We start from the raw sequence: 57671 nt of genomic DNA on the forward strand, positions 1-57671 counted from the left end.
TTATATTATAATCTGTAATTATCTCTTTGATTACTTTCCAGGACTTTTCAATATCCAATGGGTTGGTGCCTGGTAATTTTGCACATACAATCAGTGCCTTCCATAACGCCCACCCGCGAGCGCGTGCCCATGTTGCCGTATCAAGTTCGAGCACTTTACGAAACACATTGCGACTTGCCTCTTTAAAAAATGTCCAAGCAATTGCCAAATCACACGCAGGATCACCAATCGCCAGTTGACCAAAATCAATAACGGCGCAGAGACGGCCTTCTTTGATTAATAAATTGCCTACAGCAATATCTCCATGAATCCAAACGGGAGCACCTTGCCAAAGCTCACCTAGTGCCTCAGACCATATTAAAGAAAGAATCCCGGTGTCAGTATATTTACCCAAAATTTTAATTGCTGCGTTTACCTCAGTATCATAAGTTGACAGTGGTCCTCCACGATAGAAACTGTGCTCGCCCGCCGCTGGACCACCCTCGGCATCAATTTTTTGTAATTCTAACAAAAATTGGGCTAAATCAGAGGCAAATAACTCCATATCCTTAATTCGCTCAATTGATGCTGTGTGTCCTTCAATCCATCGATAAATTGACCAATGCCAAGGATAGTCCGCAACAGGCTCTCCTTTAGCTAAAGGCGTAGGAATCGATAAAGACAAATGAGGCGCAAGATACGGTAACCAGAGCTGCTCTTTTTCTACTTGCAAGGCATAAGATGGTGCACTTGGAAGCCGAACGGTCATTTCAGGGCCTAAATGAAACGTTCTATTATCCCAACCGCTGAACGCTACAGGTTTAATGGGTAAATCTGACCATTGTGGAAATTGTGAATCAATCAATTTGCGTACAAGTGACACATCGATAGGTACTGTCATAACGCCCCCGAAATTTTGACTGAGCCGGGCCAATTTTTACCGAACACACTTTATGCGTTTTTGGAGAAAAATTTTATACCTCAACATCATGTGCTAACAAACGCCTGTTCGCACGGAAATAAGTTACAGGAGAGTGTTCCAATAAATCAGAAAGTTTTTCCATATAAATACAAGCAAAGCGATCGACTTGATAGGCAAAATAACTTTCCTCCGCTCCAGCGCGAAAAATACGCTCCCATTTTGGATTAAAATAGGTTTGTTGTTCTTTTAACAATTTAGTAAGTTGCGCATCAATCCTACTGATTTGTGCCTGCAAATCTTGTATTTCATGGCTGTGTTGTTTTGAACCTTCATCAATCATTTTTGTGTATAAATTGACGTATTGCTTTTCTAAATCCTTTTTTATTTCCATCACTTCACTGATTTTTTTTTCTATAGGCATTGCCCGCGCTTGTGCAGCTATTTCCTCTCCAAGCTCTTCCACAACTAAAGCGGTTCGCCAATTGCAATCTTTTTTTAACCTTAAGATATCGCCATAGATGTGATCGCCAATATAAAGAATCTCATCGCCGCGAACATGCAAATCTTCGGTAAATTTTTTGGCATTACCTCCTTGGTACACGCCTGAAACTATTGGACCCATTGTATTAGTCATTGTTCCAGTAGCTGGATGAATTGATAAAAAGCGTAGATTATCGTAAAAAAAGCGAGGCTTATTGGCTAGTGTAATGACAAATTCAAATAAATCGATCCAGCTTTCACCTCTCTGCAAAAAAGGGTTAATCGCATATTCCAATAATAGCTTTGTATAGGAATAGTCGGAATTTGTTAGAATAAATATTTTTTTGCCATGGTGCATGAAATGCTTCAAGCCCTCTACCAGTGCACGCTCTTTAATAACATAGGTAGGCAAATTTTTACTAATAATTGTTTTTAAACTGCCGTCAGAATGAACTTTATCCACGCAAAATTGTACGTCTTGTGCGATGGTTTGATAACTGGGTATTTCCTCAGGATACAATGAATCCTTTAAATCAACTAATTGGCCATATAGAACACAGAAAGCAATCGAAAAAGCTGTATCTATAGCCATGTAATTAGAATCACCCAAATCAACATAAATACTTCGATAAATTTTTTGCTGTTCCGCAAAATCAATCATTTTCGTACCATGATAACTTTGGCGAATTGCACCGTAACGACTTAACTTTAAAATATTGCCGTTTTTACTATCAATAACCAAACCACGAATCGCATCGTGATAATTAAAATTCAATTTTTTAATGTGTTCAGGATAATGTTTTACCTCTACCAACTGTTCTTTAACGAGTTGGTAAACCAAAGACTCAAAATTCTCAGAATTATAACGAATCAAGGTATGATCCATGTCCAGACCAATCAACTTGATTTTTTTCATATTCAGAATTCGGTTTACATAAACTTTATGTTCATTCATTAGCCTAAAACCTGTTTTGTTAAAGTAACGTGGGTAAAGCGAAACATCGCTGCCTCATCCTACGTCCCGTCCCCACGACTTGTTCGCGGGGGTTGTCCGCAGAAATCAAGGAATCACAAGACGTCCTATATCTTGCGGACAAGTCCTGAGAGCCCCATTTTTTTCACCTTACGTACACGCTTTATGCGCGGTATCCAGGAGATCTTGTCTATTGAAACAGTCTCAAATTATAGATTCGTTAAAATATTTTCTGGATACCGCACCTAAAACGCGGTACGTAGAGGATTTTCTATTTCACTTGTTTCACACCATCCTGGGAAGCCAATAAAATTACATCTGCTGCACGATGCGCAAATATCCCATTTTCCACAACTCCGGTAATTCGATTAATGCGATCTTCCATATCCATAGGTTCATTGATTGTTAAATTGAACACATCAAGAATAATATTACCATTATCAGTTATGAACCCCTCTCTATATTCAGGATCACCACCTAATTGAACTAACTTCCGAGCAACCATACTGCGTGCCAGTGGAATTACCTCTACAGCAACTGGAAAATTTCCCAAATGCTTTACCAGTTTTGAATCATCCACGATACAAATAAATTTTTCTGCTACCTGGGCTACAATTTTTTCACGAGTGTGAGCGCCACCGCCTCCCTTAATCATTTCGCCATGCTCAGTCACCTCATCAGCACCATCAATATAAATCGGTAAATCCTGTACTGAGTTTAAATCAATAACAGGAATACCCTCTTGCCGTAATAAAGCTTCCGTCGCTTTGGAGCTGGATACACAAGCATCAATCCTATGCTTTATAGTAGCCAGTTGTTTGATAAAAAAATTTACTGTAGATCCGGTACCTACACCAACCACCATATCGTCTTCGATGTATTGCAATGCGGCTTTTGCCGCTTTCATTTTTAATTCGCTCATTAAGAACCACTCCCCTTTCTTTGCCTTACAATTTCATATAAAGAAACGCCGGTAGCTACAGAAACGTTTAAACTGGCTACACTGCCTAACATAGGCAAAGAAAATAAACCGTCACAATGTTCGCGTGTCAATCGGCGCAGTCCTTCCCCTTCTGCTCCCATCACAATCGCGACATTTCCAGCGCAATTTGTTTGATATAAGGAGTTGGTTGCCTCGCCAGCCGCCCCATAGATCCAGACTCCGTGTGCTTTTAAAAGTTCCATGCTACGTACTAAATTAGTTACTCTCGCCAAAGGCACCGACTCCGCTGCGCCGCATGCAACCTTGCTTACTACAGGAGTAATGCTGGCACTTTTGTCTTTAGGGAGCACCACAAAATCAACTCCGGTTGCATCAGCAGTACGCAAGCATGCTCCTAAATTATGCGGGTCGGTAACTCCATCCAGGATCAGAATCAAAGCAGGCTGTTTACTGGACTCCAATAATGCCAGTAAATGCGACTCATTGTAATCGGGCAATGAAGATGCACTTGCTACAACGCCCTGATGGGCAAAATCCGCAAAGCGCTGGTTCATTTTTTGCATACTTAATTTTTCAATATTGATGTGTGCTTGCATCGCTTTATCAATAATATTTTGCAGCCGTTTATCCACCCGCTCTTCACTAATATAGAGTTTTTTAGTTACTCGATGCGGGTTGGTTAATAAAGCAGAAACTGCATGTACCCCATAGACATACTGCTCACTCATGACCAACAGCTTCCTCGACTGGCTCAAAATCAATTTTACGCTCATCTAAATCAACCCGGGCTACCAAAACCGTCATTTTGTCTCCCAAATGATATACATGACCACCCCGCGTGCCTGTCAGACGATGTTTTACAGAGTCAAAAGTATAGTAATCATTTTTTAAAGAAGTAACATGGACCAAACCTTCAACATAAATTTCATCCAGTTCAACAAAAATTCCAAAACTGGTCACTGCAGAAATTCGCCCATTGAAGACCTGTCCCAATTTGTCCTGCATGTATTCACATTTTAACCAGGCTATCACTTCTCTTGTTGCTTCATCAGCACGACGCTCAGTCATTGATGAATGTTTTCCCAATCGATTCATATCTTCGTGGGTATAACTAAATTCATAAACAGGCTGATTATCTAATAAATGACCTATTGCACGATGAATTAACAAATCTGGGTAACGCCGGATAGGCGAAGTAAAATGAGTATAAGCAGAATAGGCAAGGCCGAAATGTCCTTCGTTGGCTTCAACATAGTGCGCTTGCTTCAGAGAGCGGAGCATGACCGTTTCAATAAGATGTCTATCCGGCCGATCTTCTATTGCATTCATAGTGCGCTGAAAATCTTTGGGTCCAGGCTTTTTGTTCCCCCCTAATTGCAATCCTAATTCACCTAAGAACTGTCTTAATGCAGTAATCTTGTCTTCTTCAGGAACGGCATGCACACGATAAAGTGTAGGAATCTCAGCTTTTTCCAAAAATCGTGCTGTAGCGACATTCGCGGCTAACATACACTCTTCGATCAATTTATGCGCATCATTGCGAATCACTGGCACAATACATTGAATTTTTTTATTTTCATCAAATTCGATCCGTGTTTCTGTAGTCTCGAACTCGATCGCACCGCGAAGCTTACGAGTAACCAATAAAACGTGATACAAATCATATAGAGCTTGTAAGGTCGGCCACAAAGAAGCATGTTGTTCATCGGTAGCACCCTGATCAAGCCAAGAGCCAACCTGAGTATAGGTCAATCGCGCATGTGAATGAATGACGGCACGATAAAACCGAGAGCGCGATATCTTACCTTCATCACTGATTGCCATTTCAGCAACCATACACAGGCGATCCACATGAGGATTTAGAGAGCATAAACCATTGGATAAAGCCTCTGGTAACATGGGAATTACTTTTCCCGGGAAATACACCGAGTTACCACGGCGAGCAGCTTCCTTATCCAGGGCAGAATCTTGCTTCACATAATTACTGACATCCGCAATGGCAACATACAATTGAAAACCGCCCTTTGGCTTCTTATAACAATAAACTGCGTCATCAAAATCTTTGGCATCATCCCCATCAATCGTAACAAAAGGGAGGCTACGCAGATCCGTGCGTCCCTTGATTTGCTCTTCAGTAACATGCTGTGGAATTTTTGCAACTTCAATATTTACATCCTCTGGCCATTCGAAGGGAATTCCATGTGCATAAAGTGCAACTTGAATTTCCATGCCAGGAGCCATATGTTCGCCTAAAACATGAATCACCTTACCAATAGCTTGTGTTCGTTTACTGGGAAAAGCAATTAATTCGACCAAAACAATTTGACCGTTCTTGGCGCCATTGATCATTTCTTGGGGAATAGAGATATCTTGGGTTAAATGTTTGCTATCAGGCAATACAAAACTGACCCCATGATCAGTAAAAAATCGTCCTACAACAGTGGCATTGGCATGCTCGATCACCTCATGGATTTTTGCCTCAGGCCTTCCTCGTCGATCCACACCAACCTGATAGGCAAGAACAAGGTCTCCATGCATCACCGCCCGCATTTCTTTAGCGGACAAAAACATATCTTCTGAACCATCATCAGGAATAAAAAAACCAAAACCATCGGGATGTGCTTGAACGCTACCACGTGATAGATTAATTCTTTGCATAAGACAAAATCGGCCGCGGCGATCTTGCATAATCTGTCCATCACGCAACATGGCCTTCAGCCTAAACCCCATAGATTCTTGCTTGCGCTCATCACTTATATGGAGTTTATCGAATAATTGATTACGCGACATAGGCTTGCCGTATTCATTAAGAATTTCAATAATGAATTCGCGACTTGGGACAGGATCGGTATATTTTTCACTTTCCCGTTCATAAAAGGGATCTTTTGTTTTTTTGCTCAACGCTTATCCTGTTTGTATTTTGTTGTCATCATATTTAAGGTATACATCATTTGCTCAGTTCTACCACTTATCCATGAAAGTAGCAAGATAAGTGGTCAACCACCAGCAATTCCCGTCAAGTAACGTGTCAGCAAAAGCCGTCTTCCTAGAGGGCTTTTTACAAACCTTTAGCAGTTATTGCTGGGGGCATATCTATTTACTATATCTTCTTGAATCTCTTTTGCAGAGAGATTTGCATAAAACAATGAACCAATCAATATCTTCTGTTTCATCTCGTTACTTATTGATGGGTCACGAGATAATACAGAATAAATGTTAGACACAAACTGGATTCCTTTTTCCTTATCCTCTTTTTTGTCTGATTTTTGCTCAAAAAACTTCGTATACATCCTACATCCTCCAAAATGGATAGCTGGTATTACTGTCAACTGCTTCCTTATGACTTCTTGGGTACAGGAATCACAAACCCTCGTGCGCCTACCGCAGCAGTTAATGCGGATAAAGACATATCTTCTGCTGCCCAGAACGTACTGTCCTTACCTTGAGCAGGAATTTTCACCTTCTTCCATTTACACACGGCAATGAGGCCCTCACAAGGTGCTTGTTGTTCGTGGCCAGGCCTGGATTCAATGCAATTTAAAACAAATGGGCCTTTATGCAAGGCCAATGCAGACCAATTTCCACCTTGTATCCGTGTTGTCCAACCGGCACTGGCACTGGGATTAGCAACTGGATGTGTAATCCAGACATCTGTAGAAGCAAGATTATGAATAAATACCAAACTGCTTTTTTTAACTTGTAATGTCACTGATTCACCCTGAACAGCAACAGCATGACATCCAACAGGCAGAGTCGATTCTGCAGCTGCAACATAAAAAGATAACACTGAACAACAAAAAAAAGCGACAATCCTCATTACGTTCTCCCAAAATAAGAAATAGAAACCTATAGCGCCACTTAGTTCTATACATCGTTACAAGCTCGTTCGACTCATTCATGTACTTGAGTACGCTTGCGCCTTGTCTGGAACTTATTGGATGTCGCTATAATTCTTTCAACCTCAACAAAGTTAAAATTATATGATTAGCCTATGTTGCTTGTCAGCCTTACTTGCTAAAATCATTCTAATTTATACTGGCCAATTCAATGAATATGCATATCTGGGTAGATGCCGATGCGTGCCCCAAAATAATTAAGGAAGTCTTATTTCGCGCTGCAGTGCGTACACAAACGTCGCTAACCTTAGTGGCGAATTCCTTCCTTACTCATCCAAAATCACCATTCATCCGCTTTGTACAAGTCGTTAAAGGCTTTGACAGCGCAGACCATTATATTACTACCCATTTAAAACCCTTTGATTTGGTCATTACCGCCGATATCCCCTTGGCAGCAGAAGTTATTGCCCAAAAAGGATTGGTGATTAATCCTCGTGGAGAGGAATATACCGAGAACAACATCAAACAACGTTTAAATTTAAGAGATATGCATGAGCAGTTACGGGCAACTGGACAACATTCAGGCGGCCCTGCTGCATTAAGCATCAAGGAAAAAACCGCTTTTGCTAATGCTTTAGACAGATGCTTGGCAAAGAAAGGGCAGAAATAACGACCTCCGTTCTTGCCTACCCACAGAATTCAGCTGTAGCATGCAGCTCCCCATGACTAGCTCTGAAGGATATAACAGAGTTCTGGATAAGTCACTCAATTTGACAAATAATTACCCTCAACCTAAATTTTAACTATACCCAAGAAGGATGGTAAAACTGCATGAAGCTGCTCCGACATATCCTGTTCCTTGTTGTTCTTTTAGTGGGAAATTCTCTCGCTTACGGTGACAGCATTACAGTAGGAGTCTCGCGATCTGCGCCTCCATTTTCTGCAGTAGATGGCCACAATCATTATTTTGGTTTTTGTATCGAACTAATGAATGAAATATGTAAACGTCTCAATGTAGCATGCGAATACAAAGCCATCACCATGCAAAATCAGATGGATGAACTGAATTCGGGAAACATTGATCTCACTTTTCCACCAGGCCCAATACCTGCAGCCACGTCACAAAACTACGTTTACAGTTTACCCTTTATGATAAGTGATGGCCAATTTCTGACCAACTCTTCAGATATAAAAACAATTGCAGACATTAAAAACAAAAGAATAGGAGTCGTAAGAGCAACCCACCTTAAAGATATTCTTTTGCGCTATACGAGCAAAGATAATATAAAAGAATACCCAAAAATTTCTTTAATGATCATGGCATTACTCCATGACGATGTCGATGCAATCTTAATGAACTTCGATATGTTTAAGTACCTTACAATCAATAAAGTAATGAACTTTCAAACTGTAGGAAAGCCTATTATTCTGGGAAATGGATATGGAATCATAGCACTTCCCAAAAATGCCGATCTCATTAACAAAATCAATAGAATCTTGTTGCAAATAGAAAATGATGGAACTTATACAACTATTTACAATAAGTACTTCGGATCCTAATTTGTAGCCCTATGCAGTATGGGTTAAACTGATCATTTTCAAATGATACAGGATAAAATATGCAAGATAGCATTAATATCGAAAAAATCACCTCGCTACATAAAAACTCCATCATCCAATGGAAAGCTAGGGGTATAGTACATCAATACGAAGAATTCTATCGCTTGGTTGAAGAAAATCACGCGTTTAACTACCAACTCTGGCATGCAGAAGATAGAGCTCGTCGTGATGACCAGGGATATGAGTTTGTATATCAAGCGAAACGAGAAATTGACCGCTTCAATCAATTGCGTAATAACCGCATGGAGGCAATGGACGAATGGCTTTTCAACCAACTGCAACCCGCAGATTATCGTAAGTGTCCCGTTCACTCTGAATCACCAGGAATGATCATTGACAGGCTTTCTATTTTATCCTTGAAATCTTATCACATGGAACTCCAAACCAAGCGTGAAGACGTTGTGGAGGAACATCGGAAAAATTGTGCTCATAAATTAGCAATCATTAATCAGCAATTAGAACAATTGGCTCAGTGCTTCAAGGAACTACTCGAAGAAGTAAAGGCACAAAAACGTACTTTTAGAATCTATCATCAATTTAAAATGTATAATGATCCTAATCTAAACCCTGAATTGTACTGCCGGTAGTAGTTGGGTAATGATTTAGAGAGGTATCGCTCAATGAATGAGTCAGTGTGGAGTCTTGTGGCGGTTTTTTAGGCTTTGAATTTCTAGGAGAAAAGAAGTTCCAAAAAAATGAATCGTGTCGTGACAGGGAATCAGAGGCTTTACTTTTACGCTCACGTGATTCCCCTTGAGGCTGGGTTTTTATTTTATCCTTCGACACATCGCCAGGAGCAGTTCCTTCTATTTCAGTAGTAATAACCTGTCCTTTAGGCGGACGCCCCAATCCTCGAGCCAAAGCCCGAAGTCCAAGAGTTAATGAAAATAAGACGCCACTCGCTATCGCCAATGCCCCCATTACCGGAGTATCATGATAGTCTCCCTGGGAATCAACTTCCTGACAAGAAGTCATTACAAAATTGGAGAAATTATTTCCCTTGGATAAACCAGAGAAAAGAGAACGGATAACTTCCAACCACTCTTGAAAAAAAGTCTGCGGCGAAGGATCCAGCTTAAGTCCATCTTTTAATGATGCATCGAAATTCTCTGCGGTTAAAATCTTTACATCCTTTTCCTTTTCTATATTTTTCTTCATCTCCAGGATTTGGTCATAAGGATGCTCTTTTTCAAGCTCTGCTTCGCGTTTCTGCATATGCTGGTAATGCGCATGCAACGTATAGGCCATCATCCCAATCATAAATACCAGACCAGAAACGATAAATACAGCCAATAAAGCAGGGGGAAAGCTGACGGCAGCGATTGAACATACTGCGGTAACCGTAAATAAGATTTGGGTCAATACGCCGTACGCATATAAACCATACTTCACTCCTAACAAACCCGCAGTTAAATAACTTTGAGTTGTTTGCTCCCTTAATAATTGACGCTCTTCTTCAAAGTTCTTAATTAACTTACATACCTCTGATTTCAATCTTTGAATTTCGAGCAAGTCTTCCGTTTTTTTATCTTTTTTGTCTTGCAACTCAAGTAATTTGGCATAAGTTAATTCCAACTCTTTAGTTGTGAGTGCGAATTTACATCGAGTTTGAGTTGCTTCGAGACGTAATTGAAAATCATATTCTTCATAAATTCGTGAAACAACACAGGTGAGTGTGTAAATCGCACCAATGATTGACATGGCGATAAGAAGATGGGGGGAAAGAACAGCAAGACTTACCACTCCAACATAAAAATATAATCCATCCAGTAAGCCGCCTGTCCCTAATGCTAAATAAGCATAAACACGATCTTCATCAGACTGGTATTCGATTCGTGATAAATAGTACTCTCGGTCTAATGGAGCTAAGGAACTCAACTGTTGGATTTCAATTAAAAGCTCTTTATTTTTATCCATTTGCTTTTTACGCTGCTCAACCATGCTACGTATCCAAAAACGGTTAGCAGCAGCAAATACACCTAATACCAGTCCAACAGGAACAACCATATATTTAAGGTCCATCCCACTAATCAGACTTAAAATTTGTACTGTACTTCGCCATCCTTTATACGCATTTTTTAAGCCCTTCATTACATCGCGAAAATAGGGCCAAGCAGTCGCTATGAATTTTTTTACGGAATCTTTTTCTTCTTTCTCAAAAACACTTGCCAGGAAAGAAAAAGAAACTAAAAAAATTGCTTCGGCAGCAATTGCAGCAATTCCTTCAGGGGAAGTGAGTATTTTGTGTATCGATTCAGCATCCGTCTTACGCATAAATACTTCCATAAAGTATTTAAACATGCTGTAAGAGGAGCTGAGAGAATCTACAATGGCATAAGCATGATAAATGTAACGATTTTTATCGAGTTTTTGAGCGAGGAGTCTACTTTGCGCGTCGATACGACCGGCGATTGCCAAGAGAAAAACAAGTTCTTCTGAATTTAAAGGTAAATCTTCTTCGCCACTAAGAGACATTCTTACCCACAGAAATGACTATCGGTTAGTTGGGGCGGATTATATGGATCAATGATCTTGATGTCAATAATCGTTTCATCATGAATCAAAAAGATACAAATTTTTTGTAAACCGATTAATAGAGATCACACTCACTTCGTACAAAAAATATTTCATTAAACCTACTTACGGGTTGTGACTTATGAGGCAAACCTGCTACGATATTGCACTAAATAAAAAACAACTCAGGAAAGAGGATTCAATGAGATCAATACTTGCTCTCTTTATTTTGGCAGCACTAATGACTGGACCTGTTATGGCATCAAATGAAACACAAATTTATGGTTATGTTGAGAAAGTTTCGTTTCCCGAGAAAAATTTGACCTTATCAGCAAAATTAGATACTGGGGCTAAATCCGCATCATTAAATGCGACCAACATAACTGAAATTACTAAAAATGGCGTACCTTATTTGCGTTTTATTGTTCCCACTAAAAGTGGAGAATACGTATTTGAAGCAGAATATAAAGGTCGAGTAAAAATTAAAGTTCGTGCTGGGGAACATGGATCAGAGATAGTGGAACATGCACCAATCAAACGCCCCGTGGTCCTGCTTAATTTACAGCTTGGAGATAAAGTTAGAACAATTAAAGTGAATTTAACCAATCGCAAACGGTTCCTCTATCCTTTGCTTTTAGGAAGAGATGCAATCATTGCTTTTAATGGTGCAGTAAACCCAGCACTGACATTTACGTTAAGAAATCAGAGTCTTAAGAAACAATGAAAAATAATACGCGTCATGTTTATGGACTTATTTTTACTTTATTGATCCTTGGATCAGGAATTTTTTTGTATCGACACTTTGTACTCGATGTGCCTTTAACTGACACAGAAACGATAAACAGTTGGATGGTTGAATCCAACTTACGTTTTGTTGCGGATCCCAATACACCAATTAAAGCAAGTTTTAACATTCCTTATTTACCTCCACATTTTGCAATTCTTGATGAATACTTCGTATCAAGGAATTATGGAGTAACAACGAACTTAAATGGTGATAACAGGGAAACAGTTTGGTCAATTAGGCGCGCTCATGGTGCCCAATCGCTGTATTACAGAGCAATTTTCCGTCAAGCCGAAGGAAATGAATCACCATTAGGAGCGCCCCCAGCTGCAAAAACCCAACCGCTTGCAGAAAGTCAAAAATCAGCTGTTGAAACCATTACCAGCCAGGTACGACAATCCTCTGCAGATATTAAAACCTTTGCTCAGAGCACGATTAAAGAACTGAATAAAAAAGATGGAAATGCCAAGTTACTGACAAGCAATGATTTTAGTGATGAACACCTTATCAATGCAGCAATTTTAATTTTGAATCAGTCTAAAATCTCTGCCCTTCCAGTAAAAGGAATTTATTTGTCCCAAAAAAGCAAAGCCGAGTTAAGTTCCTTTTTGGCCGTATTCAATGGTAAAAGCTGGATTTATATTAATCCTAGAACCGGTGGAGCAGGTTTACCTAAAGATTTCCTTATTTGGCAATATGGTAATGAACCTGTATTTAATGTCATTGGCGGTAAAAAAGTCCAATTTAGTTTAACCGTGTCTCCCACCCCCATAAACGCTTTAAGTATTGCCAAATCACGCGGTTTACAATCCGATTCACAGCTGTTACGTTTCTCATTATTGCAACTACCAGTCAATGTGCAGGAAACGTATAAGATTTTATTAACGGTCCCTATAGGTGCTTTTATTATCTTAATTCTGCGAAACTTTATCGGGATTAAAACCTTTGGTACTTTTATGCCTGTTTTAATCGCTTTAGCCTTTAGAGAAACCCATGTGATCTGGGGAATTTGCCTCTTTGTCATTATTGTATCTTTTGGTCTATTGGCGCGTTTTTATCTGGATCAACTAAGGTTACTTTTAGTCCCACGCCTCGCGGCAATTCTTACCGTTGTCATTTTGCTCATGATCTTTATTAGTGTATTCAGTCTCAATCTTGGCTTGGATGCGGGACTATCGGTTGCCTTATTCCCGATGGTCATTTTAACTATGACTATAGAACGCATGTGCATTACCTGGGATGAGCGAGGTGCTTCAGAAGCCATAAAATCAGGTATAGGCAGCCTGGTCGCTGCCGTTATTTCTTATTGGGCAATGAGCTATGAACCCTTACAATACCTAATCTTCGCTTTCCCTGAATTGGTTTTAGTTTTATTGGCTTTAATATTGTGGTTCGGCCAATATCGAGGATATCGATTGTTCGAGTTGAAACGCTTTAAGTCACTTGCGGGACATGTAGAATGATCACTCTGTTTCGCCGTTTAAAAAGTCACGGAATATTAAGTATTAACCAGCGCAATACGGATTTTGTATTACGCTACAACCCGCGAAAACTGTTTCCTCTGGTTGATGATAAGTTAAAAACAAAAAAGCTGGCTCTAAAATCTGGTATCGCAGTTCCGCCTTTATACGATATCATTGAAACAGAGCAACAAATTAAAACCATAGAGGAACGCTTAGAGCCTTATACTGACTTCGTGGTTAAACCTGCACGTGGTTCTGGTGGGGATGGTATTTTAGTTTTTAAAGATAAAGTCTATGGCCGTTATCGGCAAATTAATGGAAAACTTACTACAGCCCAGGAACTTAGTTATCATTTATCGTGCTTGCTTTCAGGAGCATATAGTCTTGGCGGCTCCTCGGATTATGCAATTATAGAGAAACGAGTAGTAGTAGACCCCATATTTGCCGAAGTAAGCTACGAAGGTATTCCTGATATTCGAATTATTAGTTTATTGGGTTATCCTGCCATGGCCATGGTGAGACTTCCAACTCGTTTGTCCGGTGGAAAAGCAAATTTACATCAAGGAGCAATTGGTGTTGGAGTAGACCTCGCCAGTGGGAAAACTCTTGGCGGAGTATTTCATAATGACATCATCGATTATCATCCGGACACGCTGAATCCCATTGTAAATATAGAAGTACCCTATTGGAATAAAATACTTGAGATTGCCTCCAGTTGCTATGAACTGACTGGTCTGGGTTATCTTGGCGTAGATATCGTCCTTGATAAAGAGCAAGGGCCTTTAATGCTTGAGCTGAATGCGCGTCCCGGATTAAATATTCAAATTGCAAATAGGGAAGGAGGGTTAAAACGATATCGAGCAATTGAAGCGCACCATCAAGAACACCCGAATGAGACCGTTGCTGAAAAAGTAGCCTTTAGCCGAGAACATTTTGCCCGTTTAAAGTAAACCTAAACATTGCTATTCTAAGTTAATTTAGGGTCATCCTGACCCCGAGGGATCGACACGTTTCATTATCTTTAATTTCTACGTCCCGCGGCTTTGTCCTCGAGACCCAGGAAATTTGCAATAGAGCTGGATCCCGCGGACAAGCCCTGAACGATCGTCAGTTTTTTAAATTTATCATGTACCACTTAAGCTTCTCTACGTACCGCTTAAATTTCTCTACGTACTGCTTTCCTATACCGCGCTTTATGCGCGGTATCCAGAACGATATTTTAAGATGCCGCTGAGCATTTCTATAGCAAGATCCCCTGGATACCGCGCATAAAGCGCGGTACGTAGACGAAGAAATTAAGCGCGGTAGGTAGGCGAAAAATTTAGTGGAGGTTTCTCAAAACTGACGATACCTCAGATCATCTTGACCCATGAATCAGGGGGAATTACTGAAATTCCGGTCGCTGGGAGTCGTTGTGGCAAGATTCTCCTCCTTTTCATCCTCTGTGATTTCTGAGCTTTTTTGTTTTTTGTTCGTTGCATTTCCACCGAATTGGAACGATGGACTCCAAGTCGACTTCCTTTTTTCAAGGATGCTTGCCTTCTCAATGGAACGCTCTTCTCCCATATGCGAAGGAGATTCGTCGTCAAATAAATCTAAATTATAACCAGGTGTAAGGATTCTCTCATTCTCATCTAAATCAGAACCTGTTGGAAGCACCCACTCATTTTTTTGTTCTTCCTCAGAATATTTCGTCGAACGGGGTGGCTCACTCACTTCGAAACTATCTAAATTATAACCAGGAGTTTTAGGAATCACATACTCCATATTAATTCCTGTTTCATTCCAGGTAGCTTGGTAATAATATTGGGATTCATTAAAATCAGCGACCACTTGCGATAACGTAGTAGGGGAAGAGCTGTAATCATAATTCTCATAAAAAGCAAGAATTTCTTCACCTGGTCGAATTTCACGTGTCGTTATATAAGAATTAGTTTTAAAATCAAATCGGACATTCGCTTCACTTTTCTGCTTCGCTCCTTCTATGCAATAGGCTTCTGAGGCTTTTTCTTTAGTATAAAGATATCCACCTTTACTTGTTTGCACTAAATAATTCGTATCTATACCCTGCTGCATCGCCCATAAGTGCATTTCACTGTTCCTTTTGGGAACATCATCTCTTTGCTGACCAACGAGCTGACATAGAACTTTTCGCGCTGGAATTTTCTGTCCACTAAATAAAGAGTAACGATATTCTCTTTTTCCTCGCTCTGTAGGTGCAATAACTAAGTGGTAAGGCGAGTTTCTCTGCAGTTCCATTTTTTGATTTTTTTCAAAGCGCGCCACATCTTCTGATACATGCAAATCATAAAGCTTAGGATCTAAATTTTTATCCAAATACATTTGTCTTTTAGCTTCTATTTTTCGCATATCTGCTCTCAATGTTAATAAACTGAAAAATTTCTTTATTTCTTCACGGGTACTTATCGTACTTGTTGCCAGGTCTTGATCTTGGGCTTTGCTCAGCTCATGCAGGATTTCAATTAAAGTTTGTGGTTGACGTATGATTTGCGGACGCGCTTTTGTAAAATAATCATCCCCATATGAAATAGTCAACTCCTCACCAAAAGCGATTCTTTGGGTTGCAACATAATAGGCATGGTAATCAAATAGAGTATTTCCGTACTGGTCTTTTCGTTGATGACAAATGACTTTTACTTCCAAATTAGGAGTTCTCGCATGGTTTACCCAACGTGTATTGGTCCCTGCTTTCAACAAATCAATTACTACAGCATATTGATCGTGATCATCTAAATTTAATTTCCAAACATAAGTGGAATTTTCTTGATATTTTTTGACTCTTTGATTTATTTCGGAGTCAGGTAGTACACCGAATAAATCAATGCCTTTTATTTCTCCAACAATTTCTCCTTGCGCAAATGATTTGCCAGCATATACTGCCAATTGCCTGGAACCAAGATTAGGAGCCGCAGCTATAACTATGTCCTTATCGTAAACGGTGGATAGATAATTAAAGCCTGGTTGGCTGCCGTTATTTTTCAAATAATTACATAGCCTGAGTTGCGACTCGGCCTCCTCGGGAAAAAAAACCAATTGTTCTGTAAGCATTTCCTCAGCAGCTTGTTCTCGATCGATGCTGTTTAAAAATTTAACGGGTCTTGTCATATTGATTCTTCATAATTGGATTCGCGGCGAATTCTAATAAAAAAAATAGTCTGTCAAAAGAGAAATTTACATTATTGGTTTTTAATCAAATTCGGACAGGCATTTAAAAAACTGAAATTTATAGCTAATGCTTACATGAGAATAAATATCCTAGCCGAGGAATAGTGTGCAAGCTCTTATTCTTTGCCCTATTAAAGGAATGCATTTCTCAACTTAATGAAAAATTTTTGTCAGAACTCGGGTTTCCATTGGGACCCTGTTTGAGCGCGGCGTACAAATCTTGTCGTGCCTTTAGCCAGTCAATCGTTTCTTCTCTAATTTGCAACACCTCTTTTGTTGCAATTTGATGCATTTCCTTTTGTTTCAGATTCCAGAATAATCCGATAATACTGTATCCTTGAGCAAGTCGCTTTTGTGTTGGGTTAACGCAGGTTTCTTTAATTCGATTTAAATTATCTTTTTGCTTTGCTTGCAGATCCAGTAAAATTTTTTGCTCTTCTTCTAAAGTCTTAACTAATTTCACCAATCCCTTTTCTTTCAACTCTGTTTGAAATTCTTGCGCAATGGTATCAATGGTGGTTTCAGGGGGCATACGTCTAAGACAAACCGTAGAAATACTTTTTCAGTGCGAAACAAAAAATCTTCCAAACGAACTGGAGCCAGTTTGAGCAAAAATACGACTGTACATAAAGGCTATCCTTAATCACGCCACTAATTGACCATTATGTCATATAAAAGAAGCATTAAATAAATATTAATCAGTGTGATTAAATAAAAGGGTTTCAGGATAAATGCATCCAATTTTTTAATGTGAATCAATTTAAAAAGATATAATGGAAATAGAATTTGATATCGTTATAGAAAATTACTGCTGCACACCCTGCGCATGTTGAATAAATAACCGCTTTATAGAGGTAAATCCATTACATAAATTTAAACCCAAACCACGCAGGGCAACAAGGGGCATAAAGGAATTACTGAATAAACGTTTGAATCCTTCCATCAACATGATGATTTGCCATACCTCATGTTTACGCTCGCGCTGATATGCACCTAATGCTTTCTTGGATAAAAGAGTATCTTGAGCTGCATCCAGATAGCGAATCCAGGAGCTTACATCAGCCAAACCAACATTTAAACCCAAACCTGCTAAAGGATGGATCGTATGTGCTGCATCGCCAAGAAGTAACCAACGATCACCCACATATTGTTTCACATGCCTCATCTGTAAAGGAAACTGATGACGCTTACTAATGACTTCTACCCGACCTAACTTTTTAGCAAAGGCCTGTGTTAAAGACGCATTAAATTCCTCATCCGAAAAACTCATTAATTTTTTTGCATGGGAGGGATTCGTGGACCAAACTATGGAGCATTGATGTGCATCCGCCAGCGGTAAAAATGCTAAAGGGCCATCCGCGCGAAATACTTGATATGCTGTTTGTTGATGTGGCTTCTCCACAGAGACTGTAGCAACCAATGCATGCTGCTCATAAGACCAGCTGCTTAACGGTACTTTGAACTTTTGTCGTGTTGGTGAATTGGCTCCATCCGCAATCATTAACAGTTGCCCCTCCCAAACTTGCTGTTTGCTGCATACTTTAACTCCGGTTTCTTCACTCAATGCTTCTTCAACCTGACTTTCAGGAAATAAATGAATGGAGGACTGGAGAGCTACCTGGTGCAATAAAGCATGTTTCAACACAGATTCCTCAATAATACTTCCTAAGTTTTGCGCACCGACATAGCGAGAGTCAAAATCAATATGTGCTTTGCTTTCAGCATCCCAAACATACATGCATCTGTATGGGGAAACTCGTGACATATCCAGATGCTCCCAGGCATTTAACTGCTGCAACAGAGTCCGTGATGCATGATTAATTGCATAAACTCGAGTATCGGACCGTTTGCTATCGACTTTTAATGAGCCCGCGTCAATAACGGCTACAGAGTAACCGCGCTGTGCCATAGCCAAGGCAGCGGTTAAACCGACAATACCGCCGCCAATGATTAATACATTAAATTGCAGACTCATTTCTTTTCCTTCATAACTGTTCTTGTAGCTTTGGCAAAGCAATCTCACAAACCAAATCAGGAATCACTCCTCCAAATCCTCGCGCATATCGTGCTAAAAGGTTTTTTAAAGCAGGAATATTATCAAGAGCAATCAATCCCAACCCACGCGCCACACCTAATCCAGGGAAACGACTGGTAAATACTTGAATTAAACCATCTGTTAAACGGGTAATAATTTTTTGGTCATGCGATCTTAATCGTACATAATGGTGCAACATCTCTGCATTGAGCCCTTGCTCAGCAATGCATTGTGCCAAAGTAGCCACATCTCTAAGCCCCAGATTAAATCCCTGCCCAGCTACCGGATGCAACGTATGTGCGGCATTGCCTACAAAAACTACTGGCCATTTGATTTGCATTGGCATTAACACTTGGAGTAAAGGATAAGAAAAACGTTTGCCTACTTTAGCAAAACGACCTAAACGATACCCAAAAGTCTGTTGGAGTTCCTTTAAGAATTCAGCCTCAGATAAAGACAACAAATGCTCTGCCTCCTTGGGAGAAACAGCCCAAACCAAAGACATTCTGTTTTCTTGCATCGGTAAAAGTGCCAAAGGCCCACGCGCGGTAAAACGCTCATAAGCACGGTATTCATGCGGCCTAAGCAAACCCACATTAGCTACAATCGCTTGTTGACCATAGAGCTTAGTCTTTGCCGATAACGAACACAAACGACGCACCGCAGATTGTGCGCCATCTGCAGCAACAATGAGACGTGCACTAATATTTAGTTCTTCGGAATCCGTGCGAATTGTTGCTGAACGCTTCTCATAATCCAAAGAGTGCAAGCTCGCCGGAGCAATAAGTCGGTCATGAGGTAATAATTGATGCAAAGCCTGATTTATATGTTGCATTTCCGCCACGTAGCCCAACGGGGCATTCAATTCACCTTGCAGACGCGATATCCCAAAATGATGTTGATCGGAAACATGGATTGTGTTTATGGGCGTTGCATGATCTTTGAGGAGATCCCAAACTCCAAGCATATTTAAAATACGCCGGCTTGCAGGTGAGAGTGCTAAGGATCGTGCATCAAAATCAGATTTTATTTTATCACTAAACGGCTTGGCCTCTACCAACAAAGTGTCATAGCCTAATTCCTGTAAAGCAAGCATTAGGGTTGCACCTGTTAAACCTCCACCAATAACCAATATATCAATTTCTTTATTAATCACGCATTAATGCCTCAATCTCATGTACATCCACAGGTAATGCTGCAGTTAACACTTCATGACCTGTTTTTGTTACAACTACATCATCCTCAATACGCACACCAATACCCCACCAGCGTTTATCTACTCCTGGAGTATTCGAGCTAATGTATAACCCTGGTTCGACAGTTAAAACCATTCCAGGTTCTAAAGGGCGCCACTCGCCATCAATTTTATACAGACCACAATCATGAACATCAAGTCCCAACCAATGTCCAGAGTTATGCATGTAGAACGGTTTATAAGCCTCTTTAGAAATTAGTTCGTCCACATCTCCTTGCAAAATGCCCAACTCATTTAGTCCTTCGATTAGAATACGTACCATAATTTGTTGCACTGCATTCCAAGGCAGGCCGGGCTTAATTGCCGCGATTCCTGCTTTTTGTGCTTTGAGTACCAATTCATAGATATCTTTTTGTTCTGGACTGAATTTACCATTGATTGGAAATGTTCTCGTAATGTCAGCAGCATAATTTTCATACTCCCCTCCTGCATCAATAAGCACCAAACTGCCTCGATGTAAGGGTTTACTATTCTCTGTGTAATGGAGTATGCACGCATTTTCGCCCCCGCCTACAATAGGATCATAGGCCACACTGCGGCAACCATGGCGACTGAATTCATAAACAAGCTCTGCTTCCAGCTCATACTCATGTTCCAAATGTTTGCAACGACGCATTGCATGTTTATGTGCTTTAACGGAAATACTTGCTGCCCGGCGCATTAATTCCAGTTCGGCATCACTTTTAAATAAGCGCATTTCACCTAAGATAGGCTCCAAATCACACAACTCGTCAGGAACTTTAACTCCTCGTCGTACCTGGTCCTTAAGCGCCGCCACTGAGTGCATGATGGTTTTTTCTATTTCTGCATTTCGGGCAAGAGCATAATAAATCGCTGATTTTCCATTTAATAATTTGGGTAATTCTTCGGCAATACTGTCTATGGGAAAAGCGGCATGCATACCTAGTTCGGACAATGCCCCATCCTGTCCTAGACGTTTTCCGGTCCATTGCTCTTCTGCAGGATTACGTGAACGATTAAATAAGATACTCTGTGGATTCGTTCCTGTTATAAGAACCAACAATGCATCAGGCTCGTTATATCCAGTTAAATAATAAAAATGGCTATCTTGTCGAAAACGGTAATGTGCATCACCATTACGTAATACTTCGCGAGCAGCAGGAATAAGGGCGATACTGTCTTTAGGCAGTTTCTGCGCCAATTTGTTCCTTCTTGCTTGATATTCGTGTTGGGAAATCATAGTAACATCCTTTTTAATGAGTTATTCCAGTATGACCGCCACGTTCTTTCTCATTCATTACTAAATCGCTGTGTAAACGAAGCACGGCCATTCGTGCGTATTCGCTGACTTCCATTAACGCACGTTCATCTTCTTCGTCTACATCCAATGTATCACAATCAAGTTCAGCAAACTCAATAAGATGCTGAAATGCATCTTGCGTTTCTTCTTCATGAAATTGATTGGCGCTAATGCCAGCCAAAGTCAAGGCTTGAGTAAAACCTTCACACCATTCACTAAAAGCTTGCGCTCGTACCAGCAAGGATTCCTCATCATCAGGCAGCATCATTTCAAATTCAAAATCCATGGTATTAATTTGTTGTTGGCTTATAGAAAAAACCGAAAACATGGCTAAAACAGCATTACGGCTGGCTTCGTCCTTTTTATTATTCAATAAAGCACGTAAATATGTCTCGCCTTGATTGTCAGCCCCGGCACACAAGTAGCCACACATCATTCCATGCAATAAACTCGCAGATATGTGCAACATCAAAACAGCAATCGTTGCAGAAAATTCATCATATTCGGGCAAATGCAAATGTTCTCTTTCTTCAGACATATTCAACTCATTTATAGAAAATACCCATGATAACCGATTTAATGCCAGCGTTCACCCTACTAATTGCTGCTTGCGAGCAAAATTGTTACTATTCATAAAAGCTCTCTATGGAATTGCAAAGGTCTTATTATCATGACGCAGATGAAATCGTGTACTGTTAAACTACTCAATAAAACTTATGAAATTAAGTGCCCAGAAGGCGAAGAACCTAATTTACTGCTTGCAGTGCAGAAATTAAATAACCAAATAATGATTAATAAAAAGAAATCAAAGCAGCTGGACAATTTCCAAACCTTGTTACTTGCTGCACTTGACATCAGCCATGAATTAATATTATGCAAAAACAAACAGGCACATCAGCAACATCAGGTGACACAATTTATTAACTCCCTGGAAAATAAAATCAACAAGATGGTAGGTGGTGACATGGCGGAACGTATTCCAGAATTAGATTAATTTTACTGTTGATTGCAAAAAATTCTTCTGCTTTCTGTAAGCGGGTCTGAATAAGAGGAAACCAATTTTGACTAAAAGGACTTAACATGAGACGCCAATGGTATATAGGGTTTGGGGTAGCTTTATTAATTATGCTCGCCCTCTTCGCTATGTTTCATAGCATCAAATGGTTTATCGCTTTTCTTATTCCCCTTATTATAATCTGGATTTATGATCTGATTCAGCAAAAACATACCATTCTCCGTAATTTCCCAGTCTTAGGTCATGTACGCTATCTTCTAGAATTTCTTCGCCCAGAAATTCAACAATATTTTATTGCTACTGATGAAAGCGAACTCCCATTTAATCGCGAAACACGTTCACTCATTTATGAGCGTGCAAAAAATACACGTGATACAGTTCCCTTTGGTACGGAACGCGATATTTCAAGTGTTGGTTATACTTGGGCACTCCACTCTTTAGCTCCGAAGCATCATTCAGAAGTTGAATCAAGAATCATGGTAGGAGGTCCAGATTGTCTGCAACCGTACAATGCCTCACGATTGAATATTTCCAGCATGAGCTTTGGCGCACTGTCTGGCAAAGCAATTATGGCCATGAATAAAGGGGCACTCATAGGTGGGTTTTTCCAAGCTACTGGTGAAGGAGGATTAAGTTCCTATCATTTGCAAGGCGGCGATTTGGTATTTCAATTCGGAACGGCCTATTTTGGTTGCCGCGATGCACAAGGAAATTTTGACGAAGAAGGATTTGCCGTTGAAGCCAATCGTAAAGAAGTAAAAATGATAGAAATCAAGCTATCTCAAGGAGCCAAACCTTCTCATGGAGGCATATTACCTGCCGCCAAATTAACCGAAGAAATCGCTAAAGTAAGAAAAGTATCTATGGGTCACGATGTAATTTCCCCGATGGCTCATTCTGCTTTTACTTCCCCCATAGGGTTACTGCATTTCGTAAAAAAATTACGTGACTTATCCCATGGCAAACCCATAGGGTTTAAATTATGTCTAGGGCGTAGAGACGAATTTCTTGCCATTTGTAAGGCGATGTTGAAAACCAACATCTTACCTGATTTTATCACCGTTGATGGCGCAGAAGGAGGAACAGGCGCTGCCCCAGAAGAATACGTTAATTTTATCGGAACTCCTTTGGAAGCAGGTTTAGTCTTTGTACATAATGCCTTAGTGGGGATTAACGTACGGGATAAAATACGCATCATTTGCAGTGGTAAAGTTGCAAATGGATTTGATTTACTTACCAATATCGCCTTAGGCGCCGACATGTGCAATGCAGCAAGAGCGATGATGATGGCTGCTGGTTGCCTGCAGACCAAACAATGCAATGCAAATACCTGCCCTACAGGGGTGGCGACGCAAAATAAACGATTACAATATGGCTTGGTTGTCGATCAGAAAAAACATCAAGTAGCCAATTTTCATAAAAACACCATAAAAAGCTTTTTAGAAATGGTGGGGTCACTTGGTTTAGATAACCCCAGCGATTTGAAACCCATTCACATCATGAGACGAGTAAACGTGCAAGAGGTTAAATCCTTTAATGAAATTTATGAGTATCTTACACCGGGTCAACTATTAGGCCCTGATATTCCTAAGAGTTATAAAGCACATTGGGAAATGGCTGATCCTGAAAAATTTTAATTTTTCATAAAAAGTCCCGTTCAGTGCAGAGAAGCAAAGTACCCGTTTGTTTTTTATCTTTCGGTTATAGTTTTAGTAATAATGATAGACTTGGGTTACTAAAATTTTAAGTATTAAAAAATTTTAGTAGAGGATTTTAAATTACATAGATTAAGGAAAGAATAATGCCTAGATTTTTTGATAATTTCAGACAATATATTAATCTGAGGAATGTTTGCATCATTTACAATGGCCTTACAAGTCTTGCAGTATTGTATGATTTGTGGAATAACCCAAATGCCAATCCTTCTGAATATACCATTGATATTTCTATTCATGCGCTTACCGCTATCATTTTAATGTGTAAGCAGACTCCCGAAATGGTTAAGGATGTTGCGATCGCATTAAATACTTATAGAGGATTGGATGCTTTATTTAAAGCCGTCACACCACTTCCCTCCACAATTTTTGGAGCTGCAAACGGGGTTGATGTTTTTAATCATTGGTTTAATCGAAAAGAGCTTATGAAAGAAGAACCCGAAGAAAACAGACAAGAAGTCCACTGCAAAATGTAATTATGATTCAACTGGAGAAAATAGCTGTAACCCAGCTATTTTCTTGTGAATGAAACATATCACCACTGCAACGGACGATTTAACAAAAGAACCCCATTGTTCGTTTCGTGTACCAATTAAAGTAAAATCAGATTCCTTGCTTCCTAATGGGTAATTAAATTAAATCGAAATGACTCTCTCCCTTATTTTTTACAATAAGATCACTATTAGAACAGTCAAGAACCTATTTTAGCCTATACTTTTTATACAGGTAGTATATCGAATAAGGTGATAATATGCGGTTTAAAGAAGCAAATCGATTTAAAAGAAGACAGGTCGCTAAGGATTTTATGCAGTTTAGTGAATTATTCACAGAATTGGAACTATCGACTGAATCTTCTTCAATTGAAGATGAAACAAGGGTTTTCGAAGCTTTAGATACGCTAGAAGAAGACCTGGATGATTTAAGTTATCTCGTAGAAGACACGACACATGATGATCCACTTAGGGACGGTGACTTCTTGACAGCAGAGCTTCCAGAAGCCCTACGTATTTTGATTGCCGGATTTCGTCCTTTCAAAATCGATGATTTCAAAGCACATTGCCAAAACTTGATTAATATCCATGGATTTTCAAAATTTCGGGACGCATTTGATGCCTTGTTCCTTCATGATGAACATTTAAACAAGCGTGAAATGAGAGCCATAAAACATATAAACCGATATCTAATGAATAGAATGATGGATACTTTTGCAGCAATCACCACTGAAGGCTCAAAAGCTTATGCTCAAGGTATTTTGGAAGTACTTGATATGCCCGATGAGTTTTTTCGCGAAAAAGCTCTTGCTGCAGCGACAAAAGACAAGTTCCAAAAAGCGAAAAAACTGGCTATTAAAGCAGTTGAGACTGAAACCGCAAAAAAAATAGCGGAGATAAGCGAACAGGTCGAGAAGCAAAAAATTACCCAAGAGGAAGCAGACAAGGCCATTGAACTCATCAGAAAAGAATCATCAGAGCAAATAACAGCTATTGAACAGATGGAATCTATGCCCCTCGACTATTATATTGAAGCAGAACGTCGCAAGATGCTCGTCGATGGAGATCGTTCGCGAGCACTCTTTCAGAGCTATGATAAAGTGGCTGATTTTGTGCTCAATGACATTCTTGCAAAAAGTACAATGGATGAACGGACAGTTGCCATAGAACGTTATCTTCTAATGGCTGAAAAATTGGTTGCTCGAAATAATTTTGATACTGCTTGTCAAATTTATGCAGCAGTCCAAAAAGCCCCGGTCTATCGTTTGGCAAAAACAAAAGAAGGGCTATCAACCCATACACAAAAAGTTCTAAAAGAACTCGATAAATTATATAACAACCTAGTTGGCCTAAGGGCGCGTTGTGAACAAGAAGGTGCATACCTGCCGCTAAATTTCACTGTGACTGATATTACCTTCAGTACAGATGAAAAAAATTCTTTTGTTCTGGATAGCCAAGGAAGAAAAGTCAAAGGCTGTAGTGGATTAGCTGGTATGGAGAAAACCATTGGGAATTGTCAGAAAGCGACTACCTCACAGTCGCATCTACCTGACTATATGTTGTTAGAAGAAATAAACAGGAATCAAGCAGAGCTTGCCCCAAAAACACAAAAACAAATTAATGATGAGCATGATGCTATTTCGAAAAAATATGAACCTAGCGATAATTCCCTCGAACCCAGCCCACTTCTTTCAAAGACAAAGTATAAAAAAATAATTCGCTTGGGGATCGTTGATCCACCCAAAAGAAGTGAACAAAACCATAAATTAGAAGAGCTAATTGACACTTTAAAACATGGAATTCAAACTCAATTGACTCGTCTAAAAAACTTATTTGGGAGAGACGAAACCCCAAAATCTAGAAGAACGTTGTCGATTTTGGAAGAAATGCAAGATGGGGTGCCTTCACTTTTTGATAAAATTTCCTCTTTCTTTCATGATAAGCTTAAATCATTGAGCATGCATTCTTCGAAACATAATAGAGATGCATTCTTTCAGCTTAAAGATGCATGGAGTTTTGCAAACGAGGATGATGAAGATAGAGAAGATGAACACCTATCATTATAGATATAAGACCAGCGCCATTCTCGACTTTAATCGAGATGGCCATAGTATAATCAGCTTAAGATTTTAGAACCCATGCTAACAGCACGAAAAGTATTCTGAAAGCGGCGTTATGCAAGCCCATCTTGAGTAGGGCTTGTATTATCCATACATACGATCCTTCCACTTAATATTGCATCCCATACTGGGTTTTTGTTCGGGGCTTACTGGTTCTCCAGCAAGAATATTATCCAGGGCATTTTGTAAATGGGAGCCAGTCACTGGTTTGTTGTTCCCAGGTGTTGATTCATCCAAACAACCACGATAAACACAACGCAAATCTTTATCAAAAATATAAAAATCAGGAGTGCACGCTGCTTGATACGCTAAGGCAACCTCTTGGGACTCGTCGTATAAATAAGGAAATGGATAATGAAATACTTCTGCTTCAATCCGCATTTTTTCTGGACCATCTGCGGGATATTTTTCTGCATCATTGGAACTGATCGCCACAAATTGAATTCCTTTTTTCTGATATGTTTCAGCCAGGTCTACTATTTTTGTCTGAATGTGTTTCACATAAGGGCAATGATTGCATAAAAACATAATCACCGTAGCAATGGGTGATTTAATCTGGGCCAGGGAAACCCATTGATCATTGCGAGTATCCACTAAAGTAAAATCAGGTGCCTTACTCCCCAATGGAAGCATATTTGATGCAGTTGCTACCATCATAACCTCTTATGTTGGTTGTCCTAATACGAAGAACGAATTTTGGTTGACATTGCCATGACATGGTAAACGATAAATTCTTGGGAATCAAATGGGCATCACTCCTTTCAACAAAAGGTCAATCGAGTATGTGCTCGCCATTCTTGACTTCAAGCAAGATGGCCATGGTATAATAGCTTAACCCGATAGCAAGAGATTTTAGAACCAATGCTAACAGCATGGGAAGCATCCTGAAGCCGGCGTTGTGCAAGCCCACCTTGAGTGGGAAGCCTGAACCGACTCATCCGCTACCCACTTGAACTCCAGGGTTCATAATCCATGCCTGTCGGGCTATCTTCTCATTCAACTTATCCAAACAATAAGTAGGATTCCCAGCACGCATTACTTAAGCTTGCCCCACAAATTGTTCCACAATGTACTCGGCATTAGAAAATTAAAATTCCCTTTAACCAGGCTCTGTTTCCATTAACCTGTCACGGCTATAAAGCAAAAAATACGTAGGTTAATTCAGTTTTCTATAAGCTTAAGATTGGATAATAAATGGATAAATAAGTAATGTTTCCATTATGTTAAAAAAGGACGATTATGTTTTCAAGAACGATGAATAGATCCCGCATGCCCTATGTACGCCGCCATTCCATGTTTTCTCATAATGTACCCTCTTCTCACGTCCCTAATTTCAAAGGCAAAGAGCTACACCATGAAACTTTGGAAATAAGAAAGAGATTATTAGATGCTCTAACTCAAGAGCAATCACTAGGCTCAATGTTTAACGCATGGTTCAACAAACGACCCATAAAAAGCAGTTTATTTGATTTTCGAAAATATTTAACGCAAGACCAGGTTAAATTCGTAAACCTATTGGATGAGAGTTGTTATCAGCTGATCTTAGAGGAACATTTACCGATACTCGAGAAATTTTATAAAGCAAAACAACAAGAGCACACTTTTCTTGGAAATCTGTATCGTAAAATCACTTTTGAAGAGATGATATGTCGATTAATCAAAGCACGATATGAGGCTGCATATCAAGACGGTCGGCTGCTTTGTTATCGAGACGGTCATCACGAGTTAATTGAGCCTCTGCGCCATCTTTCTGATCGCGATAAACTATTAGCTGTTGGCACTCCAGAGGATAAAAGTAAATTATACGAACATTATTTAACCATGGAAGAAAGCGCATTATCCCACTTGGTTTCTGCCAATGGTTATTTTTTGCCCATTGAAAATGGAGTACGATATAGAAACAATGGAGTAGTTCCACATTACCGTTCGGGAAATGCTCTTCACGAATTAGAACAAGCGCATTTGGGACCAGTATTGATTAATTACGCAGTCGGCCCAGAGCTAAGAAATGGACAAAGTTTACACTATGATGCATTAATGTGCTTGGAATATGCTGATGAGAAACCAGGACACCCACATTATGATAGGCGAACGAAAGCGTTAAATCACCATGGTTTTGCGTCTGTGGCCCAAGATCTCTATGGGGATGAATACCCGCAAGGACCTAAGCCAAAGGAAGCATGCCAGTTAATTAAATTTAAATTGCCGCAGGGAGAGTATGGCTTTAAAGAGGCTAATTTCTATGTCAATGCATATAAAACCAGACTGAGACATACTCTGAAACAAACGCTTATGGCAAGCGATCTCTTGATGCCGGAGCCCGGTGTAATCAGACTAAAAGGTCTTGGTTTAGGTGCCTTTGGCATTAGTTCATTAGAGAGTATATTAGAATCCTTATATCTGGAAGTCTTGAATGAATTGTTAAGCACGTTGCCGCTTAAAAAAATTAATAAAGTTGAATTAATTAATTTTCCTTCCTTAATGAAACGCTTCGATATGCATCCAGACGATTTAGATTACTATATGAATTATGGCAAGGATATGAGTTACCCTGCACAGATAGAGCATCCTCGAATTAAGGTGGTTCAGAAATTGACCCCTTGTTTAAGCAATGCAGAGGAAGCTTATCTGGCGACGCAAATATGCGGTGATAGTATTAGCCGTCCTGGAAATGAAGGCGCGATAGGGTTGCCGCCCCATAGCAGCGATGAAGCATCTATGTATTATTCTTTAGCAGGAATGAATTCCATGCGGGAACAAACCAATGTACCGAATGAAGAATTAGTAGGTAAAATTATTGTTACAGATGGTGTACATTGCACAAAATTAGTGGATAAGCTAGAAGGTGAGCTAAGCCCATCCTCAAACTCCTCTATAAATCCTTCCCCTATTTAACTGCTGTCTCTTGAGCACATCTCTGCCCCCGGCTTGTCCCTGAGAGATGGTCACAAAAAGTGACCATCTCTCAGGCATAAAGCGCGGTACGTAGAGAAATTTAAAGCAGTACGTAGAGAAACTTAAGTGGTACATGAAAAATTTAAAAAACTGACGATCGTTCAGGGCTTGTCCGCGGGATCCAGTAGCTAAGAGCCTCTGGATCCCGCGGACAAGCCGGGGGTGGACTGGTTTTTCAGCGATGTAGAGAAGATTCGATTTAACTTAGGGAAATATCTGAACTTATTTGGTCCCTGTCACCTGTGTAAGCAGGGATCCATTTACAATGGTACATATCAAAAATGACTCAAGCTGCTGGCAAAGAATTACAAGTCAATCCCCGTATTAATGCAAAATTAACCCTTTCATTCGATCGTTAAATCGTCGTTCTTTACCCCTATAAAGTAAAAAATGCGTAGATCAATTCAAGTCCCTATAAGCTTTGTACTGGATAATAAATATACAGATTTAAACAATATAAATCTTAATATTTAAGCAATTATAGGAGAAGTAGTATGTTAGCTCGCTTTTTTTTACCCGTTAGACAAATGGGTCGACGTATAAGTCCGCGTAGTCACTTTTTTAGACCTAATACACGAATTGAAGGTTTTGATGAACGTTGGTGTAATGAGACAGAAGCCCTTTTACGATGTTATAATATGGAGCACGGGCTTCATCAGAGAAGTATTTCATATTCTCCCACTTCTGAATCCGAATCCGTACCTATTGCATCTGAACCTGGTCAGGCTGCATTTCGTGGATATCCTCTCCTCAACCTTTTTTTGAGTAGACAAGCAACAGACGGAGGTATATTTACTATCCCCACGTCACTCTCGGAGAAAGTGAAACCTCATCAAGATACTTTTAATATGTCTGAATATGCGAACGAGAGGGAACATGAAGCTCTTGTGCATTTAACTGGCCTCACTGAATATAGATCATTCACTCAATCCATCCCGGTTGCGTTAGCTTTCGGATTGTCTAAAGGTCCTGAAAATGGAGCTGTCGTTTTAGAACATTGGGCTAGCCAAGGAACTGCTTTATTAGCACCTTTATACGGGCCTGCATCGAAACTGGATTTTAATCAAGTGTATGGTCTATTGTATCAGCAAGAAGTTGCAGGTCCAATGCTTCCTTTCGGGCGACAAAAATGCACAACCATATTTTACAAAAAAGATGGTTGTCTCAATCCAGAAGCTGGCTTTAACATAATGTCACCTTTTAATTTGGATATGAATCAATTTTTGCAAGCCAATGGTGATCCAACTGCAGTAAGAATGATCCATGAATATGACCGAAAGGCACTTCAAGCATCAATCGAGTTCAGCGAACGCTATAGAGAGTTACTCGAGGGGCAAAGGAACAATGTGGGTAGGGATGAATTGTGTGTCCTCCATGAACGAGCGCATTGCGCCTTTCAAAAACTGCTGAACGTGGAAGAACAGTTTAGAAAATATATCGCTTCCAGCATAAAAATGCAGCAAGCACAAGGCAACTGTTTAATGACTCAAGTAGTTCCTCCTTCTGATGTATGCTTAAATGGTGGGCTCCGTTGGTACATGAGTGCACTATGCTATGCTAAAGGGAAATATTTTACCCCTGGAGACAACGAGTGTTCATTAGACGCAAAACAAGGTGATTTTATTTTAAGGTTACCTCAACAATCAGGAACTTGTGTTACAAAAACGTTCAGTATAGAAGAAGCGCTTGCTATTTTACCTCATATAATGTTCCCTGCTTTTGATTTGCTCTCTCCAGATGGTCGCTTTGATATCAATGAAGAGTTGCCTGCTCCTATAAAGCAATTACTCATTACTTCATTTATTTCACAGCTTATCCACAAAAAAGATCCGCACGTAGGTAATCTCAGATTTGAAATACCAAATGCATGTGAGGTTCGTAGTTTATGTGAACATGAAATTAATGATGCCCAATTAACCAGTCAAGGATACTACAGTTATGGATAAGTCGATTTTAACACAGATACTTAATGAGAAAGCGAACCCAGGTACAGTTTGTAGATTAAAAAGCTCCTTTGAGTGTCTGGAGAAAGCACAACATTATATGGATAGTGCGAATGCCGTACCAGGATTAATTGGGTATTTACTGCCCAGGTTAATAAAAGGGCAGGTACACTATAATGTACAATTAATGTTATACAATCAATTCGATAAAAAGCAATTTAAGGATTTTATAGAGACGTTTGAAAATGTTGAAATAATACCAACATCTTCTTGTGAACAGGAACAATAAGTTGAATGACCAAAGCATAAATCACAATAAATGGGATTTATGCTTTTCTCTTCTTCCAGGATCGATTGTCATTAAAACTCTACAACCTGTTTCCTCTTTCTTTAGAGAGGAAACAACTTCTCTACCAGTTTATATGATCCATTACTGGCCTATTAGGTTATCTGTTTATTAATTGCTCTTTTAATAAAAGATACTCATCTCGAACCTTGGCTGCCGCTTCAAACTCCATATTTTTTGCATGCAAATACATTTGTTTTTCCAATGTATTAATGTGTTTCACTAATTCCTGTGTTGACCAATGTACGTATTCCGGGCTTGGTTCGGCAACTGCAGCATTACGTTTTCCGTGATAAGCACCTTCCATGATATCGCTTATGGACTTATTAATCCCTTTGGGTGTGATTCCATGTGCTTCGTTAAATGCTTTTTGCTTCTCACGTCTTCGGTCAGTCTCCTCCAAGGCTCTTTGCATGGAGCCAGTCATCTTATCAGCATAAAGAATGGCACGTCCTTTCATGTTACGTGCTGCACGCCCTATAGTTTGGATCAAAGAACGGTCGGAACGTAAAAAACCCTCTTTATCTGCATCAAGAATAGCAACTAAGGAGACTTCTGGCATATCCAAACCTTCACGTAACAAATTGATCCCCACCAAAACATCAAAGACTCCCAGACGCAGATCACGAATAATTTCAACCCGCTCAACAGTATCGATATCCGAATGCAAATAGCGTACTTTAATGCCATGTTCATTCAAATAGTCGGTTAAATCCTCTGCCATTCGTTTCGTTAAAGTGGTCACTAAAACTCGTCCATTTTGTTGGCTCACGTAACGAATTTCTGACATTAAATCATCGACCTGGGTGCGTACAGGTCGAATTTCTACTTCCGGGTCGACAAGACCTGTGGGACGCACTACCTGTTCGGCTATATTATCAGAATGTTCTTGCTCATAAGGACCTGGGGTTGCTGAAATGTAGATCGTTTGTGGCGAACGCCCTTCAAACTCTTCAAAGCGTAACGGCCGGTTATCCAAAGCCGAAGGAAGCCTAAAACCGTACTGAACCAATGTTTCCTTGCGGGAGCGGTCCCCTCGGTACATCCCACCAATTTGGGGGACAGTGACATGGGATTCATCAATAATCAGCAATGCTTCATCTGGCAAATAGTCAAATAAAGTTGGAGGGGGTTCACCCGCCTCACGCGCCGATAAATAACGGGAATAGTTTTCAATGCCCGAGCAATAACCCAACTCCAGCATCATTTCCATATCAAAAACAGTCCGTTGCTCTAAACGCTGTGCTTCGACTAATTTATTCTGCTCCTTAAACTCAGCCAGGCGCTCTTGCAATTCTTCTTTGACCCAATCTACAGTTTGCAAAATACGATCACGTGGTGTCACGTAATGGGTTTTAGGAAAAATAGTGATCCGGGGTACACGTCGCAGAATTTCCCCAGTAAGTGGGTCAAACTGAGCAATGTTTTCCACCTCGTCATCAAATAATTCGATGCGTATTGCATCTCGCTCCGAGTCGGCAGGAAAAATATCAATAATATCTCCATGCACGCGAAACTGGCCACGCTCCAGGGATAAGTTACTGCGAGTGTACTGCATTTCAGCAAGTCGTCTTAAAATTTTACGCTGATCGGATTGTTCTCCACGGGAAAGATGTAATACCATACGTAAATAGGAATCAGGATCACCCAAACCATAAATGGCAGAAACTGTTGCGACAATAATCGCATCTTTACGTTCAATTAAGGCTTTGGTTGCAGACAAACGCATCTGTTCTATGTGCTCATTGATGGATGAATCTTTTTCAATAAAAGTATCCGAAGCAGGCACATAAGCTTCTGGCTGATAATAATCATAGTAGGAAACGAAATATTCCACCGCATTGTCAGGGAAATATGCTTTAAATTCGCCATAAAGTTGAGCAGCAAGCGTTTTGTTGGGAGCCATGATCAAAGCGGGACGGCGCATGGCTTGAATAACATGTGCTATAGTAAAAGTCTTGCCCGAACCAGTAACCCCTAAAAGGGTTTGTTTGGATAAACCTGATTTCAGGCCGTCAATTAATGAGGCTATGGCGGTCGGCTGGTCGCCAGCGGGCTTATAATCGGCATATATTTTAAATAAATCTTTCATATCTTATTAGTATATCTCACAGGAGCAACAAATGGATATCGCATTAGCAAAACGCGTGCAAAAAGTTAAGCCTTCACCTACTTTGGCTGTAGCAGCAAAGGCTACCCAAATGCGTGCTCAAGGGCATGATGTCATTAATCTGGGTACTGGTGAACCTGATTTTGACACACCCAATTACATTAAAGAAGCGGCTATCGCTGCCATTAATCAAGGCTACACCAAGTATACAGCTGTTGATGGCATACCCGAGCTTAAAGAAGCCGTTAAAAATAAATTCAAAAAAGATAATGGTCTTGATTATCAAGCCAATCAAATTTTAGTTTCAGTGGGCGGCAAACAAAGCTGTTACAATCTCTGCCAAGCCCTGCTTAATCCAGGTGATGAAGTGATTATTCCTGCGCCATACTGGGTTTCTTACCCCGATATGGTCTTATTGGCTGATGCAATACCGGTGATTATTTCTACAACCCCAGCACAACGTTATAAAATCAATGCGCAACAACTCGAAGAAGCAATCACCCCCAAAACGCGCATGATCTTTTTAAATAGTCCTTCCAATCCATCAGGGGTAGCGTACACCCTAGATGAATTAAAGGCTTTAGGTGAAGTCTTAAAAAAACATCCACAGATTGTTATTGCTACCGATGATATGTACGAACATATTCTCTGGAGCCAACCCTTTGCTAACATTCTTAATGCATGTCCCGAACTATATGACCGAACCATTGTCTTAAATGGTGTCTCCAAAGCGTATGCCATGACCGGTTGGCGCATCGGTTATGCAGCAGGCCCCGCTCCATTAATGAATGCGATGAAAACCATCCAGTCTCAATCGACCTCAAATCCTTGTTCCATCGCCCAAAGAGCAGCTGTAGCCGCACTAACAGGCGGCAATGAGAGTGTCATAGAAATGGTAAAAGCCTTTCGTCAAAGACATGACTTTGTGGCCTCCCGATTGCAAGAAATCTCTGGAGTAGAGGTAATTCCTGCCGATGGTACTTTTTATATTTTCCCAAGTGTTCAAGCAATCATAGAAAAGCGTGGCTATGCCAATGACCTTGAGTTTTCCGAAAAGCTGTTAGTCGAAGCCGGCGTTGCTTTAGTACCCGGATCTGCATTTGGCAATGAAGGCTGCATTCGTTTATCCTTCGCAACCAGTATGGAAACATTACAAGATGCCCTGAACCGCCTACAACGTTTTTGCAGTTAAAAGAAGCAAGGATACCTTCTCTTTTTAGAAGAAAAGGTGTCCATTAGAAGCGATAGCGAATAAGATACCCCTAAATAAACCAGATTTTAAAAAATTATTAGTAAATCTACTTGACCCTCAATCAGAATCGTTTTAAGATTCCGACCCTATTCCCCGGTAGCTCAGTCGGTAGAGCGGATGACTGTTAATCATTAGGTCACAAGTTCGAGTCTTGTCCGGGGAGCCAATTAAATCAAGGCTTCTTGCGTCTCCCCTCTAAAAATTAAATTCTGCGTGTCGAATATGTGTCGAAGTTTGGGATGGTCTTTTAGTACTATAATCCATTAAACTGTAATGTCTTCTTGATTAAATCCAAATTGCTGATAAACATTTTTTATACGACTGTCTATTTTTTGTTTTAGAGCTTTATCTTTTAAAGCATCTCGAAAAAAAGTCCTTAGCCCGTCAAGGTGCATCAATGGGGTCAGGCCTTGAATTGTGAATTGTACCGGTTTTTTATTGGCACGTGGTTGTAATTCAAAATTCAAGGCCTGACCCCACAGGTGAAGGATGATATCAAATAATCTGCCTGCAAACGTATTTGAGTCTTCAACAATATTTTTTAAACTTGCCATAGATTTCAATAGATTATGATCAGTAATTTTAAATTATCAGCTTTACTCATGAATATCATTATCTTGTTGATGCTTTACTATAATTAAAAAATATCTCACATCGAAAAGGAGTTTGATTTGGGTAGCCGGTTTTCAAAAAGGATTACGTTATTTCCGGGGTTTCGCATAAATTTGGGTAAGCGTGGAATTAGTGCTACTGTTGGTCCACGTGGTTTTTCTTTGGGCTTGGGAAGACAGGGGGTGCATGGGAATGTTGGGTTGAGAGGAACGGGGTTGTCTTATCGTACAAAATTAATGGATAACCAGGGGCGTATGGTATCTCAAAGTCAATATGATACTGGAAGCAATTTTTTCAAATTGGCTATAGATGAAAACTATGATTTGCTTATCCTCGATGAAGATGGATATACATTATCCAGTTCTGCAGAAAGAAAAGTTAAAAAAAGCAATCGACATGAAATCTTCTCTTTTTTAGAAGACTACGCTGATCGCTTCAATCAAGAGTTACAGTTGAGCATTAACCAGCATCTTTTAACACCAAAACCGGATGATAGTTTATTTAAAGTTTCAGATTTCACAATTCCCAAACCTGATTTGCCTAGGTTAAAAAAGAAAGGCTTTTTTTCCAAGCTGGTGCGATTAGATAGCTACATTGATAAGAAGAATGCAAGGTTGCAAAAATCTTATGATAAAGAACTGGCAGATTGGAATAAGCAATGGCAATCCTATCTTTCACAAAAAAAAGAATTTCTTGAGCAATTGTATCATGCACAAACAGGCCATATTGATGCAATGGAAAAAACGTTGCAGTATATAATGAATGAAATCCAGTGGGAAAAAGAAACTTTCCTATCATTTGAAATTAATAAAATGGGTGATGAATTATCCATAGATATTGATTTACCAGAAATAGAAGACATTCCTAATAAAGAAGCAGATGCATCTGAAAGGGGGCTTAAGGTAAACATCAAGCAAAAAAGCGCAAAAGAAACCAAAGCCGATTATCAAAAATGTGTTTTTTCAATATTATTCAGGGTTACTGGTCTTTCTTTTACTGCTTTACCAACACTCAAAAAAATTACTTTATCCGGCTACACCCAGCGTTCAAATAGTAGCAATGGACATGTCGAGGACATTTATATTGTTTCCGCTGTGATAGAGAGAAGTCAGTGGCAACAATTAAATTTCGATGCTTTAGAGGATATTGAGCCATTCTCAGCCTTTCAAAATTTTAATTTAAAATGTCAGTTACAAAGGAATGGCGATTTTTGCAGCATAGCCCCTTTTTAGAACGAGCACGACTAAGTCAAATTGGGTATATGCTAAATTATTTTTTTGAGATCGATGCAAACAATTTTTACAACATCAATGGGGTCAGGCCTTGAATTGTGAATTGTATGAATTGTACCGGTTTTTTATTGGCACGTGGTTGTAATTCAAAATTCAAGGCCTGACCCCACAGGTGCTGGCTGGGCTTAACAGCCCAGCCTACACTAGTTTGATTTTTTATATCTACTCGACTTCATTGTCCACAGATCCCTCTTATAAATTTAAGGCTTTGCAGAATAGTGGAGTTCTTCTTTTTGTTTTACGAGCATTGACTTATGGCTTTCCATATAAGTCTCGATAATCTGAAATTTTAATTTATCTAGCCCAATCTCTTCTTTCGCGGATGTTTCGATATAAACTGTACAGAAACTTTCTGCTAGCTCTTTTGCCTCTTGCTTGCTTACTTGTCGCTCCGAGTCAGCATCGCCTTTTAATCCTACGAATAAAAACCTGAATCGAGGATTATATTCGTTATATCGAAAAAGATCCTCGTACCAGAATCTTAAATGATTAAAACTCTCGCGAGAACTAATATCAAAGCACAGAAGATGAATTTTATCTCCCATATATTGCTTTCTATAATAAGGAGCCGCGTTATGAGTCATTGGATAATCGCGTCCTTGAACTAAAGGGCTTTGATAACGCAATAACAGTGATCCATATTTTTTATCATTCCGAACATGACTTTTCTCAATCTGTGTCATATTCGAATCAATAAATTTGTTTTCGGCAAGCCGACAGATTAGGCTTTTAATGCCAATATCTGTATCACCAATCAGATTAACAATGATTGGGGTTATGCTTTTTTCAAAAGAAGTCTTCCAATTTGCTCTGGGAATCTCTGTTATTTTTCTAAAAAACTGGCCTGTTTCTGAGAGTCTGCATAGATCGTTTGGTTTGAAAAAAGAAGTAACATATGCTGTAATTTCTCTAGGTAATTTACTAAAACTACCAGCCCTAATTGTAATTAATTCGTTTTGTATTTCTTGAGGCAACTCTCGCTCAATGACTTTTTGTTTTTGTTGAATTGCCAGAGTCAATTCGGCAATGTATTTTTTTAATCCCACTTTAAATTGTTTGATCGTGGGGGAGCCAGTAAGAGTTGAAGTAAATTGGGTCACCAAAGATTTTTCTTCAGACTGCAGTGAGCTAAAGGTTTTCGCGAGAAGCATACTATATTGCTTCTTGAAAACCGTTTGAGATGAAACAGGGCAGCTTAGATCAATGATGTCAACCAGTAGTTTTTCTACTCGCATCCCTATCTCGGCACTCAGGGACTTAAAAGCTGATTTGTTATCTTTTTGTTGCTTTAGCTCCTTTAGCATTTCTTGTAAATTGTTCACAAGTCCCGTATGTTCTTCCAATACTTGTTTAATTTTTAATAATTGACTAATTCCATTAGGCTCATGAGGGCTTTGCGAATCAAATCTGCGTAAATAGTCATAGGATTGTTCTAATAGTAAATAGATCGCATGAATAAGATTAATTTGTTCTTGAAAGTAGGTAATGCGTGAGTTCATATTTTTTTCTAAATAATTAATAAGTTAATTGTTAGTTAAAATATAATTCATTTTGGAAGCATGTCACATGCGTAATATTACCCACGCGCTTGTGTTTTTGGTAAACATAACTTAAGTTGGGTAATTTCTATGTTGGAGCTGGAAGGGGACAATTCAAGCCATTAATTTTAAAGCAATTTGGCTTTTAGAAAAACAACCAAACTTTTCGCGTAAATTTTCAAAATGCCGTTCAATAGTTCGTCTGGATACATTCAGTAGTTTTGCCGTTTCATCAGAGGTTTTTCCTTTGAAATACCAAAATAATACTTCTTTTTCGCGAGGAGTAATTTGAATTTTAGATTCTAATGAATAAAAAGTTGCTGGCAAAGTGTGCTCTATAAAATTATTGTGTCTCAATGTTAAATCCCATAAATTAGTAAATTCAGAATATTGATCTTCTTGAAGATGGCTTTGGTTTATTTTATTACGAATGGGCGCAATTTGGTTTTCAAAATAGAGGTTAAATTTTTTAAATACGTTGAGATTATTTAAATAAACATGGTTCATATCCTGCTTTCCAAGCGGTGCATCAAAAGAATACAATCTAATGGTGTAATTATCAGCAATTTCTAATATCCGAAACGAATGTCCATAATCGAAATGATTAAGTAATTGAAATACAGGTAAACTATATTGTTTGTATTCATCTTGATAAACGTCAATTAGATAAAACCCGGTTTTAGGATAAGTTTTTAAAATACTAGTAGGTGCATTATTAACCAATTGTTGGTTAATACACTTCTCCAAATAATTACGGTCGCTTCCTAACCAAATCAAATTACCTTGATTATTTATTTCGACATAGCTGAAATGATTAATACCTATTACCTTAAACAGATCGTTACAAATCTGATTAACCAAATCGGTATAATTTATTAATTCGATAGTACTCATTCAGGGTTATTCAAAAGCATGGGTCATCACATCAAAAAGGACAATAATCTAACATTCAGACCAAAATAAAACAATCATGCGCCACATTTCTAGCTTTGATATATAGCTGTCAAATAGGTTAGATCGTATTAGCCTTACAAGTCCAATTTAAAGATAGGCCCAGCTATGTCCATGTATTTTGAGATATCACAAACATTGGTAGAAAATAAGCACGATAGCGATTAAATTAATACATTAAATATTTTTTTAAACTATTTATGTAAATTATTTACATAACCCGAGGAATCAATTAACCTAAATAACGTACAAATTGTATTGTAAATGCAACAAAAGGAGTTATTTATGTTTTTAAAAGGAGCTTTCTCTACTGGGTTTACCTGGAATCACGATTTATCAATCCGAGATAATGTGTGTCACGTGATTAATGATTACCTTCCTTATCGATTTAATGCACTCACGCAAAAAACCCACTTAATTGAAGCAAGGGATCTAATTACTTACTTAGAAACCCATCCAAAGACTACAGATTGTGAAATTTATTTGTATATTCAAGCGAGGAGGCAAGAATTGAGTGATGAAAATGGCGAGTATAAAAAAAGATTAAATTTTTGTGTACAAAAAATGGAAGAGCAGAATATTCTGCTCAAAACTTTAGGCTCGGCTGGACAAGCTTATAAATCTGTTTTTGGTGCGCCATGAATCAGTTTAAAAGGCGTTAACTGAAGCAGATGAATGGAACTTGCACTTCTAAGCTTCATACCATTGAGCTGCTGCTCAAATAGGGCATAGTTATTATGATGTGAACCTGTGTTCAGTATGGGGGACACAATATGGTCGAAGAAATGAGTCCGCTTTTCAATTTCTTCACCATATATTTTTGCTACTAGTGCTGGATCATTTTTAAATTCACCACAACCCCAAGCACCTAAAATCAGTGTTTTCCTTCAAGAATTAAAGTATTAAGTTGAGCTGCAATGCCATCAGTTGCTACGTACCGCGCATAAAGCGCGGTACGTAGAGAAATTTAAGCGGTACATAGGAAATTTAAGCAGGTATGTAGAGAAATTTAAAATGAAAAACTGACGATCCCTCAGGTCATTTTGACCCAACTTATCGGGACAAACTGCTCAATCAATTTTAAATGGGCCATAAATGCATTTACATGAGGTTAAGAGTCCTATCTAGAACATGTGTATTTCCAAGTTTCATACCGTCGAGGTGTTGAGCAAAAATCCCATGGTTGTCATGTAAACCTGTGTTCAATATGGGGAATACAATATGGTCGAAAAAATGAGTTCGTTTTTCAATTTCTTCACTATATATCTGTGCCACTATTTTTGGATCATTTTTAAACTCCCCACAGCCCCAAGCACCTAAAATGATATTGCGCTGTCCTTCAAGGATTAAGGTGTCGAGTTGGGCTGCAATACGTCGGCGCAAATCTGCCGTGTAGTTTCTTAGAGTTTCAGGATCTAATGCTTGAGGCGCAGAAGAAAGCTCTGGAGCAGCTGATCTTAATTCATAGAATGGAAAAATATCGGATTGGGAAAGAAAAGTATAACTCAGCCCGCTGTCAGCTAGAGGTTTATTTGAGGTAAAGTCATCGAAACCACTGGTGATAAGTTTTACTTCTGGTCCCCGGAAACATACCCTGGGTTCTCGGTTAAATAATACTTTATATACTATGGAATCTGTTTCCCCTCGGTGTTTTCTTAAAGCCTCACATTCCTCATCGGTCATTTTTAACTTGGCTTCTAACAGCTTTCTTGTCGTTTCATTGTAGCGAAATGTCTTAGAGTCTTCATCTAAATAAACGATTTTGTCCAGTAACGATTGAGCACAGTTACTTCGATGCCACATATTTTCTTCTTGGGCACTTCCTCCTTCCAAAGCGGCGCCCCCAGGGAAAACTGAATTTGCCATATTCAGCACGGTATAAGGCACGCCATGTTTTTGGGTTGCTTCGAGTGTTGCAAGCCCCCAATCTTTATGAAGTACTTCAACCGACTTCGGTAAAGATAACTTTTTCTTGTTCCATTGGTTTAAATTTAATTGTGCCTGTTTTTGTAATTCCATGGCTTTATTCGCATCAGTAATCCAATCTAAGGTTTGTGCCATGCTTTTATGCCGCCACCTGCTTCCAGAGATGGAGCCTGAAAAAAGATTGGGCTTATGTGCGGCATGGACTTCTTTAATTAATGAAGGGGAGTGGGGCCTAAATAATTTTAAAAACATCGTTCTATCCTTAAGTGGCACTTATACTCTATCTTCAACAGCGATACTTCTTAAAAACTTGATAAATAAGTTATTTAAGATCTCACCTAATTTATAGAGTACAGTAGGGTAAATTCCGTAGGCACAACAGCTTCGAGTGGTATCAGATTAAAATATTCCTTGTATGCAAAATATCACTCTGATTTTTGTTTTTTGATATAAGTTTGAACATGCAACAAGTCAGGTTTTACGTTCCAATAGCAATATTCTAAGCAATTGTATCCCTTCTTTTACTTCTTGACTTAACATTGAATCAGTTGAGTCAAAATCAGTAAACCAGAGTGCTCAAAAAAAGTCAACTTTGTTCGTAGAAAAAAAATGAAGTCAAATCTTGATTCCATTTCTCTTATATCTGTTATTGAAGACGACTATTTATATGCCATCTTCATCGCTCAACAACAGTGTAAGTTTTATAGCCCAGCTTGGGTCGCCGTTATCTTCAATTAACCAAGCGGCCATCAAAACCAATCGCACAAAAACCCAATCTTTGATTCGTTGAGCATCCAGATTTGATTTTTTTGCCAGTAAGTCAATTCGCTCCGCAAATATTTTTTTTACATTAACTGCAGTTGCAAGCTCAGGAATGTACATAAAATCAAAGGCTGCAATTTCAAATTCTGCCTCGCCAACCACACCTTTAGGATCAATAGCCAACCATTCATTACCATGTTTTAAAATGTTGTCATGATGCAAATCACCATGTAGGAAAATAGGTGACTTCAGTGAGGAGAGTAATTGATTCCTCAACCCAATCGCTCTATTTAATACAGGTGCAGGAATTTGTTTTGATGTAGGTGTATCAAGTGCCTTTAGCCAATCAGCAATATGAGGATAATTCTGCTTTTTGGGTAGATGCTTATTATGAAGCTTTTGTATGGTCGATACGTAACAATCCATCACATAATCGATTTGAGTAGGATATAAGGACTTAAGCGTAATGCCAGGAATCGCTTGTTGCAATAATAATGCATTATAGGTGCTGTTATAATCAATAAGCTTGATTGAGCCTCGGGCGTCAAGATTCTTCAAAGCCTGTTTTTCATTTACACTACTTTTTTTATCACAGCTAATTTTTAAAACGACAGGCTGATTGAGATTTAAAATTGCTTTGGCAACATAATTGAACGTCATGTTGGGAACAGGGATTACCTGGCTTAAGTTCCAGTAATCTGTGAGTGACGCCACAGTAGCAGGCAAATTAGCAATCCATTTTTCCCCTTTTTCCCCATATATATTTGTTATGTTTTGCTTTAGTTTTTTCATTTTAATCCCCTGCACAAAACATAAACTAAATTTGGCTATTAAATCTAAAAATATTTTTTTTACTGTGGTTTAAATGCGCGATTTCACGAGTATATTCGATAAAGTTATTCCCACAATAATGTTTAATTGTGGCTCTCCAGAATCGATAAGCGCCTTCATTACCAGGTATAACCATTATCTCCCATGTACCAGGAAATTTCTTAAAACATTGCTCTGCAACATATCGGCCAATACCTTTATTTTTGAATTTTCGTACAATAAAAAATTGCGCCATATTAAAGTCAATTCCAGACTCACTTCCCTTTTTATCCACGATAACAAAACCAACCAGTTCGTTTTCATAACGTACTACATACGGGAATGAGTTTTTGTCTTCCCAATATTTTTTAAAATCAATGCACTCATACAAACCATCTTCTGGAATTTCCCAGCCTGCTAGGTTGCCAAGATATTCACTCATGTCATATACGTAAAACCTACCTAGATTTTGCATAGCAGGATAATCTTCTAAAGTCGCAGGAATAAGTTTAATATTGTTGTAATCAATACATGACTTATGAATTTCGTACATTGCTACTTCGTTGTTCCAGTAATTCGCACGCCCCACATAATTCATTCGTGCTTTTTCCAATACTTTGCGAGAACGCTCGTTGTCCGGATGAATAATGCCAACAAGTTTTTTAACCGGTAAGTGCTCAAATCCCCAATGAATAAGTGCTTTTGCAAGCTCCATACCATAACCTTTATTCCAGGATGTTTTAGTCAACGCATAGCCCACTTCAATATCAGGCTGACTGTCATCATAAGCAAGATAAATTAACCCTGCTCGACCAACAAATATCCCGCTTTCTTTTTCAAATGCACAGCCAAGACTAAAATTATATTTTTCATAGTGCTTAATTGCTTTCTCTAAGCCAGCCATTACCTCAGCGTGTGTGCGTACTCCCTGGCCAATATATTTCATTACCTCAGCATCGGATTGTAAAGCGTATAAATTATTAAAATCTGTCAATGCAGGCGTATTAATAATTAAGTTTTTTGTTTCTAAAAAAAGACTCATAGTATTCACTCAGCAGATATAGGCAACTTTTAATCCAGCATTTTACCGAATACTTTTATCAATTAAAGGGAATAGAGTTCACAGTACCACAATAAATTGAGAACAGAGTTACTTTTTCACCAAAAAATCTTTTCTTCTTTTGGATTAGGGTGTTGCCATTTTATCAAAGAAATCTAAGAAATTATTAATTCCACGATCTTCTGCTCTTTTTTAAGAGAATACGCATGGAAAGGAATGAGTTATCCCTAGCATCACTGTTTAGGGGCATATGAAGGTATATATTCGATTATAGTCCAATGGAGATTTAAGTTCCCAGACACTTTGTTGCTTAAAATTTTCATGTCCAGAAATATAGGCGCGCTTTATTATATCTGTCTCAATTCCAGCTACACTTGTTATATAATCTTATTTAAGGAAGCAGTAAGAATGAGTAGCAAGGCACCTATGGTAATTGGTGATGTGAAAATCAAACCAGGAGAACGTAAAACTGTTTTATTGCCTATGCCCAAATTATATGATTGGACGCCCATTTGTTTACCTATTCATGTAATTAACGGCTTGGAAGAAGGCCCCACCTTATGTATTACCGCAGCCATTCATGGTGATGAAATTAATGGTGTAGAGGTCATCAGGCGCTTTTTGAAAAAGAAGGGACTAAAAAATATCATTGGAAATGTCATTGCAATTCCCATTGTTAATGTATACGGTTTTTTATATCAAGAACGATATTTAATGGATCGAAGGGACTTAAACCGATCATTTCCTGGCAGCTCGAATGGATCGCTTGCCTCCATTCTTGCAGAAATTATTAGCAAACAAATTTTATCCCAATCAACCCACGCCATTGATCTGCACACCGGCTCAAACCATCGCTATAATTTACCTCAGATCAGAGTAAACCTAGATATGCCAGGTATCGAAGATTTAGCCCGTGCTTTTAATGTTCCAGTAATCCTGCATTCGACCTTTAGAGACGGCTCAATGCGAGAATATGCCAATGAGCAAGGGATACCTATTTTGGTTTACGAAGGGGGGGAGTCTTTGCGCTTTGATGAATTCTCGATCAGAACAGGGATTAATGGTATTTTGAGTGTGATGGGGGCATTAGGAATGATTAAACTAAGCAGATATGGAGTAAAAAAATTCACCCCCACTATTTCCAGAAACAGTTATTGGATAAGAGCTCCCATAAGCGGCATCTTAAGACACATTAAGAAATCCGGAAACCGGGTCTCTAAGGGACAAGTCATTGCAGTTATAGCCAATCCCACCAGTACGGAAGAATACAAATTAAAATCACCACTTTCCGGAATTATTATTGGTGAAAATATGTTGCCGCTTGTGCATTCAGGACAGGCTTTATTTCATATTGCCAGCTTTGAAAAATTGACCGTCGTTGAAGAGCAGTTGGAAAACCTACAAGAAGCATTTGACCTAAATGACTATGAAGATTAGAGTCTGAATACATTTCGCTAGCTTGAGTCAAAATGACCTGATTTTCGAGCACCGAAGCGCAGCATACATGAAGTATGTGAGCATCGGAGCACAGAAAATCAGGGCAGTTTGGCCAAGATAGTAGAAATGGAGCCTATCAAAAGTAATCAAGCCAAAATCGTAACAATGCAGTTACCGCTTGCGGCGACTCCATAGGCGACATATGGCCAGAATCCTCAATAATCGCTAACTTGGAATTGGGAATTTTGTCTGCCAACTCTTCATGAACGTCCAGAGGAAAAATTTTATCTTCACGCGCATGAATAATTAAAGTAGGCATTGCAAGTGAGGGAAGAAAAGAAAGGCATTCATGGCGAGCTAATAGAATTTTTTGCTGGGTGAGAAATATCTGTTGGCCACTATTTAAGAACATAGAAAGCACTTCTTTCTTAACACGGCCATCGTACACATAGAGATCGGCAAGCGTTTCGGCAACAATTTGAAAATTCCCCTGCTCTACTTCTCCTATCATTTCTATTCTTCTTTGATGCTTTTCTTTGGAGTCGAGCCGGGCGGAAGTATTTACTAAACATAATTTCAAAATACGCTCCGGAACTCTCCTGGCAAGCTCCAGCGCTAACCACCCCCCCATAGAATGGCCTGCCAGGAAAAATGTACCTTCAACCTTGCTTAAAACACTTTGAAGTAAAGCTTCAGTGGAATTCCCATGTATGAGTGGGATAGACTGACATTTTACCAGGTCTTGTAAATGATTTATTTGATAAGACCATACTCGATGATCCGATAAAACCCCGGTTAAAAAAACTAATGTTTTTTGCGACACAATCCCTCCCCATTAAGAAGAACGCTTTGTAAACCACAAAATTAAGTCATCATCCAGACACAGCATAGAACCGGGATCCACAGTTTTATAATCATACGTAATTCCCAAACCATCAGGAATATAACCTCGTTGTACATACAGCCTCTGGGCCTGGCCATAATCTGCATACAGCCCTACACCAATTCCAAGTACCGGATATTTTTTAAATGCCTCAGCTTCCGCACAGTCAAGAAGAGCCGTAGCAATTCCTTTATTCCGATAAGGGGGCAAGACATTCAAATCCATAATTTCAGGAATTTTTTGCTCGCTAAATGATGGATAGGATGATTGCCATTTCAAGGTAATATATCCTGCAAAATTCGTTTCATAAAAAGCGAGCCAAATCAGGCGTTCCTGGTTTTCCTGCTCCTGCAGATAGTTGCTAAAAGTAACTCTGGGTTTTGGCCAACAGTAGGCTGCAAATTGCTCCACGATTAAGTCGATGTCTTCCTGGGTCATTAAACGGATATGCATGGGTATTGAGTTCATTTGTTGCATCTCGGTATATAGGCATAAACATATTGGCATTGATCATTCATAACAGATAATATCAATAAAAAAAGAGAAAAACAGCGAATAAAATTAGGGTTTGTTTTCATTTCGCTAACTTGAGTCAAAATGGCCTGATTTTCGAGCCCCCAAAGCACAGCATACACGGAGGATGTGAGCAGCGGAACACAGAAAATCAGGCCATTTTGACCGAAATGTAAATAGATCTATCCTTTTTCGCCCTAACGAAGGTTGTATGCCTATGTCCAACAAATCTCTGGATACATATTTAAGTTTATGTACCCAAGTCTATGATCTGAGTAAACCACTTCCGCCATCAGATGCTTGGAATTTTTATTTGAGTTACGCACGAGAAACAGAGGGACCTATTTTAGAACCCATGTGTGGTACAGGACGTTTTCTTCTTCCTATGCTGAAGGAAGGCTTTACCATCGAGGGGTTTGATGCCAGTCAATCGATGTTGGATGCGTTGCATACCAAAGCAAAAGCACAGCAGCTTAATCCTCTGGTCTGGCATGGGTATCTCGAAGCGCTCAGCCAGGCAAAGCAATATGGATTAATCTTTATTCCTAGCGGTTCGTTTGGCCTGATCGTTGATTTGGCGGTGGTGAAACATGCACTAAAAATGATTTATCATCATTTAAAAGATGATGGTATTTTTGTATTTGAAACCGAAACCTTAAATGCCCTTCCTAAAGAATTAGGCATTTGGCGTGGTTCACGTTGGTACCGTGGCGATGGGCAAATGATTTTGCTGAGCCAGTTGGCCATGCTTGAAGAAAAAACCGTTTGTTACTCCATTGGTAAATACGAGTTAATTGAAGCAAATCAACTCATAAAAACCGAAATCGAGGAATATAAAATTCGTCTTTATGATGATCCTACTCTTTTACTCAATTTGCTTCATGAAATTGGTTTTAGAACAATTCGCTTAATGAAAGCATTTGATAGGGCAGCGTCCCCAGATAAACAGGATGAAACCATTCTCTATGAATGCAGAAAATAACCCAGCGCTTTTTTGGGCGCAAAATTATCTGAATCAACAAGGATATTCTATTCAGGAGCCATTTAGGCTCATACAGAGCTCAGCCTGGGCCAAGGTGTATCAAATAACCACAACAAAAGGGGATTTGTATTTAAAACAAATACCCGAATCATTTGCGATTGAGCCTAATTTATTACTCTACTTACGAAGTTTTTTCCCGTCGTTAGTACCCGAAGTACTCGGTAATAATCTCTGCTTACGCTGTTTTTTAATGAGCGATAGAGGAATACCACTTAGAGAAATTTTTTCAATCAATTATCAAGTTGATTTGGCAAAAGAAGCACTTAAATCTTATGTACAGATCCAAACAGGCCTTATAAGTCAAATTGATGCTCTGTTGACACTTGGTGTTCCCGATTGGCGTTTGGCGAATCTGCCTGATCTCTATTTAAAGTTGCTGCATGAATCTGAATTTTTGAGCCATGATGGTTTAACCGTAAGTGAACTACAACATCTTATTTCTTTGCATCCCAAGGTTACTGCGCTTTGTCAGAGTCTTGCGCAATACTCTATTCCTGAAACAATTGAGCACAGTGATTTTCATGAGAATAATATAGTATTTCAGGCACAACATCTCACGATTATTGATTGGGGTGAAACTGTTATTTCCCATCCCTTTTTTTCTCTAATTTCTTTTTTGGTCAACATGATGCGCACCCATCATGTAAAGGAGCAAAATGAAATTTACACTATATTACGGGATACCTATTTGCGTTACTGGTATGCTTTTGAATCTCAAGAACGATTACTGGACGCTCTTGCATTAGCAAAACGCTTAAGCCCCATCAAATATTGCTTAAGTTTTTTTCGCTTAACTCAATGCCCGGGATGGTATGCTAGCGTACGTCATCAAGGACGAATGGCGCAGGTGCTGCGCGCATTCCTCCAGTCAGAAACAAAGGCGAATAAAAATTAATCCCTTTCTTTTTTATAATGGGGATGTTTCATCTTTTTGAATTCGACAATGCAATAATTTCCAATAACCGAATAGATTGGTCTTTCGAGAATCCAACAACTTTAGTGCTTTGTAGTCAAGAATCGAGTGCACAGAAAAATCGGATTTAAAACCTACGAGTTCATTAACACGCGCAAATGTTTTCTCGAAAAAGCGAATTACGGGATGTTCTGAAGCAAAATGATTCACAAATATAATTTGTGCCGTAGGCTTGGCAACACGGGTGAGCTCCTGAAGAAAAGCATGTACATCAGGAACCACGGAAGCCACATACATAGCAACAATAAAATCAAAACTGTTATCCGGAAACTCTAAATGAGCGGCATCCATAACCTTTAACTGCACCCGCTCTTCCAGCTTATTTTTTACTACCTGCTCTTCTGCCTTTTCCAACATTTTTTCAGAAATATCGATCCCGGTAATCTGCAAATCCGTACGATAAAGCGGCAAAGACAAGCCCGTACCAATACCAATCTCAAGTACGGTAGCAGTTTGCTTAGCAGCTTTATTGACTATCTCAGTACATAAAGAACGGCCAGGATTAAAAATGGAACCAAACACAAAATCGTAGAATGAAGCGTAAATATTATAAACTTTTCTTATTGAAGCTACAGACATAAGCACACTCCATAAAATGTCAATAATTTAATTAAATTATTGAGTTCTTACCTATAAATATAGGCCTTAACCGCTAAAAATAAATTGGAAAATAAGAGCGATTAACCTGCCTTTTTTAGAGTTCTATTTCCAATAATCAAATAATAACCCATGCATGCCAAACACTGGATCGCTTTGGGGCAGCCCAGCATTTTTAATCTGCTCATCAACATGCGGATGTTCTTCTGCTGCTCCATAATTCATATCAAAACCAACATCCCATGGATAAGCGCCAATGCATTTAAAGTCCCTGGATAAACTCAAGCTTTTATGCGCCACCCCTGCAGGAATGATCACTACATCCCCTTCCTTCACCTCATAAATTTTGCCTTTATCTCCTCCAAATTGGACTGTACCTTCTCCCTCAATCATAACTAATACTTCATGAGTAGTACTGTGATAATGATGATAGTCGTAAATCGAATCTACCCATGATTTACCCCAATGATTTCGACCTAACAAATCCTGAATAGCTTGCGCTGATTGATTGGTTATGACAAACGTTTGCTTGTAAAGCAATAAGGGATAACGCGAATTATTTGGAAAAAAACCAGAAGTTTGGATCAATTCATGGAGCACTTCTTGTGGGGTTACAGGTTTGACTGTATCCATTTGCATCCTTGTTACGTTATATTTTTTCAATGACCCATTTCTATGGGAAACCGGTCACTTAAGATACCTCTCAGAACAGAGAGGTATCTGGTCTTTCAATTTTTATTAAATCATGATGAGCACGTAGGTGCGGGAGGCTCGCTATCCGCACTCACTTCTTTCTTTTGAGTAGCAAAAAAACCAGGTTTTTTTTGTCTTTCTTCTAAAATTCCCTCGGCATAACCTGTGTTTGGATGTTGGCTTAGCAGCGCGTTTTGGTAAGCGACACGCTTTTCTCCTTCATAAGAATTTGGATCATCGGAAGTAAGTTGGCCTTCTGGAGAAATATAGGCAACGGATATCTGGCGTTTGTAGCCTACCGGCTTCAGTTTATTGAGCGGCACTTCCGAATTAATTTTTGCTTTACTCATCGATTGTCTCCTCTGACACTTAAGTTTATTCTGCCTTGAAACGGGTAACTTTTTGCACAACTATATCAGATCATAAACAATGAAACAATACAATTCAATTTGATCAATAATAAAAATACTGACAAAATAGCATTCAACTTAATCCAGGTTGCTTTAGTGACATGTCATTAAAAATTGATTTAAACCACCCCATATTTTTATTAAGAAATAAAATCCAGGAAGTAAGTAAAAATTTATTGGATGCATACGGATTTAGTTATTTTCAATATTTACGCTGTTTTGCAGATGGTTCGATCAATTGCCTGACGAACAATACAGGCCTCTTTGAATATTTCCAACAAATTGATAACGAGCCGGTTGTTTTTTCTTCTTTTGAAAATGAGCATGAAAACAACCATTCCTACTGGTTTCTTTGGGATGAGGAATTACCCGGTACACCGGTGCAAATTGCTCGCGAAAAATTTAATTTGCATAACGGACTCACTTTAGTCCGGCGTAGTAAAAATTATTACGACATGATTGCTGTGGCCTTACCCTATGAGCACCCAAATCCAGGCTCCTTTTATCTCAATAAATTTAAAGCAATCGAGCAATTCATTTTTGATTTTGATCTGCAAAATAAAGATTTAATCCAGGTGCTCAATAAAAATCCTGTCGCTTTGCCTGAAGCGTATCGTGATGTAAATTATAAAGAGATTTGTCTGCCTCAAGGCAGAATTTATGTTACTGGGAAAAACGGAAGCACTTACCTCACTGCTCAAGAAATAACGTGCCTCAGGCTATTGCTACACGGAGCAACTCATAAACAAATCGCCCAGATGCTTGAGCTTTCTCCTCGAACCATTGATACCTATATGTTGCGTGTTAAACAACGCACAGGATTTTCCTCAAGGATGGAAATGGAACGTATGTTGTATTTATGCTCGGCATTATAGGCCCTTTAATTTAACTGTTTTTTTTGTCCGTGTTCATTACGGACAGACAGTTTTTTTTCTTCTTTTTATACTTCATCCAAAATTTTATTTATTCAGGAGAAGTCCATGAAAATCCCAGAAAAAAAACCCGCAGAACAGCTCTTTGAACAATTTTGTGAGGGGTATGAACAACGGAACTTGCCCTTTTTACTTACCCTTTTTACCCAAAATACAAATGTTTGGGGCTCTGGACTCGATGAATATCGCGTCGGTTTAACAGAAATGGAAGAGCAACTACGAAGGGATTGGAGCCAATCAGAGCAAGGTAAGATAGAAATAATTCGCTTTGTTCCAACTCCTGATGATGCTTCTTGGGCTGCAGCAGTATGTCATGCACGAATTACCATCGAAGGTAAAGAGTATTTGTTTGAACATCTGCGTGGCACTTTAACCATCGAAAGAGAGGAGGGAGTCTGGAAGATTGCACACATGCACTGCTCTTTTCCTGATTACAGAAACGCTGATAATGGATCTTTTCCCGTAGGGAATGGATAACAAAAGATCAGGCAGTCTCATAGCCTCGTTTGAGTCTGCTATCCCTTACATACCGCGCTTTGTGCCTGAGAGATCCTCACAAAAATTAAGCAGGTAGAAATCATTTGTTACTTGAATCCTTGTCTAAGGAATGGATACCCTCTATCGCGTCAAAAAGGCTGTCATCCCTGCGTAAGAAAGGATGACAGCCTTTCAGGCATCACTATAGATGTTGAATAGGGTATTTTCCTGTTTCGATTTTGTGAGGATCTCTCAGGCTTTATGCGCAGTATCCAGAATGATGCTTTGCGGTCATGAGCCTATTTCGAAAGGCCTCACTTTACTTGTCAGTGCTCCAACCTGGTTTTTATGAGAAAACAAAAAATTTACAAAATTGTCTATACTTATTCTGTCCTGTTAATAAAAGTGACGGCTGGTTTCATGTGCATATAAAGAAAGAATGAAATTGTGTTTTTAAACTTCAACCATGAGGACAAGTAAAATGGATCTAAGTAAACGTATAGAACCAAAAACCTGGGCTTTCGTTGAAAAAATCAAGAAAGCTGGCGGTAAACCAATTTATGATCTTCCGGTAAAAGAAGGCAGGGCCATTTTTGACAAATTGCAAGAATTGCCTTCAGGAAAAGAAAAAGCTGATGTGGATATTGAAGATCGTACTATTCAACACTCTAAAGGCAAACTAGACATTCGCATTGTTCGTCCCAAAGGCTCAAAAGAAAAACTACCGGTAGTCATGTTCTATCATGGTGCGGGTTGGGTTTTTGGTGATTGGCAAACTCATGGCCGGCTTGTTCGTGAGCTTGCTGTAGGAGCTCATGCAGCGATCATATTTGTCAATTACTCTTTGGCTCCAGAGGCGCAATACCCAACTCAAATTGAAGAAGATTATACTGCTTTGAAATATATTGCAGAGCATGGTAAAGAATTGAACCTCGATTCTTCTCGTTTAGCAGTTGCTGGCGATAGCGTTGGCGGAAACATGGCGGCAGTCATGGCCCTCCTTGCTAAAGAGCGTGGCGGTCCCAAAATTGACTATCAAGTACTTATTTATCCTGTGACTGATGCCAATTTTGAAAATGCTTCTTATAAAGAATTCGCTGACGGCCCCTGGCTAACCAAAAAAGCAATGGAATGGTTTTGGGACAATTATTTACCTGACAAAGCAAAAAGAAAAGAAATAACTGCCTGTCCTTTGCAAGCGACGATTGATCAACTTAAAGGACTACCACCTGCACTGGTAATCAACGGTGAGTGTGATGTATTGCGCGATGAAGGCGAAGCTTACGAACACAAGCTTAATGCAGCGGGTGTACCGGTTACCGGACTTCGTCATCACGGCACAATTCATGATTTTCTTATGCTAAATGATCTTGCTGATACCCCAGCATGTCGTAATGCAATCGAGACAATCAGCGCTCATTTGCGTATGGTTTTTTCCAAGAAACACTAGCCATCAGGTTAAGGAATAGCTCGCTTACGTCCCGCACGACTTGTCCGCGGGATGAAAGATGAGCTCAAGGACCTAACTTAATGGCAGTAATGCTTGAGGGATATTGCTATGGGGGTATCCCTCTTTACTTTCTTAAGATAATTGGAGATCTGATATCGTTTTTTTGCTCTCAGCCGCTCTTTTTTTTATTCCTGTAAATAAAGGCTCCTCATATCCTCCTGGAATGCCATTTTTGGAAAAAACAATTTGCCATAACTGGTTCGACCGCGAACGAAAGGAGCCTGCACATGCTAATAAATAATAGCGCCACATCCGATAAAACCGCTGGTCGTATTGCTTTTTTAAATGCTCCCAATTTTGTTCGAAATGCTCATTCCACGCCATTAAAGTATGATCATAATATGCCCCGAAATTAACCCAGTTTTCCATGATAAATAATCCTTCTGAGGCTTGGCTAATTTGTTCTAGAGAGGGAATCATACCGTTAGGAAAAATATATTTATTAATCCAGGGATCTGCTGCTTTTGTAGTTATATTCCCACCAATAGTATGCAGCAGAAATAAACCGTTGCCTTTGAGACAATCGCGAACTTTTTGCATATAAGTACGGTAGTTTCGATATCCCACATGCTCGAACATCCCTAAAGAAACGACACAATCAAATTGTTCATGCATATCGCGATAATCCTGAAAGCGAATTTCTATGGGCAAACCAGAACAGTTTTGTTTTGCATAGTCAAACTGCTCTTTGGATATGGTGATTCCAACGACACTGACCCCATAATGTTCCGCAGCATATTTTGCAAAAGCACCAAAACCACAGCCGATATCCAATACATGCATCCCTGGCTCAAGTTTTAATTTCTGGCAGCTTAACTCCAATTTATTTAATTGCGCCGTATCCAGATCATTTGCATTTTTCCAATAGCCACACGTGTAATTCATGCGGCTATCAAGCATGGATTTAAATAATTCATTTCCCAAGTCGTAGTGTTTTCTACCCACTTCCAGGGCACGCTTTTTCGATTGATGGTTAATCAGTTTGAGCCATATTAATTTCGGCCATAACCACTTATCAGTTTTAATTTTTTGGTCAAGTTGGGCCTGGAGAATGCGGGTAATAAATTGGTCGAGGCTTTTACAGTCCCACCATCCATCCATGTAGGACTCACCAAGTGCTAAAGAACCCTCATTAAAAACGCGCTGGTAGAATGCTTCATTATTAATTTGAATGTCCCAATCTTCATTTCCATTGGGAGTAATTCCTGCTGAATGCAAAAGGTCCGTAACAATTTTTTTTATCTGCTGATTCATGAATAGACTCTTCCCTTTGAACTACACAATTCAAGAATGTATTAAGTGAGTAATTTTTAACGGGTCATCTTACTCAACTTATCCTGTAAAAAAATAAATACTTCAAATAACAAAATCATTAATACAATATATTTTCCATACATCACAACATTATCCATTATAAAATTTGCGTATCCATTTTGTTTGTATAAAGCGAGTGAGAATGAATAGTACATTCCTAAAGTAAAAATTCGCGTCCATTGTGAAAGATTATAAACAAAAATACCCCGAATAAAACCCGCAATTTTTATTCGATAATACATTTTGATTAAACCCATTCCCTCAACAAGAGAAATAATATACTCGTATCATATTCCATAAATTGGTGAGCTCTGACTAGGCTTCATTTGAAGTGGTATCCTATTCATTCTACTCATTTCATTTTAAAAAAATTCTCTTTTGGTGCAAATTGCTCATTGCCATCAGACTTTATTAATAACCACTCGCAGTGCCTGCAATTTTAAAGTGGTACTGTGAATGGATTCTTCACTTTCAATAAGTTGTCTTTTGTAAAAGACAATCTCGTCTTCTCGTATCGATGGATTAATGCTTTTTAATGCTTCAAGCCGATTCACCTCATGAGTAATACTCTCTTTCATCTGGTTTATAGCGTGTTTGATGATCTCTTGAAGTTGCCCTTCAGCTGCTTTTTTGCTCTGCGTTAATATGGTCTCAAGATCAGCATGAATCTGCTGAATAATTGGGTAACCTAAATGACGTTTAACAGGCTCACACATTTGATTCAATTGTTTGTAATCCAAAATGCTGGAAAGATTCTTTCCAGAAACATCCATGAGCACACGAATCGGTGTGAGCGGCAAGAAGCGATCTAATTGCAAATTTTTTGGTGCGGCACAATGGGCTGTAAAGAATGATTCCAAAAATAAGGTCCCAGGCTTAATGCTTTTTATGGAAATAGTGGCCAAAGTTGCATTTCCCAACTCGGAATCCAGGATCATTTCCATACATTCGCTGACTATAGGATGTTCCCAGCTTAAGAACTCAACATCTTCACGCACCAGAGCTTTAGAGCGAGAATAGGTTACCGTAACACCATCTTCTTTTAGTCCTGGGAAATGACTTATTTTCATGTGATCCGTTGGGCGCAATATTTCCGTAGCTTCAGAATGATACTCATGGTCAATACCGTACTCCTGAAATACTTGTGCCATATAATTTTCCAATTCCAAGAAATTTTCCTCTGCCTCTATGGCAGCAATTAATGCCTCTGCTTGAGGTGCGTTACATGAATTTAATTCCAATAGCCGATCTCGACCTTCATGAAGGGCCTGATTTATCTGCTCCGCACGCGTCTTTGTCTCTAAAATTAGTTTATCGAGCGCACCCTTATTTGTATCGACTGTATCAAGAATTGGCAGTAATTCATTTTCAAATTCTTCATAAAGTGTAAATCCAATAGAGCAACTTCTGGTAAATAAATTAATTCCTTCGTGATACCAACGAAACAACTTCTCTTGTACGGTATGCAACAGATAAGGAACATAAATTTCAATACTATGTCGCTGACCTATGCGATCGAGTCGACCAATACGTTGCTCTAGCAAATCAGGATTTAATGGTAAATCAAACAATACTAAATGATGAGCAAATTGAAAATTTCGCCCTTCACTCCCTATTTCGGAACAAACGAGCACCTGGGCTCCATTTTCTTGTTCCGCAAAATAAGCTGCAGAGCGATCTCGTTCAATAATTGATAATCCCTCATGAAATGAGGTACTGCGAATTCCTCTCTTTAATTTTAGATGCTGATCTATAGCAATCGCTGTATTTGCCTTGGCACAAATAATTAGGATTTTTTTGGGGTGCAGTTCATTAATTTTGTTTACCAACCACGTCACTCGAGGATCATTTTCGAGCCATATCTCTTTATTCAAGAGTTGTTCAGGATAAAGCTTCCTTTGACCTTTATGCTCCTCTACAGAAGAATAAATCTCGGGGCATTCCAAAGGACAGGGGTGTACGTGTCGCTCAGGAAAGCCTTGAATCGCTGCACGGGTATTGCGAAATAGTACGCGTCCTGTTCCATGCCGATCTAATAAATCTTTAATGATCTGATTCATGCTCAAGCCCGTTATCTCGCCCAAATAAGCTTCCAGCTGAGCCTTATGTTTCGCGCTCAAGACATCTGTCGAAGCCTGCTCCCCATAAGCCATCAGTTCTTGTACGAGTTTATTGATGTGTTGGTATCCTTCTTCCTCTTTTTTAAATGCAGAAAAATTATAAAATCGTGAAGGGTCAAGCAATCTTAAGCGAGCAAAATGACTGGCGATCCCTGCTTGTTCGGGTGTTGCAGTCAAAAGCAATAAACCTTTACTTTGCCTCGCCAACTCTTCAATGCATTCATACTCAGGGCTTTTTTCTTCTTCGGACCAATGTAAGTGATGTGCCTCATCAACAACAAGCAAATCCCACTGACTGGTCATCGCCTGTTGGTATGCTTTTTCATTTTCCATGAGAAAATCCAAGCTGCATAAAACCAATTGCTCGTTTTCAAAAAGATTCTCTTCAGCTGTACCGAGCTGCACCCCGTCTTCTTCATCGAACTCATACAGAAGTTCATAGCGTTCTGCATCGATGATTGAGAAGTACAAATTAAAACGTCGAATCAGCTCGACAAGCCATTGATGAATCAAAGTTTGTGGTACTACAATCAATATTCGCTGGGCGCGGCCAGTACCTAGCTGATAATGAATAATCATACCGGCCTCTATGGTCTTGCCAAGTCCTACTTCATCTGCAAG

General features: G+C 39.2%; 52 protein-coding genes, 1 tRNA gene, 1 other RNA gene and 1 pseudogene (2 of these 55 only partly in view). 25 read left to right on the top strand and 30 right to left on the bottom strand.

Annotated elements, in window-relative coordinates; translation table 11 throughout:
- From FOLKNPGA_RS17350 to FOLKNPGA_RS17380, 7 genes are all read right to left on the bottom strand, one after another.
- Window positions 1-880, bottom strand: the 5' portion of a protein-coding gene (locus tag FOLKNPGA_RS17350; protein ID WP_182351067.1) for an aminoglycoside phosphotransferase family protein. The gene continues 11 nt to the left of window position 1, outside the view; only the first 880 of its 891 coding nucleotides appear in the window; the start codon lies at window positions 878-880; its stop codon lies beyond the left edge, outside the window.
- Between the two features lie 73 nt (window positions 881-953).
- Window positions 954-2336: an HAD-IG family 5'-nucleotidase gene (locus FOLKNPGA_RS17355; RefSeq protein WP_182351068.1), complete on the bottom strand. Its 1383-nt coding sequence runs from the start codon at window positions 2334-2336 to the stop codon at window positions 954-956.
- Between the two features lie 289 nt (window positions 2337-2625).
- Complete coding sequence (gene rpiA, locus FOLKNPGA_RS17360) at window positions 2626-3276, bottom strand: ribose-5-phosphate isomerase RpiA (protein WP_182351069.1); 651 nt, start codon at window positions 3274-3276, stop codon at window positions 2626-2628.
- Window positions 3276-4025 carry a 23S rRNA (guanosine(2251)-2'-O)-methyltransferase RlmB gene (gene rlmB / locus FOLKNPGA_RS17365; RefSeq protein ID WP_182351070.1) on the bottom strand — a complete coding sequence of 250 codons (750 nt, stop codon included), beginning with the start codon at window positions 4023-4025 and terminating at the stop codon, window positions 3276-3278. The genes rpiA and rlmB overlap by 1 nt, the downstream gene beginning before the upstream one ends.
- Window positions 4018-6198 (bottom strand): ribonuclease R, encoded by a 2181-nt coding sequence (rnr, locus tag FOLKNPGA_RS17370; protein WP_182351071.1) that lies wholly within the window; start codon window positions 6196-6198, stop codon window positions 4018-4020. Before rnr ends, rlmB begins: the two co-directional genes overlap by 8 nt.
- A 167-nt stretch (window positions 6199-6365) precedes the next feature.
- A complete protein-coding gene (locus FOLKNPGA_RS17375; protein ID WP_182351072.1) occupies window positions 6366-6587 on the bottom strand; it encodes a hypothetical protein in 222 nt (73 codons plus the stop codon).
- Between the two features lie 47 nt (window positions 6588-6634).
- The gene (locus tag FOLKNPGA_RS17380; protein ID WP_182351073.1) at window positions 6635-7114 is read right to left on the bottom strand and encodes a hypothetical protein; all 480 of its coding nucleotides are present in this window, start codon (window positions 7112-7114) and stop codon (window positions 6635-6637) included.
- A gap of 236 nt (window positions 7115-7350) precedes the next feature.
- Here FOLKNPGA_RS17380 and FOLKNPGA_RS17385 point away from each other — a divergent pair, with 236 nt between their 5' ends.
- The 3 genes from FOLKNPGA_RS17385 (at window position 7351) to FOLKNPGA_RS17395 (ending at window position 9340) form a co-directional block, all read left to right on the top strand.
- Window positions 7351-7803 carry a YaiI/YqxD family protein gene (locus tag FOLKNPGA_RS17385; protein ID WP_182352902.1) on the top strand — a complete coding sequence of 151 codons (453 nt, stop codon included), beginning with the start codon at window positions 7351-7353 and terminating at the stop codon, window positions 7801-7803.
- A gap of 161 nt (window positions 7804-7964) precedes the next feature.
- Complete coding sequence (locus FOLKNPGA_RS17390) at window positions 7965-8693, top strand: transporter substrate-binding domain-containing protein (RefSeq protein ID WP_182351074.1); 729 nt, start codon at window positions 7965-7967, stop codon at window positions 8691-8693.
- A 59-nt stretch (window positions 8694-8752) separates the two neighbouring features.
- The gene (locus tag FOLKNPGA_RS17395; RefSeq protein ID WP_182351075.1) at window positions 8753-9340 is read left to right on the top strand and encodes a DUF4254 domain-containing protein; all 588 of its coding nucleotides are present in this window, start codon (window positions 8753-8755) and stop codon (window positions 9338-9340) included.
- Here the strand turns inward: FOLKNPGA_RS17395 and FOLKNPGA_RS17400 are convergent.
- The gene (locus FOLKNPGA_RS17400; protein ID WP_182351076.1) at window positions 9309-11228 is read right to left on the bottom strand and encodes a hypothetical protein; all 1920 of its coding nucleotides are present in this window, start codon (window positions 11226-11228) and stop codon (window positions 9309-9311) included. The two genes, FOLKNPGA_RS17395 and FOLKNPGA_RS17400, sit on opposite strands and share 32 nt — an antisense overlap.
- A gap of 241 nt (window positions 11229-11469) precedes the next feature.
- On the opposite strand from FOLKNPGA_RS17400, the gene FOLKNPGA_RS17405 reads away from it, so the two are divergent.
- Genes FOLKNPGA_RS17405 through FOLKNPGA_RS17415 form a run of 3 tightly spaced genes read left to right on the top strand, consistent with a single transcriptional unit; the run spans window position 11470 to window position 14464 of the window.
- Complete coding sequence (locus FOLKNPGA_RS17405) at window positions 11470-11991, top strand: RimK/LysX family protein (RefSeq protein ID WP_182351077.1); 522 nt, start codon at window positions 11470-11472, stop codon at window positions 11989-11991.
- Window positions 11988-13514, top strand: coding sequence for an inactive transglutaminase family protein (locus FOLKNPGA_RS17410; RefSeq protein ID WP_182351078.1), 1527 nt, complete (start codon window positions 11988-11990; stop codon window positions 13512-13514). The genes FOLKNPGA_RS17405 and FOLKNPGA_RS17410 overlap by 4 nt, the downstream gene beginning before the upstream one ends.
- Window positions 13511-14464: an alpha-L-glutamate ligase-like protein gene (locus tag FOLKNPGA_RS17415; protein WP_182351079.1), complete on the top strand. Its 954-nt coding sequence runs from the start codon at window positions 13511-13513 to the stop codon at window positions 14462-14464. The genes FOLKNPGA_RS17410 and FOLKNPGA_RS17415 overlap by 4 nt, the downstream gene beginning before the upstream one ends.
- A gap of 424 nt (window positions 14465-14888) precedes the next feature.
- Here the strand turns inward: FOLKNPGA_RS17415 and FOLKNPGA_RS17420 are convergent, their stop codons facing one another.
- The 6 genes from FOLKNPGA_RS17420 to FOLKNPGA_RS17445 form a co-directional block, all read right to left on the bottom strand.
- Window positions 14889-16640 (bottom strand): SET domain-containing protein-lysine N-methyltransferase, encoded by a 1752-nt coding sequence (locus FOLKNPGA_RS17420; RefSeq protein ID WP_182351080.1) that lies wholly within the window; start codon window positions 16638-16640, stop codon window positions 14889-14891.
- A gap of 208 nt (window positions 16641-16848) precedes the next feature.
- Entirely contained in the window at window positions 16849-17232 is a 384-nt protein-coding gene (locus tag FOLKNPGA_RS17425; protein WP_255466015.1) for a hypothetical protein, read from the bottom strand.
- Window positions 17233-17505: 273 nt separating this feature from the next.
- On the bottom strand, window positions 17506-18675 hold the full coding sequence (locus FOLKNPGA_RS17430; RefSeq protein ID WP_182351081.1) for a UbiH/UbiF/VisC/COQ6 family ubiquinone biosynthesis hydroxylase: 1170 nt from the start codon (window positions 18673-18675) through the stop codon (window positions 17506-17508).
- Window positions 18676-18685: 10 nt separating this feature from the next.
- Window positions 18686-19891 (bottom strand): 2-octaprenyl-6-methoxyphenyl hydroxylase, encoded by a 1206-nt coding sequence (gene ubiH / locus FOLKNPGA_RS17435; RefSeq protein ID WP_182351082.1) that lies wholly within the window; start codon window positions 19889-19891, stop codon window positions 18686-18688.
- Window positions 19884-21191 carry a Xaa-Pro aminopeptidase gene (pepP, locus tag FOLKNPGA_RS17440; RefSeq protein ID WP_182351083.1) on the bottom strand — a complete coding sequence of 436 codons (1308 nt, stop codon included), beginning with the start codon at window positions 21189-21191 and terminating at the stop codon, window positions 19884-19886. The genes ubiH and pepP overlap by 8 nt, the downstream gene beginning before the upstream one ends.
- Before the next feature lie 13 nt (window positions 21192-21204).
- Window positions 21205-21789, bottom strand: a complete 585-nt coding sequence (locus tag FOLKNPGA_RS17445) for a UPF0149 family protein (protein ID WP_182351084.1) — start codon at window positions 21787-21789, stop codon at window positions 21205-21207.
- Window positions 21790-21921: 132 nt separating this feature from the next.
- Here FOLKNPGA_RS17445 and FOLKNPGA_RS17450 point away from each other — a divergent pair, with 132 nt between their 5' ends.
- From FOLKNPGA_RS17450 to FOLKNPGA_RS17465, 4 genes are all read left to right on the top strand, one after another.
- Window positions 21922-22245 carry a cell division protein ZapA gene (locus tag FOLKNPGA_RS17450; RefSeq protein ID WP_182351085.1) on the top strand — a complete coding sequence of 108 codons (324 nt, stop codon included), beginning with the start codon at window positions 21922-21924 and terminating at the stop codon, window positions 22243-22245.
- A gap of 86 nt (window positions 22246-22331) precedes the next feature.
- The gene (locus tag FOLKNPGA_RS17455) at window positions 22332-23903 is read left to right on the top strand and encodes an FMN-binding glutamate synthase family protein (protein WP_182351086.1); all 1572 of its coding nucleotides are present in this window, start codon (window positions 22332-22334) and stop codon (window positions 23901-23903) included.
- A gap of 164 nt (window positions 23904-24067) precedes the next feature.
- A complete protein-coding gene (locus FOLKNPGA_RS17460; protein ID WP_182351087.1) occupies window positions 24068-24457 on the top strand; it encodes a hypothetical protein in 390 nt (129 codons plus the stop codon).
- Between the two features lie 275 nt (window positions 24458-24732).
- A complete protein-coding gene (locus FOLKNPGA_RS17465; protein ID WP_182351088.1) occupies window positions 24733-26538 on the top strand; it encodes a RasGEF domain-containing protein in 1806 nt (601 codons plus the stop codon).
- Between the two features lie 138 nt (window positions 26539-26676).
- Here the strand turns inward: FOLKNPGA_RS17465 and FOLKNPGA_RS17470 are convergent, their stop codons facing one another.
- Complete coding sequence (locus tag FOLKNPGA_RS17470) at window positions 26677-27246, bottom strand: thioredoxin family protein (RefSeq protein ID WP_182352903.1); 570 nt, start codon at window positions 27244-27246, stop codon at window positions 26677-26679.
- A 170-nt stretch (window positions 27247-27416) separates the two neighbouring features.
- Between FOLKNPGA_RS17470 and ssrS the strand changes: the two genes are divergently transcribed.
- The 4 genes from ssrS to FOLKNPGA_RS17490 all read left to right on the top strand — a co-directional run bounded on the left by ssrS (window position 27417) and on the right by FOLKNPGA_RS17490 (window position 31779).
- Window positions 27417-27583: non-coding RNA, 6S RNA (gene ssrS / locus FOLKNPGA_RS17475), on the top strand.
- A gap of 248 nt (window positions 27584-27831) precedes the next feature.
- Window positions 27832-29487: a hypothetical protein gene (locus tag FOLKNPGA_RS17480; RefSeq protein WP_182351089.1), complete on the top strand. Its 1656-nt coding sequence runs from the start codon at window positions 27832-27834 to the stop codon at window positions 29485-29487.
- 554 nt (window positions 29488-30041) lie between these two features.
- Window positions 30042-31493: a hypothetical protein gene (locus tag FOLKNPGA_RS17485; protein WP_182351090.1), complete on the top strand. Its 1452-nt coding sequence runs from the start codon at window positions 30042-30044 to the stop codon at window positions 31491-31493.
- A complete protein-coding gene (locus tag FOLKNPGA_RS17490; RefSeq protein ID WP_182351091.1) occupies window positions 31486-31779 on the top strand; it encodes a hypothetical protein in 294 nt (97 codons plus the stop codon). Before FOLKNPGA_RS17485 ends, FOLKNPGA_RS17490 begins: the two co-directional genes overlap by 8 nt.
- Before the next feature lie 157 nt (window positions 31780-31936).
- Here the strand turns inward: FOLKNPGA_RS17490 and uvrB are convergent, their stop codons facing one another.
- Entirely contained in the window at window positions 31937-33928 is a 1992-nt protein-coding gene (uvrB, locus tag FOLKNPGA_RS17495) for an excinuclease ABC subunit UvrB (protein WP_182351092.1), read from the bottom strand.
- 31 nt (window positions 33929-33959) lie between these two features.
- On the opposite strand from uvrB, the gene FOLKNPGA_RS17500 reads away from it, so the two are divergent.
- Complete coding sequence (locus tag FOLKNPGA_RS17500; protein ID WP_182351093.1) at window positions 33960-35138, top strand: pyridoxal phosphate-dependent aminotransferase; 1179 nt, start codon at window positions 33960-33962, stop codon at window positions 35136-35138.
- 150 nt (window positions 35139-35288) lie between these two features.
- A tRNA-Asn gene (locus FOLKNPGA_RS17505) sits at window positions 35289-35364 on the top strand.
- Between the two features lie 97 nt (window positions 35365-35461).
- Here the strand turns inward: FOLKNPGA_RS17505 and FOLKNPGA_RS17510 are convergent.
- Window positions 35462-35752, bottom strand: coding sequence for a hypothetical protein (locus FOLKNPGA_RS17510; protein WP_182351094.1), 291 nt, complete (start codon window positions 35750-35752; stop codon window positions 35462-35464).
- A 171-nt stretch (window positions 35753-35923) separates the two neighbouring features.
- Between FOLKNPGA_RS17510 and FOLKNPGA_RS19240 the strand changes: the two are divergent.
- Window positions 35924-35977: pseudogene (locus tag FOLKNPGA_RS19240) on the top strand (hypothetical protein); the annotation flags it as partial.
- A gap of 132 nt (window positions 35978-36109) precedes the next feature.
- Window positions 36110-37042, top strand: a complete 933-nt coding sequence (locus tag FOLKNPGA_RS17515; protein WP_255466016.1) for a hypothetical protein — start codon at window positions 36110-36112, stop codon at window positions 37040-37042.
- Window positions 37043-37302: 260 nt separating this feature from the next.
- Here FOLKNPGA_RS17515 and FOLKNPGA_RS17520 read toward each other — a convergent pair whose 3' ends face one another.
- Window positions 37303-38601, bottom strand: coding sequence for a GTP-binding protein (locus FOLKNPGA_RS17520; protein ID WP_182351096.1), 1299 nt, complete (start codon window positions 38599-38601; stop codon window positions 37303-37305).
- 153 nt (window positions 38602-38754) lie between these two features.
- Window positions 38755-39534 (bottom strand): helix-turn-helix transcriptional regulator, encoded by a 780-nt coding sequence (locus FOLKNPGA_RS17525; RefSeq protein ID WP_182351097.1) that lies wholly within the window; start codon window positions 39532-39534, stop codon window positions 38755-38757.
- A gap of 342 nt (window positions 39535-39876) precedes the next feature.
- Here FOLKNPGA_RS17525 and FOLKNPGA_RS17530 point away from each other — a divergent pair, with 342 nt between their 5' ends.
- On the top strand, window positions 39877-40233 hold the full coding sequence (locus FOLKNPGA_RS17530) for a hypothetical protein (RefSeq protein ID WP_182351098.1): 357 nt from the start codon (window positions 39877-39879) through the stop codon (window positions 40231-40233).
- Window positions 40234-40692: 459 nt separating this feature from the next.
- On the opposite strand, the gene FOLKNPGA_RS17535 is transcribed toward FOLKNPGA_RS17530, so the two are convergent.
- The 3 genes from FOLKNPGA_RS17535 to FOLKNPGA_RS17545 form a co-directional block, all read right to left on the bottom strand.
- On the bottom strand, window positions 40693-41769 hold the full coding sequence (locus FOLKNPGA_RS17535; RefSeq protein ID WP_182351099.1) for a poly(ADP-ribose) glycohydrolase domain-containing protein: 1077 nt from the start codon (window positions 41767-41769) through the stop codon (window positions 40693-40695).
- A 411-nt stretch (window positions 41770-42180) separates the two neighbouring features.
- Window positions 42181-43071, bottom strand: a complete 891-nt coding sequence (locus FOLKNPGA_RS17540; RefSeq protein WP_182351100.1) for an aminoglycoside phosphotransferase family protein — start codon at window positions 43069-43071, stop codon at window positions 42181-42183.
- 25 nt (window positions 43072-43096) lie between these two features.
- Window positions 43097-44131, bottom strand: coding sequence for a GNAT family N-acetyltransferase (locus tag FOLKNPGA_RS17545; RefSeq protein WP_182351101.1), 1035 nt, complete (start codon window positions 44129-44131; stop codon window positions 43097-43099).
- A gap of 426 nt (window positions 44132-44557) precedes the next feature.
- Here FOLKNPGA_RS17545 and FOLKNPGA_RS17550 point away from each other — a divergent pair, with 426 nt between their 5' ends.
- Window positions 44558-45586 (top strand): succinylglutamate desuccinylase/aspartoacylase family protein, encoded by a 1029-nt coding sequence (locus FOLKNPGA_RS17550; RefSeq protein WP_182351102.1) that lies wholly within the window; start codon window positions 44558-44560, stop codon window positions 45584-45586.
- Window positions 45587-45722: 136 nt separating this feature from the next.
- On the opposite strand, the gene FOLKNPGA_RS17555 is transcribed toward FOLKNPGA_RS17550, so the two are convergent.
- A complete protein-coding gene (locus FOLKNPGA_RS17555) occupies window positions 45723-46409 on the bottom strand; it encodes an alpha/beta fold hydrolase (protein WP_182351103.1) in 687 nt (228 codons plus the stop codon).
- 12 nt (window positions 46410-46421) lie between these two features.
- On the bottom strand, window positions 46422-46937 hold the full coding sequence (locus FOLKNPGA_RS17560; protein WP_182351104.1) for a GNAT family N-acetyltransferase: 516 nt from the start codon (window positions 46935-46937) through the stop codon (window positions 46422-46424).
- A 262-nt stretch (window positions 46938-47199) separates the two neighbouring features.
- Between FOLKNPGA_RS17560 and FOLKNPGA_RS17565 the strand changes: the two genes are divergently transcribed.
- Together FOLKNPGA_RS17565 and FOLKNPGA_RS17570 are read left to right on the top strand one after the other, a co-directional pair.
- Window positions 47200-47964, top strand: a complete 765-nt coding sequence (locus FOLKNPGA_RS17565; RefSeq protein ID WP_182351105.1) for a bifunctional 2-polyprenyl-6-hydroxyphenol methylase/3-demethylubiquinol 3-O-methyltransferase UbiG — start codon at window positions 47200-47202, stop codon at window positions 47962-47964.
- A complete protein-coding gene (locus FOLKNPGA_RS17570; RefSeq protein ID WP_182351106.1) occupies window positions 47948-48919 on the top strand; it encodes an aminoglycoside phosphotransferase family protein in 972 nt (323 codons plus the stop codon). Before FOLKNPGA_RS17565 ends, FOLKNPGA_RS17570 begins: the two co-directional genes overlap by 17 nt.
- Window positions 48920-48931: 12 nt before the next feature.
- Here the strand turns inward: FOLKNPGA_RS17570 and pmtA are convergent, their stop codons facing one another.
- From pmtA to FOLKNPGA_RS17585, 3 genes are all read right to left on the bottom strand, one after another.
- Complete coding sequence (gene pmtA / locus FOLKNPGA_RS17575; protein ID WP_182351107.1) at window positions 48932-49576, bottom strand: phospholipid N-methyltransferase PmtA; 645 nt, start codon at window positions 49574-49576, stop codon at window positions 48932-48934.
- A 123-nt stretch (window positions 49577-49699) separates the two neighbouring features.
- Entirely contained in the window at window positions 49700-50227 is a 528-nt protein-coding gene (locus FOLKNPGA_RS17580) for a cupin domain-containing protein (RefSeq protein ID WP_182351108.1), read from the bottom strand.
- Between the two features lie 110 nt (window positions 50228-50337).
- Entirely contained in the window at window positions 50338-50637 is a 300-nt protein-coding gene (locus FOLKNPGA_RS17585) for a hypothetical protein (protein WP_182351109.1), read from the bottom strand.
- Between the two features lie 161 nt (window positions 50638-50798).
- Between FOLKNPGA_RS17585 and FOLKNPGA_RS17590 the strand changes: the two genes are divergently transcribed.
- The 3 genes from FOLKNPGA_RS17590 (at window position 50799) to FOLKNPGA_RS17600 (ending at window position 53556) form a co-directional block, all read left to right on the top strand.
- The gene (locus tag FOLKNPGA_RS17590) at window positions 50799-51572 is read left to right on the top strand and encodes a LuxR C-terminal-related transcriptional regulator (RefSeq protein WP_182351110.1); all 774 of its coding nucleotides are present in this window, start codon (window positions 50799-50801) and stop codon (window positions 51570-51572) included.
- 105 nt (window positions 51573-51677) lie between these two features.
- On the top strand, window positions 51678-52106 hold the full coding sequence (locus FOLKNPGA_RS17595; RefSeq protein ID WP_182351111.1) for a nuclear transport factor 2 family protein: 429 nt from the start codon (window positions 51678-51680) through the stop codon (window positions 52104-52106).
- 481 nt (window positions 52107-52587) lie between these two features.
- Window positions 52588-53556 (top strand): alpha/beta hydrolase, encoded by a 969-nt coding sequence (locus tag FOLKNPGA_RS17600; RefSeq protein ID WP_182351112.1) that lies wholly within the window; start codon window positions 52588-52590, stop codon window positions 53554-53556.
- Between the two features lie 132 nt (window positions 53557-53688).
- Here the strand turns inward: FOLKNPGA_RS17600 and cfa are convergent, their stop codons facing one another.
- The 3 genes from cfa to rapA all read right to left on the bottom strand — a co-directional run.
- Complete coding sequence (gene cfa, locus FOLKNPGA_RS17605) at window positions 53689-54870, bottom strand: cyclopropane fatty acyl phospholipid synthase (protein ID WP_182351113.1); 1182 nt, start codon at window positions 54868-54870, stop codon at window positions 53689-53691.
- 56 nt (window positions 54871-54926) lie between these two features.
- On the bottom strand, window positions 54927-55172 hold the full coding sequence (locus FOLKNPGA_RS17610; protein ID WP_182351114.1) for a hypothetical protein: 246 nt from the start codon (window positions 55170-55172) through the stop codon (window positions 54927-54929).
- Window positions 55173-55331: 159 nt separating this feature from the next.
- Window positions 55332-57671, bottom strand: the 3' portion of a protein-coding gene (rapA, locus tag FOLKNPGA_RS17615) for an RNA polymerase-associated protein RapA (protein WP_182351115.1). It continues 516 nt past the right edge of the window; 2340 of the gene's 2856 nt are visible here — the last part of the coding sequence; its start codon lies beyond the right edge, outside the window; it ends in the stop codon at window positions 55332-55334.

Origin of the sequence: Legionella sp. PC1000 (assembly GCF_014109805.1) — a bacterium.
Taxonomy (GTDB): domain Bacteria; phylum Pseudomonadota; class Gammaproteobacteria; order Legionellales; family Legionellaceae; genus Legionella; species Legionella resiliens.

Excerpts from the sequence above, each read along its gene's own strand:
- cfa (WP_182351113.1), bottom strand. The coding sequence starts at position 54,870 with ATGAATCAGCAGATAAAAAAAATTGTTACGGACCTTTTGCATTCAGCA.
- FOLKNPGA_RS17485 (WP_182351090.1), top strand. The coding sequence starts at position 30,042 with ATGTTAGCTCGCTTTTTTTTACCCGTTAGACAAATGGGTCGACGTATA.
- FOLKNPGA_RS17430 (WP_182351081.1), bottom strand. The coding sequence starts at position 18,675 with ATGAGTCTGCAATTTAATGTATTAATCATTGGCGGCGGTATTGTCGGT.
- FOLKNPGA_RS17425 (WP_255466015.1), bottom strand. The coding sequence starts at position 17,232 with ATGCCCCCTGAAACCACCATTGATACCATTGCGCAAGAATTTCAAACA.
- FOLKNPGA_RS17540 (WP_182351100.1), bottom strand. The coding sequence starts at position 43,071 with ATGAAAAAACTAAAGCAAAACATAACAAATATATATGGGGAAAAAGGG.
- pmtA (WP_182351107.1), bottom strand. The coding sequence starts at position 49,576 with ATGTCTGTAGCTTCAATAAGAAAAGTTTATAATATTTACGCTTCATTC.
- FOLKNPGA_RS17610 (WP_182351114.1), bottom strand. The coding sequence starts at position 55,172 with ATGTATTATCGAATAAAAATTGCGGGTTTTATTCGGGGTATTTTTGTT.
- FOLKNPGA_RS17390 (WP_182351074.1), top strand. The coding sequence starts at position 7,965 with ATGAAGCTGCTCCGACATATCCTGTTCCTTGTTGTTCTTTTAGTGGGA.
- FOLKNPGA_RS17480 (WP_182351089.1), top strand. The coding sequence starts at position 27,832 with ATGTTTTCAAGAACGATGAATAGATCCCGCATGCCCTATGTACGCCGC.
- FOLKNPGA_RS17465 (WP_182351088.1), top strand. The coding sequence starts at position 24,733 with ATGCGGTTTAAAGAAGCAAATCGATTTAAAAGAAGACAGGTCGCTAAG.
- FOLKNPGA_RS17380 (WP_182351073.1), bottom strand. The coding sequence starts at position 7,114 with ATGAGGATTGTCGCTTTTTTTTGTTGTTCAGTGTTATCTTTTTATGTT.
- FOLKNPGA_RS17445 (WP_182351084.1), bottom strand. The coding sequence starts at position 21,789 with ATGTCTGAAGAAAGAGAACATTTGCATTTGCCCGAATATGATGAATTT.
- FOLKNPGA_RS17530 (WP_182351098.1), top strand. The coding sequence starts at position 39,877 with ATGTTTTTAAAAGGAGCTTTCTCTACTGGGTTTACCTGGAATCACGAT.
- FOLKNPGA_RS17510 (WP_182351094.1), bottom strand. The coding sequence starts at position 35,752 with ATGGCAAGTTTAAAAAATATTGTTGAAGACTCAAATACGTTTGCAGGC.
- FOLKNPGA_RS17525 (WP_182351097.1), bottom strand. The coding sequence starts at position 39,534 with ATGAGTACTATCGAATTAATAAATTATACCGATTTGGTTAATCAGATT.
- FOLKNPGA_RS17560 (WP_182351104.1), bottom strand. The coding sequence starts at position 46,937 with ATGAACTCAATACCCATGCATATCCGTTTAATGACCCAGGAAGACATC.
- FOLKNPGA_RS17600 (WP_182351112.1), top strand. The coding sequence starts at position 52,588 with ATGGATCTAAGTAAACGTATAGAACCAAAAACCTGGGCTTTCGTTGAA.
- FOLKNPGA_RS17570 (WP_182351106.1), top strand. The coding sequence starts at position 47,948 with ATGAATGCAGAAAATAACCCAGCGCTTTTTTGGGCGCAAAATTATCTG.
- FOLKNPGA_RS17415 (WP_182351079.1), top strand. The coding sequence starts at position 13,511 with ATGATCACTCTGTTTCGCCGTTTAAAAAGTCACGGAATATTAAGTATT.
- pepP (WP_182351083.1), bottom strand. The coding sequence starts at position 21,191 with ATGATTTCCCAACACGAATATCAAGCAAGAAGGAACAAATTGGCGCAG.
- FOLKNPGA_RS17400 (WP_182351076.1), bottom strand. The coding sequence starts at position 11,228 with ATGTCTCTTAGTGGCGAAGAAGATTTACCTTTAAATTCAGAAGAACTT.
- FOLKNPGA_RS17580 (WP_182351108.1), bottom strand. The coding sequence starts at position 50,227 with ATGGATACAGTCAAACCTGTAACCCCACAAGAAGTGCTCCATGAATTG.
- FOLKNPGA_RS17410 (WP_182351078.1), top strand. The coding sequence starts at position 11,988 with ATGAAAAATAATACGCGTCATGTTTATGGACTTATTTTTACTTTATTG.
- FOLKNPGA_RS17395 (WP_182351075.1), top strand. The coding sequence starts at position 8,753 with ATGCAAGATAGCATTAATATCGAAAAAATCACCTCGCTACATAAAAAC.
- FOLKNPGA_RS17520 (WP_182351096.1), bottom strand. The coding sequence starts at position 38,601 with ATGAACTCACGCATTACCTACTTTCAAGAACAAATTAATCTTATTCAT.
- FOLKNPGA_RS17550 (WP_182351102.1), top strand. The coding sequence starts at position 44,558 with ATGAGTAGCAAGGCACCTATGGTAATTGGTGATGTGAAAATCAAACCA.
- FOLKNPGA_RS17470 (WP_182352903.1), bottom strand. The coding sequence starts at position 27,246 with ATGGTAGCAACTGCATCAAATATGCTTCCATTGGGGAGTAAGGCACCT.
- FOLKNPGA_RS17405 (WP_182351077.1), top strand. The coding sequence starts at position 11,470 with ATGAGATCAATACTTGCTCTCTTTATTTTGGCAGCACTAATGACTGGA.
- FOLKNPGA_RS17595 (WP_182351111.1), top strand. The coding sequence starts at position 51,678 with ATGAAAATCCCAGAAAAAAAACCCGCAGAACAGCTCTTTGAACAATTT.
- uvrB (WP_182351092.1), bottom strand. The coding sequence starts at position 33,928 with ATGAAAGATTTATTTAAAATATATGCCGATTATAAGCCCGCTGGCGAC.
- FOLKNPGA_RS17455 (WP_182351086.1), top strand. The coding sequence starts at position 22,332 with ATGAGACGCCAATGGTATATAGGGTTTGGGGTAGCTTTATTAATTATG.
- rlmB (WP_182351070.1), bottom strand. The coding sequence starts at position 4,025 with ATGAGTGAGCAGTATGTCTATGGGGTACATGCAGTTTCTGCTTTATTA.
- FOLKNPGA_RS17385 (WP_182352902.1), top strand. The coding sequence starts at position 7,351 with ATGCATATCTGGGTAGATGCCGATGCGTGCCCCAAAATAATTAAGGAA.
- FOLKNPGA_RS17500 (WP_182351093.1), top strand. The coding sequence starts at position 33,960 with ATGGATATCGCATTAGCAAAACGCGTGCAAAAAGTTAAGCCTTCACCT.
- FOLKNPGA_RS17355 (WP_182351068.1), bottom strand. The coding sequence starts at position 2,336 with ATGAATGAACATAAAGTTTATGTAAACCGAATTCTGAATATGAAAAAA.
- FOLKNPGA_RS17490 (WP_182351091.1), top strand. The coding sequence starts at position 31,486 with ATGGATAAGTCGATTTTAACACAGATACTTAATGAGAAAGCGAACCCA.
- FOLKNPGA_RS17585 (WP_182351109.1), bottom strand. The coding sequence starts at position 50,637 with ATGAGTAAAGCAAAAATTAATTCGGAAGTGCCGCTCAATAAACTGAAG.
- rpiA (WP_182351069.1), bottom strand. The coding sequence starts at position 3,276 with ATGAGCGAATTAAAAATGAAAGCGGCAAAAGCCGCATTGCAATACATC.
- FOLKNPGA_RS17460 (WP_182351087.1), top strand. The coding sequence starts at position 24,068 with ATGCCTAGATTTTTTGATAATTTCAGACAATATATTAATCTGAGGAAT.
- FOLKNPGA_RS17565 (WP_182351105.1), top strand. The coding sequence starts at position 47,200 with ATGTCCAACAAATCTCTGGATACATATTTAAGTTTATGTACCCAAGTC.
- FOLKNPGA_RS17420 (WP_182351080.1), bottom strand. The coding sequence starts at position 16,640 with ATGACAAGACCCGTTAAATTTTTAAACAGCATCGATCGAGAACAAGCT.
- FOLKNPGA_RS17535 (WP_182351099.1), bottom strand. The coding sequence starts at position 41,769 with ATGTTTTTAAAATTATTTAGGCCCCACTCCCCTTCATTAATTAAAGAA.
- FOLKNPGA_RS17545 (WP_182351101.1), bottom strand. The coding sequence starts at position 44,131 with ATGAGTCTTTTTTTAGAAACAAAAAACTTAATTATTAATACGCCTGCA.
- FOLKNPGA_RS17450 (WP_182351085.1), top strand. The coding sequence starts at position 21,922 with ATGACGCAGATGAAATCGTGTACTGTTAAACTACTCAATAAAACTTAT.
- FOLKNPGA_RS17375 (WP_182351072.1), bottom strand. The coding sequence starts at position 6,587 with ATGTATACGAAGTTTTTTGAGCAAAAATCAGACAAAAAAGAGGATAAG.
- FOLKNPGA_RS17590 (WP_182351110.1), top strand. The coding sequence starts at position 50,799 with ATGTCATTAAAAATTGATTTAAACCACCCCATATTTTTATTAAGAAAT.